Origin of the sequence: Arthrobacter sp. ov407, from assembly GCF_900102895.1 — a bacterium.
In the GTDB taxonomy this organism is placed as follows: domain Bacteria; phylum Actinomycetota; class Actinomycetes; order Actinomycetales; family Micrococcaceae; genus Arthrobacter.
The window spans coordinates 1-54,428 of the sequence record NZ_FNGD01000020.1 but is presented as its reverse complement, the minus strand read 5'-3'; the positions used below and the strand labels follow the sequence as shown (position 1 = coordinate 54,428).

General features: G+C 64.4%; 60 protein-coding genes and 2 pseudogenes (1 of these 62 running past the window's edge). 26 read left to right on the top strand and 36 right to left on the bottom strand.

All coding sequences use genetic code 11. The features are described from left to right. The 4 genes in view from BLS42_RS19335 to BLS42_RS19320 are tightly spaced (at most 8 nt apart) and all read right to left on the bottom strand, a layout consistent with a single transcriptional unit that may run on beyond the window. A protein-coding gene (locus tag BLS42_RS19335) for a sulfate/molybdate ABC transporter ATP-binding protein (RefSeq protein WP_090583969.1) crosses the window boundary here: on the bottom strand, window positions 1–1,000 show its 5' portion. Its footprint begins 50 nt before the window's first position; only the first 1,000 of its 1,050 coding nucleotides appear in the window; the start codon lies at window positions 998–1,000; the stop codon falls past the left edge of the window. After that, window positions 997–1,818, bottom strand: coding sequence for an ABC transporter permease (locus tag BLS42_RS19330; RefSeq protein WP_090583968.1), 822 nt, complete (start codon window positions 1,816–1,818; stop codon window positions 997–999). The genes BLS42_RS19335 and BLS42_RS19330 overlap by 4 nt, the downstream gene beginning before the upstream one ends. Before the next feature lie 8 nt (window positions 1,819–1,826). Further along, on the bottom strand, window positions 1,827–2,645 hold the full coding sequence (gene modA / locus BLS42_RS19325) for a molybdate ABC transporter substrate-binding protein (protein ID WP_090583967.1): 819 nt from the start codon (window positions 2,643–2,645) through the stop codon (window positions 1,827–1,829). Next, complete coding sequence (locus BLS42_RS19320; protein ID WP_090583966.1) at window positions 2,642–3,052, bottom strand: TOBE domain-containing protein; 411 nt, start codon at window positions 3,050–3,052, stop codon at window positions 2,642–2,644. The genes modA and BLS42_RS19320 overlap by 4 nt, the downstream gene beginning before the upstream one ends. A 199-nt stretch (window positions 3,053–3,251) precedes the next feature. Between BLS42_RS19320 and BLS42_RS19315 the strand changes: the two genes are divergently transcribed. The 3 genes from BLS42_RS19315 (at window position 3,252) to BLS42_RS19305 (ending at window position 5,889) form a co-directional block, all read left to right on the top strand. Further along, on the top strand, window positions 3,252–3,848 hold the full coding sequence (locus tag BLS42_RS19315; RefSeq protein ID WP_090583965.1) for a hypothetical protein: 597 nt from the start codon (window positions 3,252–3,254) through the stop codon (window positions 3,846–3,848). A gap of 203 nt (window positions 3,849–4,051) precedes the next feature. Next, on the top strand, window positions 4,052–5,347 hold the full coding sequence (locus BLS42_RS19310) for a cation:proton antiporter domain-containing protein (protein WP_090583964.1): 1,296 nt from the start codon (window positions 4,052–4,054) through the stop codon (window positions 5,345–5,347). A gap of 362 nt (window positions 5,348–5,709) precedes the next feature. Continuing rightward, window positions 5,710–5,889, top strand: a complete 180-nt coding sequence (locus tag BLS42_RS19305; RefSeq protein WP_090583963.1) for a hypothetical protein — start codon at window positions 5,710–5,712, stop codon at window positions 5,887–5,889. Between the two features lie 122 nt (window positions 5,890–6,011). On the opposite strand, the gene BLS42_RS20740 is transcribed toward BLS42_RS19305, so the two are convergent. The 3 genes from BLS42_RS20740 to BLS42_RS19290 all read right to left on the bottom strand — a co-directional run bounded on the left by BLS42_RS20740 (window position 6,012) and on the right by BLS42_RS19290 (window position 8,887). After that, window positions 6,012–6,947, bottom strand: a complete 936-nt coding sequence (locus BLS42_RS20740) for a sensor domain-containing protein (RefSeq protein WP_090583962.1) — start codon at window positions 6,945–6,947, stop codon at window positions 6,012–6,014. Continuing rightward, window positions 6,944–7,759 (bottom strand): alpha/beta fold hydrolase, encoded by an 816-nt coding sequence (locus BLS42_RS19295; protein WP_176803565.1) that lies wholly within the window; start codon window positions 7,757–7,759, stop codon window positions 6,944–6,946. Before BLS42_RS19295 ends, BLS42_RS20740 begins: the two co-directional genes overlap by 4 nt. Before the next feature lie 198 nt (window positions 7,760–7,957). Next, a complete protein-coding gene (locus tag BLS42_RS19290; RefSeq protein WP_090583960.1) occupies window positions 7,958–8,887 on the bottom strand; it encodes an N-acyl homoserine lactonase family protein in 930 nt (309 codons plus the stop codon). Between the two features lie 189 nt (window positions 8,888–9,076). Between BLS42_RS19290 and BLS42_RS19285 the strand changes: the two genes are divergently transcribed. Next, window positions 9,077–9,418, top strand: a complete 342-nt coding sequence (locus tag BLS42_RS19285) for a hypothetical protein (protein WP_090583959.1) — start codon at window positions 9,077–9,079, stop codon at window positions 9,416–9,418. A 67-nt stretch (window positions 9,419–9,485) separates the two neighbouring features. Here BLS42_RS19285 and BLS42_RS19280 read toward each other — a convergent pair whose 3' ends face one another. Together BLS42_RS19280 and BLS42_RS19275 are read right to left on the bottom strand one after the other, a co-directional pair. Further along, window positions 9,486–10,739: an RNA polymerase sigma factor gene (locus tag BLS42_RS19280; protein WP_090583958.1), complete on the bottom strand. Its 1,254-nt coding sequence runs from the start codon at window positions 10,737–10,739 to the stop codon at window positions 9,486–9,488. A 37-nt stretch (window positions 10,740–10,776) separates the two neighbouring features. Beyond that, on the bottom strand, window positions 10,777–11,196 hold the full coding sequence (locus BLS42_RS19275; protein WP_090583957.1) for a YciI family protein: 420 nt from the start codon (window positions 11,194–11,196) through the stop codon (window positions 10,777–10,779). A 201-nt stretch (window positions 11,197–11,397) separates the two neighbouring features. On the opposite strand from BLS42_RS19275, the gene BLS42_RS19270 reads away from it, so the two are divergent. The 13 genes from BLS42_RS19270 (at window position 11,398) to BLS42_RS19210 (ending at window position 21,167) form a co-directional block, all read left to right on the top strand. Next, on the top strand, window positions 11,398–12,216 hold the full coding sequence (locus BLS42_RS19270; RefSeq protein WP_090583956.1) for an arsenate reductase/protein-tyrosine-phosphatase family protein: 819 nt from the start codon (window positions 11,398–11,400) through the stop codon (window positions 12,214–12,216). Window positions 12,217–12,218: 2 nt separating this feature from the next. After that, the gene (locus BLS42_RS19265; protein WP_090583955.1) at window positions 12,219–12,611 is read left to right on the top strand and encodes a VOC family protein; all 393 of its coding nucleotides are present in this window, start codon (window positions 12,219–12,221) and stop codon (window positions 12,609–12,611) included. 117 nt (window positions 12,612–12,728) lie between these two features. Beyond that, complete coding sequence (locus tag BLS42_RS19260) at window positions 12,729–13,319, top strand: dihydrofolate reductase family protein (protein ID WP_090583954.1); 591 nt, start codon at window positions 12,729–12,731, stop codon at window positions 13,317–13,319. Window positions 13,320–13,410: 91 nt separating this feature from the next. After that, on the top strand, window positions 13,411–13,929 hold the full coding sequence (locus BLS42_RS19255) for a GNAT family N-acetyltransferase (protein ID WP_090583979.1): 519 nt from the start codon (window positions 13,411–13,413) through the stop codon (window positions 13,927–13,929). Window positions 13,930–13,992: 63 nt separating this feature from the next. Continuing rightward, complete coding sequence (locus BLS42_RS19250) at window positions 13,993–14,934, top strand: GNAT family N-acetyltransferase (RefSeq protein ID WP_090583953.1); 942 nt, start codon at window positions 13,993–13,995, stop codon at window positions 14,932–14,934. Window positions 14,935–15,044: 110 nt separating this feature from the next. Next, complete coding sequence (locus BLS42_RS19245; RefSeq protein WP_090583952.1) at window positions 15,045–15,476, top strand: LexA family protein; 432 nt, start codon at window positions 15,045–15,047, stop codon at window positions 15,474–15,476. An 8-nt stretch (window positions 15,477–15,484) separates the two neighbouring features. Further along, the gene (locus BLS42_RS19240) at window positions 15,485–16,783 is read left to right on the top strand and encodes a Y-family DNA polymerase (RefSeq protein ID WP_176803563.1); all 1,299 of its coding nucleotides are present in this window, start codon (window positions 15,485–15,487) and stop codon (window positions 16,781–16,783) included. A 44-nt stretch (window positions 16,784–16,827) separates the two neighbouring features. Then, the gene (locus BLS42_RS19235) at window positions 16,828–17,130 is read left to right on the top strand and encodes a hypothetical protein (RefSeq protein ID WP_090583951.1); all 303 of its coding nucleotides are present in this window, start codon (window positions 16,828–16,830) and stop codon (window positions 17,128–17,130) included. Window positions 17,131–17,142: 12 nt separating this feature from the next. Then, window positions 17,143–17,517 carry a hypothetical protein gene (locus tag BLS42_RS19230; protein WP_090583950.1) on the top strand — a complete coding sequence of 125 codons (375 nt, stop codon included), beginning with the start codon at window positions 17,143–17,145 and terminating at the stop codon, window positions 17,515–17,517. A 141-nt stretch (window positions 17,518–17,658) separates the two neighbouring features. Beyond that, window positions 17,659–18,810 (top strand): NAD(P)/FAD-dependent oxidoreductase, encoded by a 1,152-nt coding sequence (locus tag BLS42_RS19225; protein WP_256336586.1) that lies wholly within the window; start codon window positions 17,659–17,661, stop codon window positions 18,808–18,810. 4 nt (window positions 18,811–18,814) lie between these two features. Beyond that, the gene (locus BLS42_RS19220; RefSeq protein WP_090583948.1) at window positions 18,815–19,771 is read left to right on the top strand and encodes an RNA polymerase sigma-70 factor; all 957 of its coding nucleotides are present in this window, start codon (window positions 18,815–18,817) and stop codon (window positions 19,769–19,771) included. Next, entirely contained in the window at window positions 19,771–20,286 is a 516-nt protein-coding gene (locus tag BLS42_RS19215) for a DUF2867 domain-containing protein (RefSeq protein WP_090583947.1), read from the top strand. Before BLS42_RS19220 ends, BLS42_RS19215 begins: the two co-directional genes overlap by 1 nt. A gap of 170 nt (window positions 20,287–20,456) precedes the next feature. Next, complete coding sequence (locus tag BLS42_RS19210; RefSeq protein ID WP_090583946.1) at window positions 20,457–21,167, top strand: ASCH domain-containing protein; 711 nt, start codon at window positions 20,457–20,459, stop codon at window positions 21,165–21,167. A 99-nt stretch (window positions 21,168–21,266) separates the two neighbouring features. On the opposite strand, the gene BLS42_RS20875 is transcribed toward BLS42_RS19210, so the two are convergent. Continuing rightward, window positions 21,267–21,674: an alpha/beta fold hydrolase gene (locus BLS42_RS20875; protein WP_371129621.1), complete on the bottom strand. Its 408-nt coding sequence runs from the start codon at window positions 21,672–21,674 to the stop codon at window positions 21,267–21,269. Window positions 21,675–21,874: 200 nt separating this feature from the next. On the opposite strand from BLS42_RS20875, the gene BLS42_RS19200 reads away from it, so the two are divergent. Then, window positions 21,875–22,669: an alpha/beta fold hydrolase gene (locus tag BLS42_RS19200; protein WP_176803559.1), complete on the top strand. Its 795-nt coding sequence runs from the start codon at window positions 21,875–21,877 to the stop codon at window positions 22,667–22,669. Window positions 22,670–22,679: 10 nt separating this feature from the next. Further along, on the top strand, window positions 22,680–23,144 hold the full coding sequence (locus BLS42_RS19195) for a DUF6278 family protein (protein WP_090583944.1): 465 nt from the start codon (window positions 22,680–22,682) through the stop codon (window positions 23,142–23,144). 1,010 nt (window positions 23,145–24,154) lie between these two features. Here BLS42_RS19195 and BLS42_RS19180 read toward each other — a convergent pair. From BLS42_RS19180 to BLS42_RS20695, 13 genes are all read right to left on the bottom strand, one after another. Next, the gene (locus tag BLS42_RS19180; RefSeq protein WP_090583977.1) at window positions 24,155–24,673 is read right to left on the bottom strand and encodes a DUF1269 domain-containing protein; all 519 of its coding nucleotides are present in this window, start codon (window positions 24,671–24,673) and stop codon (window positions 24,155–24,157) included. A 276-nt stretch (window positions 24,674–24,949) separates the two neighbouring features. Next, a complete protein-coding gene (locus BLS42_RS19175; protein ID WP_090583941.1) occupies window positions 24,950–25,786 on the bottom strand; it encodes an ABC transporter permease in 837 nt (278 codons plus the stop codon). Beyond that, the gene (locus BLS42_RS19170) at window positions 25,783–26,727 is read right to left on the bottom strand and encodes an ATP-binding cassette domain-containing protein (RefSeq protein ID WP_090583940.1); all 945 of its coding nucleotides are present in this window, start codon (window positions 26,725–26,727) and stop codon (window positions 25,783–25,785) included. The genes BLS42_RS19175 and BLS42_RS19170 overlap by 4 nt, the downstream gene beginning before the upstream one ends. 31 nt (window positions 26,728–26,758) lie before the next feature. Beyond that, window positions 26,759–27,604, bottom strand: a complete 846-nt coding sequence (locus tag BLS42_RS19165; RefSeq protein ID WP_090583939.1) for a DUF4097 family beta strand repeat-containing protein — start codon at window positions 27,602–27,604, stop codon at window positions 26,759–26,761. Between the two features lie 86 nt (window positions 27,605–27,690). Continuing rightward, window positions 27,691–28,179 (bottom strand): type II toxin-antitoxin system HicB family antitoxin, encoded by a 489-nt coding sequence (locus BLS42_RS19160; RefSeq protein ID WP_090583938.1) that lies wholly within the window; start codon window positions 28,177–28,179, stop codon window positions 27,691–27,693. Between the two features lie 151 nt (window positions 28,180–28,330). Next, entirely contained in the window at window positions 28,331–28,645 is a 315-nt protein-coding gene (locus BLS42_RS19155; protein ID WP_090583937.1) for a hypothetical protein, read from the bottom strand. Window positions 28,646–28,706: 61 nt separating this feature from the next. After that, window positions 28,707–29,582, bottom strand: a complete 876-nt coding sequence (locus tag BLS42_RS19150; RefSeq protein ID WP_090583936.1) for an oxidoreductase — start codon at window positions 29,580–29,582, stop codon at window positions 28,707–28,709. A 56-nt stretch (window positions 29,583–29,638) separates the two neighbouring features. After that, on the bottom strand, window positions 29,639–29,821 hold the full coding sequence (locus tag BLS42_RS19145; protein WP_218122139.1) for a hypothetical protein: 183 nt from the start codon (window positions 29,819–29,821) through the stop codon (window positions 29,639–29,641). Window positions 29,822–30,365: 544 nt separating this feature from the next. Beyond that, window positions 30,366–31,541, bottom strand: coding sequence for a zinc-dependent alcohol dehydrogenase (locus tag BLS42_RS19140; RefSeq protein ID WP_090583934.1), 1,176 nt, complete (start codon window positions 31,539–31,541; stop codon window positions 30,366–30,368). Window positions 31,542–31,647: 106 nt separating this feature from the next. After that, on the bottom strand, window positions 31,648–32,811 hold the full coding sequence (locus tag BLS42_RS19135; RefSeq protein WP_090583933.1) for a YihY/virulence factor BrkB family protein: 1,164 nt from the start codon (window positions 32,809–32,811) through the stop codon (window positions 31,648–31,650). An 82-nt stretch (window positions 32,812–32,893) separates the two neighbouring features. Then, window positions 32,894–33,490: a DUF3618 domain-containing protein gene (locus tag BLS42_RS19130; protein ID WP_090583932.1), complete on the bottom strand. Its 597-nt coding sequence runs from the start codon at window positions 33,488–33,490 to the stop codon at window positions 32,894–32,896. A gap of 18 nt (window positions 33,491–33,508) precedes the next feature. Next, on the bottom strand, window positions 33,509–33,931 hold the full coding sequence (locus BLS42_RS19125) for a phage holin family protein (RefSeq protein WP_090583931.1): 423 nt from the start codon (window positions 33,929–33,931) through the stop codon (window positions 33,509–33,511). Next, entirely contained in the window at window positions 33,928–34,716 is a 789-nt protein-coding gene (locus BLS42_RS20695) for a hypothetical protein (protein WP_256336585.1), read from the bottom strand. Before BLS42_RS20695 ends, BLS42_RS19125 begins: the two co-directional genes overlap by 4 nt. A 259-nt stretch (window positions 34,717–34,975) precedes the next feature. Here BLS42_RS20695 and BLS42_RS19115 point away from each other — a divergent pair, with 259 nt between their 5' ends. After that, window positions 34,976–35,782, top strand: a complete 807-nt coding sequence (locus BLS42_RS19115) for a PRC and DUF2382 domain-containing protein (RefSeq protein ID WP_090583930.1) — start codon at window positions 34,976–34,978, stop codon at window positions 35,780–35,782. A gap of 93 nt (window positions 35,783–35,875) precedes the next feature. Then, window positions 35,876–36,301, top strand: coding sequence for a MarR family winged helix-turn-helix transcriptional regulator (locus BLS42_RS19110; protein ID WP_090583929.1), 426 nt, complete (start codon window positions 35,876–35,878; stop codon window positions 36,299–36,301). Window positions 36,302–36,377: 76 nt separating this feature from the next. On the opposite strand, the gene BLS42_RS19105 is transcribed toward BLS42_RS19110, so the two are convergent. Further along, window positions 36,378–36,857, bottom strand: coding sequence for a hypothetical protein (locus BLS42_RS19105; RefSeq protein WP_256336584.1), 480 nt, complete (start codon window positions 36,855–36,857; stop codon window positions 36,378–36,380). 910 nt (window positions 36,858–37,767) lie between these two features. On the opposite strand from BLS42_RS19105, the gene BLS42_RS19100 reads away from it, so the two are divergent. The 3 genes from BLS42_RS19100 (at window position 37,768) to BLS42_RS19090 (ending at window position 41,144) form a co-directional block, all read left to right on the top strand. Beyond that, window positions 37,768–39,978, top strand: coding sequence for a hypothetical protein (locus BLS42_RS19100; RefSeq protein ID WP_090583927.1), 2,211 nt, complete (start codon window positions 37,768–37,770; stop codon window positions 39,976–39,978). Between the two features lie 107 nt (window positions 39,979–40,085). Then, window positions 40,086–40,568, top strand: a complete 483-nt coding sequence (locus BLS42_RS19095) for a sensor histidine kinase (RefSeq protein WP_090583926.1) — start codon at window positions 40,086–40,088, stop codon at window positions 40,566–40,568. A gap of 195 nt (window positions 40,569–40,763) precedes the next feature. Next, the gene (locus tag BLS42_RS19090; protein ID WP_090583925.1) at window positions 40,764–41,144 is read left to right on the top strand and encodes a nuclear transport factor 2 family protein; all 381 of its coding nucleotides are present in this window, start codon (window positions 40,764–40,766) and stop codon (window positions 41,142–41,144) included. Window positions 41,145–41,192: 48 nt separating this feature from the next. Here BLS42_RS19090 and BLS42_RS19085 read toward each other — a convergent pair. From BLS42_RS19085 to BLS42_RS19055, 7 genes and pseudogenes are all read right to left on the bottom strand, one after another. Continuing rightward, a pseudogene (locus BLS42_RS19085) lies at window positions 41,193–41,486 on the bottom strand (SDR family NAD(P)-dependent oxidoreductase); the annotation flags it as partial. A 98-nt stretch (window positions 41,487–41,584) separates the two neighbouring features. Then, window positions 41,585–43,612: a hypothetical protein gene (locus BLS42_RS19080; protein ID WP_143019246.1), complete on the bottom strand. Its 2,028-nt coding sequence runs from the start codon at window positions 43,610–43,612 to the stop codon at window positions 41,585–41,587. A gap of 152 nt (window positions 43,613–43,764) precedes the next feature. Continuing rightward, window positions 43,765–44,046, bottom strand: a pseudogene (locus tag BLS42_RS20690) (ABC transporter ATP-binding protein); the annotation flags it as partial. A 107-nt stretch (window positions 44,047–44,153) separates the two neighbouring features. Beyond that, a complete protein-coding gene (locus BLS42_RS19070) occupies window positions 44,154–44,444 on the bottom strand; it encodes a Rossmann-fold NAD(P)-binding domain-containing protein (protein WP_256336583.1) in 291 nt (96 codons plus the stop codon). Between the two features lie 168 nt (window positions 44,445–44,612). Further along, window positions 44,613–45,434 (bottom strand): DeoR/GlpR family DNA-binding transcription regulator, encoded by an 822-nt coding sequence (locus BLS42_RS19065; RefSeq protein ID WP_090583976.1) that lies wholly within the window; start codon window positions 45,432–45,434, stop codon window positions 44,613–44,615. Between the two features lie 82 nt (window positions 45,435–45,516). Continuing rightward, the gene (locus BLS42_RS19060; protein WP_090583923.1) at window positions 45,517–46,494 is read right to left on the bottom strand and encodes a 3-hydroxyacyl-CoA dehydrogenase family protein; all 978 of its coding nucleotides are present in this window, start codon (window positions 46,492–46,494) and stop codon (window positions 45,517–45,519) included. A 106-nt stretch (window positions 46,495–46,600) separates the two neighbouring features. Further along, window positions 46,601–47,914 carry an MFS transporter gene (locus BLS42_RS19055; RefSeq protein WP_090583922.1) on the bottom strand — a complete coding sequence of 438 codons (1,314 nt, stop codon included), beginning with the start codon at window positions 47,912–47,914 and terminating at the stop codon, window positions 46,601–46,603. A gap of 181 nt (window positions 47,915–48,095) precedes the next feature. Here BLS42_RS19055 and otnK point away from each other — a divergent pair, with 181 nt between their 5' ends. Together otnK and BLS42_RS19045 are read left to right on the top strand one after the other, a co-directional pair. Beyond that, window positions 48,096–49,379 carry a 3-oxo-tetronate kinase gene (otnK, locus tag BLS42_RS19050; RefSeq protein ID WP_090583921.1) on the top strand — a complete coding sequence of 428 codons (1,284 nt, stop codon included), beginning with the start codon at window positions 48,096–48,098 and terminating at the stop codon, window positions 49,377–49,379. Continuing rightward, on the top strand, window positions 49,376–50,044 hold the full coding sequence (locus BLS42_RS19045; RefSeq protein WP_090583920.1) for a class II aldolase/adducin family protein: 669 nt from the start codon (window positions 49,376–49,378) through the stop codon (window positions 50,042–50,044). Before otnK ends, BLS42_RS19045 begins: the two co-directional genes overlap by 4 nt. Window positions 50,045–50,323: 279 nt before the next feature. Here the strand turns inward: BLS42_RS19045 and BLS42_RS20345 are convergent, their stop codons facing one another. The 5 genes from BLS42_RS20345 to BLS42_RS19025 all read right to left on the bottom strand — a co-directional run. Next, a complete protein-coding gene (locus BLS42_RS20345; RefSeq protein ID WP_176803557.1) occupies window positions 50,324–50,476 on the bottom strand; it encodes a hypothetical protein in 153 nt (50 codons plus the stop codon). 69 nt (window positions 50,477–50,545) lie between these two features. Continuing rightward, the gene (gene purU, locus BLS42_RS19040) at window positions 50,546–51,475 is read right to left on the bottom strand and encodes a formyltetrahydrofolate deformylase (protein WP_090583919.1); all 930 of its coding nucleotides are present in this window, start codon (window positions 51,473–51,475) and stop codon (window positions 50,546–50,548) included. After that, window positions 51,472–52,938: a D-serine/D-alanine/glycine transporter gene (cycA, locus tag BLS42_RS19035; RefSeq protein ID WP_090583918.1), complete on the bottom strand. Its 1,467-nt coding sequence runs from the start codon at window positions 52,936–52,938 to the stop codon at window positions 51,472–51,474. The genes purU and cycA overlap by 4 nt, the downstream gene beginning before the upstream one ends. After that, window positions 52,928–53,764 carry a methylenetetrahydrofolate reductase gene (locus BLS42_RS19030; RefSeq protein WP_090583917.1) on the bottom strand — a complete coding sequence of 279 codons (837 nt, stop codon included), beginning with the start codon at window positions 53,762–53,764 and terminating at the stop codon, window positions 52,928–52,930. The genes cycA and BLS42_RS19030 overlap by 11 nt, the downstream gene beginning before the upstream one ends. A 77-nt stretch (window positions 53,765–53,841) precedes the next feature. Then, window positions 53,842–54,428: lipoyl synthase (locus BLS42_RS19025; protein ID WP_143019244.1), on the bottom strand; the 587-nt coding region annotated here is incomplete at its 5' end.

The window sequence follows — 54,428 nt, the reverse complement described above, 5'->3', positions numbered from 1 at the left end:
TCATTCCGGGGGTGAGGCCGAGGTCGGCTGACGCGGCCGGGGTGATGTCGGCGGAGAGGCCGCCGGCATGGACGCGGATCTGATCGCCGTGCGGCTCGAGGTCCGTGATTTTCACCGGGAATGAGTTCCGCGGGCTGCCGTGCTCTTCGGTGAGGAAGACCGATACTGCCGACGGCGCAAAGACCGCCACGCCCTCCTGCCCGCGGCCGAGGGTGCCGTCCTGATGGCCCGCGACCACCATCCCCTGGGCGGTGGTGACTCCGGCGTCGCTGACCGTGCCGGCCACCAGGTTCAGCCCGGCGAGGCCCGCGGCGAACCGGCTGCGTGGTCTTTCGAGGACTTCGCGGGTGGGCCCCGCCTCGCTGATCCGGCCATCCTCAAGGACGATCACCCTGTCGGCCAGCATCAGGGCGTCCAGGATGTCGTGGGTGATGATGATGGCCCTGCGGCCGGCGAGGACGCGCTTGAGGAGCCGGCGGAGCAGCGGGGCCGCATGGATGTCGAGTGCGGCCATCGGTTCGTCGAGCAGCAGCAGCTCGGGGTCGGCGGCGAGGGCGCGGGCCACGGCCACGCGCTGGGCCTGGCCGCCGGAGAGCTGTCCGGGACGCCGCGAGGCGAGGTCCCCGGCGTCGACTTCGGCGAGCCAGTGCAGGGCCGTTTCCCGGGCCGCGGAGCTGGACGCGCCGGCGCTGCGGGGTCCGAACGCAACGTTGTCCAGGGCGCTCAGGTGGGGGAAAAGGAGGGCCTCCTGGGCCAGGAGTGCCGTGCCCCTGGTGTGCGGGGCACTCCAGACGTGCCTGTCGGCCGCTAGGTCGAACAGGACCCTGCCGCCGAGCACGGCCTTGCCCGCGTCGGGGCGTAGCAGCCCGGAGATGATCGAGAGAAGGGTCGATTTCCCGGCCCCGTTCGGGCCGAGGATGGCGATGGTCTCGGCCGGCCCGAGGCGGAGGGAAACCTCGAAGCCCCGTGCCGCGAGCGTCGCGTCCAGCTCAAAGGTCACCGGAATGCCCCTTCCGGTGCTACGCCGATGCGCGGGCGACGGTAGGAGAGCCCGACGACGGCCACAGCCACGGCGACCAGCAGGAGAGAGAGGGCGACGGCGGCGTCGGCGTCGGTTTCGCGTTGCAAATAGATCTCCAGGGGGAGGGTTCGGGTGACGCCCTGCAGGCTGCCGGCGAAGGTCAGGGTGGCACCGAATTCGCCCAGGCTGCGGGCGAAGGACAGGACGGCGCCGGCGGCCAGGCCGGGCAGCACGAGCGGGATGGTCACCCGCCGCAGCACAGTGCTCGGGCGTGCCCCGAGCGTGGCGGCGACCGCCTCGTATTTGTTGCCGGCGGTGCGCAGCGCGCCTTCGAGGCTGACCACCAGGAACGGCAGGGCGACGAAGGTCTGGGCGAGGACGACGGCGGTGGTGGAGAAGGCGATCTGGATGCCGGCCAGTTCGAGGCTTTTGCCCAGGAGCCCCTGGCGTCCGAAGGTGTAGAGCAGGGCGATGCCTCCCACCACGGGAGGCAGGACCAGGGGCAGCAGAACGAAGGCCCTGAGCAGCCGCTGGCCCGGGAACGGACTCCGGGCAAGCACGAGCGCCAGGGGCACACCGAGGACGATGCAGGCGGCGGTGCTCGCGGTCGACGTGCGCAGGCTCAGACCGAGGGCAGTCAGTGAGGATTCCGAGGTGATCAGCGGGATGAACTGCGGCCAGTTGACCTTGGCCACCATGGCCACCAGCGGCAGCAGGACGAAGACTGCCCCTGCCGCCGCGATGGCGTAAATCCATGGCGGGATGCCGGTGTACCCCGTGCCGCTGCGTCGGTTCATGGTGGCCTTTACGGGGTGCCGAATCCGGCGTCGCTCAGGACTTTCTTGCCCTCGCTGCCGGTGACTGTCGCGATGAAGGCAGCGGCCAGCTCCTTGTTCTGGCTCGTACCGACGGTGGCGATCGGGTAGGTGTTCACGGCCTGGTCCGACTCGGCGAAGGGGATGCCCCTGACCTTGTCGCCGGCGGTCTTGACGTCCGTGACATAGACCAGCCCGGCGTCGGCCTCACCGGAGGTGACCTTGCCCAGGACATCCGTGACGGAGGACTCCTCGCTGACCGGCGCCAGGGTGGTGCCGGTGGCTTTTTCGACGGTCTCGGTGGCGGCACCGCAGGGAACCTGGGGTGCGCAGACCACCAACTTCACACCCGGTTTGGCCAGGTCCGCAAAAGAGCCGATCGACGCCGGGTTGGACGGCGGGACCGCGATCTCCAGGACGTTTGTGGCGAAGTTGGCCGGGGCGCCGTCGATCAGTTTCGCGTCGGTCAGCTTGGTCATGTTCTTGGTGTCGGCGGACGCGAAGACGTCGGCCGGGGCGCCCTGGGTGATCTGCGTGACCAGATCCGAAGAGCCTGCAAAGTTCAGCGTGATTTTGGTGCCGGGGTTCTTCGCCTCGAAGTCGCCGGCCAGCTGGGTGAAGGTCGATTTCAGCGAGGCCGCGGCGAATACGGTGATCGCCCCGGAAAGTTTGGGGGTCCCGCTGGCACCGGCACCGGTGCTTGAGGCGGTTCCCGCTGCGCCGGGCGTGCCTGCTGCGCAGCCGGCCAGGGCCGCGGTCAGGGCGCCGGCGACCAGCAGGGCGGTGCCGAGTCTGCGGGGCATGCTCATATGACGCTCTTTCCGTGGGGCGTTTCGATGATGACCGTGGTGGCTTTGACGACGGCGGTGGCGACGGATCCGAGCTCCAGGCCCAGTTCCCGGACGGCTTCGCTGCTCATCAGGGACACGACGCGGAAGGGCCCGCACTGCAGCTCAACCTGGGCCATGACCTTGTCCGCGGTGATGCCCGTGACCAGGCCGACGAAGCGGTTGCGGGCTGAGCTGCCCACCCGGGTGGGGTCCTCGGGAAGCTGGGCCTGGTCGCGGGCGAGGTGGGCAAGTTCCAGGCCGTCGACGGCCAGGCGGCCGGAGTCATCCTTGACCGGGGTCAGGATCCCGTTCTCGGTCCAGCGCCGGACGGTGTCGTCACTGACCCCGAGAAAACGTGCTGCTTCTGATACGCGAATTTTCGGCATACCTCCATAATCTCCTATTTGCGGAAAATATGGGCATACTGATCCGCAAATCAGTAAACAAACCCTCCCTTGGGGGTCATCCGCGGTCTGGCGGGCACCGGTCGGCCCTCGCTGGACCGCTGCGCCTACGCTCCCTCGATTTCGGCGCCAACCCGGACCATAATCGGAGGTAACCAGTTTCTGCCGAGAGGAGCCGGCCGTGGCAACCACAGCCTTGCTGGCGGGGATAAAGTACGCGGCCGCCGCCCTCACGCTGGGGCTGGTTCTTCTGACCGGGACCGGATGCTCGTACGACAATCCAGCAGAGACCGCGAAGATCACACCAGCGACCAACGGGATCCACACCGTCGTCGGACCGATGGAGCTGTCGGACATGCTCATCCTCTCCCACGAAGCGGAACAGCCCGGACGAATCATGGGAACCGTGTTCAACAGGTCCTCAACGGACGCGGTGGTCACCATTTCAGTCGCTTCAGGGTCGAAGGTATCGATTCCGGTCAAGGCCAACGGCTACACCTCCCTGGCGCAGCCACCGGCCATGATGCTGGAGTCCACGGCGGGATCCCCCGGCTCCATGGTCACAGTCCGGGTAAGCGAAGACTCCACGGGCACGTCGGCCGATGTACAACTCCCGGTCCTCGACTCCACACTGCCCGAATATCAGTCCTACATGCCAGCGCCACCCGCATCCGGCACGCCATCAACCACGCAACCCGGGAGCACAGCTTCGCCGGGCACACCTGGGGCCAGCCCATCCACCAGCCCATCCTCTTCCAGCCCCAGCCCCACCCACTGATCCCGGCGTAGGAGCGGACAACAGGGCTTAATTCTCTGGCGCAGTCTCCGGCCGAGGGATTCACTGAACATATTCACTGAACTGCAGGGAACGTCTAGTGCAATATGCGGCGGAGGGAGCGTGATCCCTATGGGCGGACCGATCCGGCTGCTGGAATCGGGCAACTCTTACGCGGCGCCCACGGAAGCGAGCGCAGATCCGTCATGGAGCTGACCGTCCTCGTCCTCGTCACCGCCGTCCTGTTCGCGTGGGCGCTGGTTTCGGCGCGGCTGCAGCAGGCGGACCTGACCGCTCCTATTGTGTTCACCGCTGTCGGCGCAGCCCTTGCCTGGTCCGGGCTGGTCCATGGCCCCTCGCCCCTGAGGACTATCACCCCGCTTGTCGAAGTCACTCTGGTGTGGGTGCTCTTCTCGGACGCCGCCCGCCTGCCGCTCCAGCAGCTGCGCCGGGACGTGGGCCGCTATGTGCGGCTGCTGGGAGTCGGCCTGCCGCTGACGATTCTGTTCGGGTGGGCCCTGGCCGCCTGGTTCTTTCCCCAGTTCGGGCTGTGGCTGGCCCTCCTCGTCGGCGCTGCGCTGGCCCCCACCGACGCCGCACTCGGAATCCCCGTGGTGACGAATCCGGCGGTGCCGTCGCGCATCCGCCAGCTGATCACCGTAGAGAGCGGCCTCAACGACGGCATCGCAACCCCGGTCGTCATGTTGGCGATCGCCGGCGCGGCTGCCGCAGCAGGCCTGGAGAGCGCCCCCGGTCCCGGCAGCGCGGCCGTCGAGTTGCTCATTGGCGCCGGCGTCGGCGCAGCGGCCGGCGCCGCGGGCGGGTGGCTGCTGCAGCTGGGCCGCCGGCGCGGGACCGCAACCGAGGACTTCGCCGGCATCGGAGTGCTTGCCCTGAGCCTGCTCGCCTACACCGCCGCTCTTGCCGTGGGCGGCAACGGATTCGTCGCCGCGTTCTGCGCCGGGCTGGCGTTCGGCACCTGCGCCGGGGAACGGGCACCGGCCGAACTGGCCTTCGTCGAGCAGATGAGCGGCCTGGTGTCACTGCTCGTGTGGCTGGCCTTCGGAGCCATCACCGTGCCGATCATGCTGGCGCACGCCCTCCCCCTGACCATCGCGTATGCCGTGCTCAGCCTCACGGTGGTGCGTATGCTGCCGGTGGCGCTGGCCTTGATTGGTGCCGGCCTCGACCGGGCCACCGTGCTCTTCGTGGGGTGGTTCGGTCCACGGGGTCTGGCTTCCCTCGTGTTCGCGCTGCTGGCGCTGGAAGCCCTTGGATCAGTGTCCGATCAGGCTGTGGCCGTCATCTCGGCCACCGTACTGCTCAGCGTCCTGGCCCATGGATTCAGCGCCGCGCCGTTGGCCGCCCGCTACGGACGGGCCGCCGCGGCAGCGGGACCGGAGCCCGGCGGACCCGTGCCGGTCACTCCCGCTCCTGCCCGGGGCCTGAGCCTCAAGCACACGCTCTCTTCGCGTTTTCGGCCGAAGCGGGCCCGTCACTAGTCCGCACTGGACCGCCCGCACTAGGCCCGCGCGTCGGCGTCGGCGTCGTCGTTCGCGTCGCGCGGGTGTGATGAGTCTCACGCGCAATTTTTGCCATCTGGCTTGAGCCGCCCGCGCGGCGCTGTGCACTATGGAAAGGCAAGGCGGGCAACGCAGTTTCCCGCCGATGCAGCCCTGACATTCCCTCCGACGCTACGCGTCCGCAGTGAACGTCGGGCACCCATCCTGGTGGACGCAATGAGGCCAAACCGGTGAGCTCGCAGAGCTGCCCAAGGTCTCAGGCGTTCCTGGTTTGGCCCCACGGCGGCTCCGCATCGGTGCGGCAGCCGGACCTCCGGAATCATGAATGGAAGCACTGAACAATGACGTTTGAAACTGCCAACTCCGTAACCCACAAGCTCTGGGACCGCTCCACCATGCACCACGAGCTGGACGCCCTGATCCACGACCTCTCTGAGCGCCACAACACCGCCAAGAGCAACATCGCGGTCCACGCCAGCGGCCCGAACACCTTCACGCTGAGCCTGAACCACGGAGCCTAAAGCCCGGGTTCCAGGCAGCTAGCAATACCCAACGACGACGGCGGGAGGTGGCTCCCGCCGTCGTCGTTTGGTATGAGTCCCCGCAGGTCAACCGGCAGTCAAGGCGCCACGCATTTCGGTCTTCACCCGGTACATGTCCTGGTCGGCGGCCAAAGCAGGGCCTTGGCCAGTTCCTTGTGTTCTGCCGGATCAGCGTCGGCCCGAACTTCCGTTTCGGCCTGGCCAACGGACATGCCCAGCCGGAGCTCGCTCCCCGCGATGATGACGGCACCGGCTAAGCAGCTCCGGACACGCCCGGCTACGGCCTCAAGCTCCCCCGGATGCTCCAGCCAGGGGATCAGGACCACGAACTCGTCCCCGCTGTACCGCGTCACGGTGTCCGCGCCGCGCACGGCCCCCGAAAGCATCAGCGCCACGTGTTCCAGGACGTCGTCTCCGGCCGCGTGGCCCAGCGTGTCATTCACCTGCTTGAAGTTGTTGACGTCGCAAAAGAGCACGCCGACACGGTTCCCCTGTTCGCCGGCGCGGGCCAGGGCCGTCAGCAGGTTTTCCTCCAGGTGCCGCCGGTTCGGCAGGCCTGTCAGCGGGTCGTGGAACGCCCGATGGTGAGGTTCCTCCAAGAGCTTTGCGCGGTCCGCTTCCGCGTCCTCAAGTCGCCGGTGGGCGCTGGCCAGCTCGCGCTCATACCGGTGCCGCTCGGGGGCAGCGAAAAAGATCATCAGATCCCTCGGCTCCGTCCCGTCCACGGTCCGCGTGACCGACAGCAGGACCGGCCTCCGGTGCCCGTCCGGTCCCAAGAGTTCGATCGACAGTTCACCGAGGTGGCCGTCGCGTTCCAGCTTCGGTCCGGCATGCGTCCGGTATATCAGCCTGTCCCCGGCTGGCATGAGGTCCAGCAGCCGGGTGCCGTCGAGGCCGCCTGCAGGAACTCCAGTCCAGGCGCACATGGTGGCGTTCGCGGCCAGGATGGTGCCGTCGGTTCTGGCAACGATGTAGCCGGCAGGCGCCTGATTGAAGAGCTGCCCATAGTCGACGGCCGCGGTTACCGTCTGGGTCATGCCGGTTTCAGGTATTCGAGGATGGCGGCGGACGTTTCCGCCGGCGCGCTGCTTTGCGGGAAGTGGCCCGTGGCCGCAAGCCGGACCAGGGTGCTGTTGGCGAGCGCCCTGTGCAAGTACGTGCCGACGTGGTCCGGCGTGACGACGTCGTCGGTGCTTTGCAGGACCAGCACCGGAATGGTGACTTCGGCGAGCAGGTGCCGGACATCGGACAGGAACGCCACCCGGGCAAAGTCGCGCGCAACGCGGGGGCTGATCCGCCCGAAGCTGCCCTGGATTTCATGGTCCAGTTCGGGAGCGTGCGGTGTATTCATGTAGACCGGGGCCATCGACTCGGCCCAGACAACATAGTTGGCATCCAGGGATTCGAAGACGTCGTCAATGTCCTGCCGGGTGAACCCTCCCACGTAGCCGTCCTCGGGGTGGTCGAGGTAGCTGGGCGATGCCGTGACCAGGACCAGACGGCCCACCCTGCCCTCTTCGTCCCGGGCGGCCGCGCTGACGGCCATCATGGACCCGACGCTGTGGCCGATGAGGGTCGCATCCTGCAGGTCGAGTTCCCTGCAGAGTTCCATCAGGTCATCGACGTAGGCGTCCAAGTTTGAATAGGTGGCCGAATCGTAGGCGGACTGGTCGGAGCCGCCGGAGCCCACGTGGTCCAGCAGGACCACCCGGTAGCGGTCGGTGAACCAGGGCAGAATCTTGCCCCACATGCTCTGGTCGGTGCCGAACCCGTGCGCGAAAACAAGGACCGGGCCGTCTTCTGGCCCGTACACCTGAACGTTGTTTCGCGCTGCTGCACCAGACGCCATCCGCCAACCCACTCTTTTCAATTCCGACACACAGGACCGCCGATCGGGGCCGACGGCGGCAAATCCGAGTCTTCACCCGGGCCAATCCGTCCGGCAGTTACCGCTGGCGCCGCCCCGCGAAATGTCCCCATTACAACGATGTAATTCGAATACTTGGGTCCATCGTAGTCCCGGGGACCGCCCGGTAACTGATCGCTATCAGTGGTTCTGGTGACCAGTTCCGCGTGGACCAGATCCACCGAACGGCTGCGAGTCGTTCCTGGCTCGCAGATCAGCCCCGCCGGCGGCCGCGAGGCGATCGGCGGCACCGGGGTCGTGGGCGGGAAGAATGACCAGATCGGGATATGCGGCCCGGAGGGTGTTGATTGCCCGGGTGGTGGCCAGCAGGCCCTTCCTTTTGCCGATGCCGGGAATCCGTTCGCGGCGCAGAAGGTCTTCCGCATAGCTGACGTCCCCGACCATGAGCAGCGGCGGTTTACCCTCGCGGCGGACCAAGAGGGAGACCGATCCCGGAGTGTGACCCGGCGTCGGGACCAGAACCAGGGAGCCGTCGTCGAACAGGTCGTACGAGCTATCGAACGGCCCGATAGGCTCGCCTTGTCCCGAAGGGAATTGCAGCAGGCGCCAGGAAAGGCCTGGCAGGTCGATGTGGCGGCGCATTAAGCCCTGAAGGGCCGCGTCCGGACGGTTAAGTGATGCCCACTCGGCGGCCGAGGCGATGATCTCGGCATGCTTTAGTTCGCGCAGGCCGCCGATATGGTCTTGATGCAGGTGGGACAGGACGGCCCAGCGCACGTCGGCGATGTCGTAGCCGAGGCCTACCAGACGCTGGGTGAGCGTTTCCCGCCCGCCGATCTCGAAGCGCGCGAGCCTCCGGTAGAGGAAGCCGGGGATGCCGCCGGGGAAGTAGTTGGGGTCGGTGACGGATGCCCGGTCCTGGCCGGTGTCGAAAAGCACCAGCCCTTGCTCGTGTTCAATGACGTAGACGTTGATCGGGCGAGGACCTGACCAGTCCCGGGCGGTGAGCAGCCACCACAGCAGCGGGCTTCCGTCCGATTCAACGTGCTGTCTGCGGATTTCCACAATCCCTGTGCTCAGCAGTGATACCGCCCCGACCGGGTTTGGCATGCGACTCCCCTTCCGCAATCAGACGATGTGTCGTGTACGGACTTATCACAAAAAGCTCACATGGAGTAGAACCTGGTTGCTGTAGTCTCTTTCTTAGTAGACAGACTTGTTCGGTCTGGTGGTCCTCAGAGGCCTTATTCCGCTCAGCGACCGGGAGCATTGCTTCGAAAGTCTTGGAAGGCAGCCCCCGTGGAACCGTTCATCGAATCAATCACTCCCCCTTTGTCTATCGCCCAGGTCGATTCGACCGTATACGTAGAACCCGAGCCGGCCGCGCCCGGGTCCGAACGGGCGGCAGCTGACCTACTGGCCCTGCGCGAGTCGCTGCTGGCCGCGGTGATTACCCGTGTCGGCGAGGTCGAGGCCGCCGAATGGGCCCTTGATCAGGCCAAAGCCGCGTGCGACGTTCAGATCATTGCCGCCCTGTCGGCCGGAGTGCCGGCGGAGAAGGTCGTGGCGGCGGCAGGAGACCTGGCGTCGGCCCTGACCGGATTCGCCGAAGGCCGGGAACCGGTGCCGGCCGAAGGCTGATCCACTCCGCGTGGCCGCATCGCGCTCCGGGCGAAGCCGCGGGATAGTCATGATCTGCCCCTGTTCCCTACTGGAGGGCCAGCTCGTCGATCTTTCGTTCCAGCGCCGCTCGTTCGGCCGCATTCGTGCACAGCGCGACAGCCTGCTGCAGCGCTGACCGCGCCTCCCCGCGCCGGCCGAGCCTTCTCAGCAACTCGCCCCTGACCGCGGGCAGCAGGTGCGAGCCGTTGAGTTCGCCCCGGGCAGCGATCGCGTCGACCAGTTCCAGCCCGGCGGCCGGGCCCGACGCCATGGCCACCGCCACGGCGCGGTTCAGTTCGACCACCGACGACGGCGCCAGCCTTCCCAGGGCCTCGTACAGGATGACGATCCGCTGCCAGTCGGTTTCCGCAACGGACGGGGCCACCGCGTGGCATTCGGCGATGGAGGCCTGCAGCCCGTATGCGCCGAGCCCGCGGCCGGCAGCCACGGCCTTCGCCAGCGCGGCGCGGCCGCGCCGGATCGCCGACTGGTCCCACAACCGTCGGTCCTGATCCTCCAGAAGGACTGGCCGACCGGACGTATCGAGCCTCGCGGGGAAGCGCGCGGCAGTCAGTTCCATCAGCGCCAGCAGGCCGAACACCTCGGGTTCCGGCGCCAGCCGCGTGAGCACCCGGGCCAGGCGGCGCGCTTCGCCGGCCAGGTCCGTGCGCATCCAGGAGTCACCGCCGGACGCGAAGGAACCCTCCGTGAAGATTAGGTACACGACGTGGAGTACCGAGCCAAGCCGTTCTGGCACTTCGCGCGTTTCTGGCACAGCGAACGGCACGTGGTCCGCGGCCAGGGTCTTCTTGGCCCGGGTGATGCGTGCCTGGATGGTCGGTACCGGAACCAGGAACGCCTTCGCGATCTCGTCGGTGCCCATGCCGCCCACTACCCGCAGCGTCAGCGCGATCCGCGCTTCCTTGGACAACACCGGATGGCAGGAGATGAACATCAGCGCCAGCACGTCGTCGTCGATCGCGTCGGGGTCGAACAGGGAATCCGCGCCCGGTTCCGCCTCAGAGAGGTCGCGGGCCAGTTGGGCATACTTATCGTCCCGGGCGGCACGACGCCGGAAGGTGTCCACCGCGCGGCGTCGGCCGGTGGTCAGCAGCCAACCCACCGGCTGCGCGGGAATCCCGTTCACCGACCACGACACGAGGGCCTCGGCGAGCGCCTCCTGCGCCAGGTCTTCGGCCAACGGGAAATCACCTGTGTAGCGGGCAAGGGCGCCGACAATGCGGGCGGACTCCATGCGCCACACTGCTTCGACGGCGGCCCTTGCCTCGTTGCTGCTCACTGCCGGTTATGGGTTGACTGATTCTGGGTTGCCAGGTTCAGAGCTGGCCGGTCTGCTCACGCCACGCGCGTTCCTTCTGGATCCATTCATTATCCTGCGGGAACTCGTCGATGGCGGGCACACGGCGGATCTCGGTCTTGGTTCCCGCCGTGAGGGGAGCCCGTTTGGCCCACTCGATGGCTTCCTGCTTGGATGCGACATCGAGGATGTAGTAGCCGCCGAACAGTTCCTTGGTTTCGCCGTAGGGCCCGTCGGTGACCACCGGGGTTTCGCCGGTGAAGTCGACCACGACGCCCTCCTTCGGATCATCAAGGCCCTCGGCTGCCAGCAGGACTCCGGCGCGGATCAATTCGTCGTTGAATTTGCCCATGGTCTCGAGGATTTCGTTGAAGTCGGCTTTCTCAAGATTGGCGAACGATTCGTCGGTTCCGCGCATGATCAACATGTACTTTGCCATTTCAATCTCCTGGGTTTTGGAAGGTCGCCCTTCGACCTTCTCACCCACAGGTCGAACAGGGGGAGGGTCAATCGACACGGGCCGGGAAATTCATTTGGCGCAGCATCTGGCACCTGCCGACCGGCGACGGCGGCCGGCGGCGATCGGCAGCATTCAATCAAACCTCTTTGATCGATCTACCTAAATTGATACAATCGGGGTGTGAGCCACACCACATCTCCAGAGGCTCAGGCGGCAGCGTCGGGATTCCTCCGCCTGGCTGGACACCCCGTGCGGTGGCAGTTGCTGGGCGAGCTGGCACGCAGCGACCGGCAGGTGCGCGAGCTAACGGCACTGGTGGGTCAGAGGCAGAGCCTGACCTCCTACCATCTGGGCCAACTGCGCGCAGCCGGGCTGGTGACCATGCGGCGCAGCTCGGCCGACGGACGTGACACGTACTGCAGCCTCAACCTGGCGGCGTACCGCGAACGGCTTGCCGAATCCGGTGCGGCCCTTCACGCCGGCCTGCGGCTGGTCCCGACCGAGCTGCCACAGCTGGCCGAGGGTCTTGGCGGACCGCCGGGCCGGCCGCCCGCGCAGTCAGCCGTACGGGTGCTGTTCCTATGCACGGGCAACAGCAGCCGGTCCCAGATGGCCGAGGCAATCCTGGGGCGCCTGGGCGGCTCCCGGATCGAAGCCGCCAGCGCCGGCAGCCACCCCAAGGACCTGCACCCCAACGCCGTGCGCGTGATGCGTGAGCGTGGCATGGACATCAGCGGGGCCCGCTCCAAGCATCTGAGTGAGTTCGCCGAGCAGAGGTTCGACTACGTGATCAGCCTTTGTGACCGCGTACGGGAAGTGTGCCCGGACTTCCCGGGGGCGCCGGCGATGGTGCATTGGAGCATCCCCGATCCGGCGGCCGAAGCAGCCGGTCAGGACAGCCACCCGGCGTTTGTTCGCACGGCTGAGGAACTGAACACGCGGATCCAGTTCCTGCTTTACGCAATCGAATACTCCCAAACGAGTTCGGAAAGGAGCTAGAAATGCCCAACGACCTTACGGAGCTGGTCAGCGTCCGATACATGGTGGACGACGTCGCTGCGGCGACCGACTTCTACACAAAGCACCTCGGGTTCACCCTCCGGATGAGCGCCGCTCCGGCGTTCGCCGACGTCACCCGCGGCCGGCTGAGGCTCCTCCTGAGCGGGCCGAGCAGTTCGGCAGGCCGCCCCATGCCGGACGGCACGGTCCCCGCGCCGGGGGGATGGAACCGCATCCACCTCATCGTGAGCGATATCGCGGCCGAAGTGCACCGGCTGCGCGCCGCCGGCCTCACGTTCCGAAACGACATCGTCACCGGCCCAGGCGGACAGCAGATCCTGCTGGAAGATCCGTCCGGCAATGTGGTCGAGTTATTCCAGCCCGCCGGCCACTAGCGCGCAGTTACACACAGAGCGGCCGACGGCGATGTCCCCACCGGCGGGCGGCACGACGGCGGCAGCTACTGGACGCTCAGCCGGACCCGAACCGCCGCGTGGTGGCATGATGGGCGCATGAGCCGAGTCACGTGCGATCTGACCATCTCCCTCGACGGATTCCTCGCCGGCCCGAACCAAAGCATGGCGGACCCCCTGGGCGAGGGCGGAGAGCTCCTGCACAGGTGGCAGTTCGAAGAACCCGAGTCCAACGCAGCCGAACTCGAAGGCATCCTCGCGGCCGGCGCCTACATCATGGGACGGAACATGTTCGCAGGCCCCGGGCCGTGGGACGAGCAATGGCGGGGCTGGTGGGGTGAGGAACCGCCCTATCACGCACCCGTGTTCGTCCTCACCCATCACCCACGCGAGCCCCTGGAGATGCAGGGCGGCACCACGTTCAACTTCGTGACCGATGGGATCGAATCGGCTCTGGCGCAGGCGCGGCAGGCCGCCGGCAGCAAGGACGTGGCCATTGCCGGCGGGGCGCAGACGGCCCGCCACTACCTGTCGGCGGGGCTGATCGACGAGCTGCGGATCCACATCGCGCCCATCGTCCTGGGAGCGGGCGAGCGGCTGCTGGACGGCGTCGCGAATCTCCAGCTTGAGCCGACGGAAGTAAGCGGCACCCGCCTCGTCACCCACGTGCGCTATCGGGTAATCCGCTGAAAAGCTGACGGTCAATCGTCGTATGCAGCTCGGAACGGAACACCCGGACCGACACCACGGAAAACACGGCCCCTTCGAATACGATCTTGTGATGCCTCTCCTTATCGCTCCGGATGCCCGGTACCACTCCTCCTGGTTGGAAGGATCCGCAGAATTTGACGGCGCCCACCGGGACGGCGGGGGCGCGGAGGACTGGCCCCTGGAAGAACTCAAAGATGCCCAGTCGTTCCGCCGCTTTGTCGACGCCCTCCTCAACGATGCTTTGCCCGAGAGCCCGCGGAAGCCGGGGTACGTGCCCTGCACGTATTTGTGGATCGTGGAGGGTGACACGTTCCTTGGCTCACTTGCCATCAGGCACGAGCTGAACGATTTCCTCCTCAACGAAGGCGGGCACATCGGCTACAGCGTGAGGCCCTCCGCCAGGCGTCGCGGCCACGCAGCGAGGGCGCTGGCTGATGCGTTGCCGATTGCCCGAAAACTGGGAATCCCCCGGGTTCTTCTCACCTGCGATGAGGATAACGCCGGCTCCCGGGCGACCATCGAAAAGAACGGCGGCGTCTACGAGGACACCCGCAACGGCAAACGCCGCTACTGGGTCGACACCGTCTGACCGGCGGCGGAGCAGCTTGTGAACGAAAAGCTCCAACGGCCCGCTCGCGTAGCCTAGGGATCAATGAACCCTTTTGGACTGCCGGCCCACCAGCTCGCCGCATTCGCCCGCCCGGTACTGCAATACCTTCCTGCCGGGTACGAGGCCGACGACGCAGCGCAAGCCGAGATCGACGACGTCGGGTCCCTCGCCGCTCTTGCGTCACCGGACGTCGTGGCGGCCAGGATCGGCCGGTTGGGAGTCAGCGTCAGCGCCTGGGACATGACCGAGCGGCTACTGGAAGCTAGCGACGACCGGACGGTCGTTTCAGGCCTAAGGTACCTCAACCTCGACCCGGCCTTCCCGTTCGTGGCGGTCAAAACGACTGCCCGGGTGAACGACGCTGAGGCTGTGGATGCACTCGCCGCCCAAGTGGCGGAGGCCTACCGCGGCGTCCGAGTGCGTGGCTTCACATTCTGGGAGCAGCCTGGCCTCAAGCTCTCCTCCGCGGAAAACTGGGCAACAGTCATGGCCGGGTCCGTGGACATGGCAGCAAGGGCTGACGGGCGGGACCTGACCGGGACTCTGACGATCTCCTGGCCAGTAGCGGCGACTGACGTATTCGCCGATTACCAGCGCGAACATCAAGCGTGGCGGGCGGATGCCCCGGAGCTTAGCTCGTTTGTTTCAGAGTCCGGCCAGGAGGGACTCCAAGAAGCCGCGGACCAGGGCTTGTTGATGTCGCTGCGGGACGACCTCGGCTTTGCGGGATTGGCGGCTGCCACAATGTCACCGCTCTTTGGCCGCCGTGCCGTCTGCATGTTGGACGTGTTCCTGACGGAACGTTTGCGCGGCCGGGGCCTGGCTCCGGCGATGCAATCCGTGTTCTTGGCCGGTCAACGCTCGGGGGCGGACACCGTCTGGGGCCACATCCACGCGGAAAACCTGCCCTCGCTGCGCACGGCGCAGAAGCTGGGCCGCCGCCCGGTCCAGCAGGAGTACTTCGTCAGCCTGTCCGCATACTGAAATTTCCGCCCCGCAGGTTTGGGATAGGTGCAACTCCGCCAGGTCGGTCTTTTGTCGGCCCGTCCGGCTACACTGAATATATCGAACATATATTCGAATAAAGGTGTGTTGTGGGCGTTGTTGTCGGTCCCCGCGTGATAGATGCGGGCATGTCGTTGTTGTCGGTGCTGATCTCTCCGGTCCCTGTCGCGGCCGGGTATCCCTCGCCGGCGCAGGACTACTTTGATGGCCGGATCGACCTGAATGAGCACCTGATCAAGGACATCACCAGCACCTACGTCGTGCGCGTGTCCGGGGACTCGATGGAAGGCGCCGGCATCAGCGACGGTGATGAACTGATCGTGAACCGCGCCCTGGAACCCAAGGACGGGTCCGTGGTCATCGCGGTTCTGGACGGGGAGCTGACCATCAAGCGGCTGCGGATCACGGGAAGCGGGGTCGTGCTGCAGGCGGAGAATCCGGCGTACCCGGACATCCGGGTCCCGTCCGTCTCGGACCTGGTCATCTGGGGCGTCGCGACCCGCTGTCTGCACCATGTTTGAGGCAAGCCATGTCTAAACCCGCCACAATGCGGCAGATGCCGCAGATCGCGCACGTGGACGTGAACTGCTTCTACGCCTCGGCCGAGCGGGCCTTCGACCCGTCCCTGGAAGGCAAGCCCGTCGTTGTCCTGTCCAACAACGACGGCTGCGCAGTCACCCGGTCCCCCGAGGCCAAGGCCCTCGGCATCCCCCTGGGCGAGCCCTGGTTCAAACTCGCCCCGCGGGCCAGGGAATGGGGACTGGTGGCCCTGTCCAGCAACTACGAGCTGTACGGGGACATCAGCGCCCGGGTGATGGAGCTGCTGGGCCGGTACTCGGCCTGGCTGGAGGTCTACAGCATCGACGAGGCCTTCCTCGGCGTCAAAGGCACCCCGGAAGAACTCCTGGACCTGGGCCGGACCACCAAGGCAGCCGTGCGGCGCAACGTCGGGGTACCGGTCTGCGTCGGGATCGCCGGGACCAAGACGCTGGCGAAACTGGCCAACAAATGGGCCAAGAACAACCCGGCCTTCGACGGCGTCTGCCACTGGGACTCCGTGCCCGCCGCCGACCGGGAATCACTGATGCGCCGCCTGTCGGTGATTGAGATCTGGGGCGTCGCCAGCCGGCTGACCAAACGCCTCAACGGCCTGGGCATCCATTCCATCCTTGACTTGTCCCGGGCCGATCCGGTCATGATCCGGGACCGCTTCTCCGTGGTCATGATGCGCACCGTCCTGGAACTGCAGGGCACCCCCTGCATCCCGATGGAGGAGGAACGGATCGGCCGGGACCAGCTCATCTTCTCCCGCTCCTTCGCCACCCCCATCACCACCGCGGCAGGGATGCGGCAGGTCATGAGCGTTTACGGCCAGCAGGCCTCGGCGCGGCTGGCCAAACACGGACTGCAGGCCAAGGTGCTCACCGCGTTCGCCGGCACCTCACACTTCAACCCGAAAGACACGTCCTACCCCTCGGTCTGCGTGCCGCTGCCGATGCCCACCGCGGACCCGGTCCTGCTGACAAGGGCTGCCCACGCGTTCCTCCCCCACATCAACGAGGGCATCCGGTACGCCAGGGCCGGCATCATGGTCACCGACCTCCGGCCCACCGGCAACCAGGCACCCCTGAGCCTGTTCGAAAACCCGCACGAGGAACGCCACGTCGGCACCCTCCTGGAAGACGTGACCCGCCGCTACGGGCGCGGCTCCATCGGCCTCGGCCACGCCGGAATTCGGGGAGGACCGGACTGGACCATGAAACGGGACATGCTCTCCCCCCGCTACACCACCCACTGGGACGAACTCCCCCTCGTCAAAGCCGCCTGAACCCAACACACACCCGCGCCACCGCACCAAGAAAGAACTCCCCCATGACCCTTGCACCCGAAGCCCCCACCCACACCCGCGTCCTGCAGGTCCGGACCGATCCGGCAGGCAAACCCCTTGCCATCCGGCACGGCGGACGGATCTGGCTTGTCGATCCCGGCACGGAGTCCCAGCATTGGTTCGGAGCGGACACCCGGCGCACTGCCGTCGCGGGCAGCGGCAGCCCGGTCAGCGTCGAATACTGGCGCGTGCAGGTCCGTCTCGGCTCGACGTCGGCGCTGCGGACCTTCACGCTGCGCCGTGAACCGCTCTCCACCCAATGGCTGCTGGAAAACATCAGCGACTAGGCCGCGGCGATAATGAACCCCCAGCCGATCGGCGATCAGACATGGGAAAGGATCCGGGCAGAATTTACGCTGCCGGCCCTGGAACAGGTCCACCGCCGCCTCTCCGAGCTCATGGAGGACCCTGAACCGGTGATGCAGCAGCTCGTGCGCGTCTTCATCGACGACGGCACCTTCTGCCCGGGATTCCAGTTCCTCCCCGGCGGGCAACTCCGCCCGTCGGTAATTGAGCTCTTTCAGCGTGCACTGGAGCTGCAGATTCCGCACAACTACTTCACGGTCTGGATGGTCACCCCGTCCAGGGACCTTGCCGGGGCCCGCCCGGTCGACCGCCTGAAAGGCGAGCCCGCTCCCCTGCTGCGCGCGCTGGAATCCTACCGCTGGCGCTAGAACTGATGTCATCCAAGACAGATCCTTCAACGAACGCGACAATTGCAGCGCTCTTTCCGTGTCACAATGCGTGCTTCTGCGGTGTCCTATGTTCGAAGGTCCGATTAGCGATGGGAGTCTGCAGTGTCAGCACGTTGTCAGGTGGTTATTATCGGCGCCGGATATGCCGGCGTCATGGCCGCAAACAGGCTTGCCGGAAATCAGAGGTTGTCCGAATCCATAAGAGTTATCGTCCTCAACCCGGTTGCCGATTTTGTCGAACGAATCCGCCTTCACGAGGTCGCGGCCGGAAGCCGAGAATCCGCATCGGTGCCGATGCGGTCACTCCTGCACGAGCGTGCGGAACTGATCGAAAGCACGGCGTCGCGTATTGATACCGAACATCGCAAAGTGCACCTATCAGGCGGCCACGCCGCGCTCGACTACGATATTTTGCTGTATTCAGTAGGCAGCACCCAGGCGCCGGACAAGATTCCGGCGGGCGCTTACGCTCTGAAAGATCCCGAGGACGCAAACCGCTTACGGGCCCGGCTTTCGCAGCTGGATCCAGGCTCAACCGTCAGCATCATCGGAGCTGGCCTGACCGGTATCGAGGTTACTGCCGAAATCGCGGAAAAGTATCCCCAGCTACGGGTACATCTCATTTCCCGCGGAGCCATTGCCGACAGCCTTTCCGGCTCCGGCCGACACGCGGTAATGAAACGGCTTTCAGGGCTCGGCGTCGAAATGATAGAGAATACCGATGTGCAAAGGTGCCACGATTCCTCAGTCATAACGTCGGGTGGTGACACCTTGCGATCTGACTGCACGATCTGGACCGCAGGATTCAGCGCACCGGACCTCGCACGTGACAGCGGACTGCCAACCGATGCCCTCGGGCGGCTCATGGTCGACGAGTCACTGTCGTGCCCGCAGTTCCCCGACATCTTCGGTGCGGGCGATGCCATACAAGCCGCCCACACGGTCGCGGGTCACCTGCGCATGAGCTGCGCGACGGCCCTACCGCTTGGTGCTCACGCGGCCGACAGCATCATAGCCCGCCTCGATAAACGAGCTCCGGCCCCGCTTTCGGTGGGATACATGCTCAGGTGCATCAGCCTGGGACGTAAGTCAGGACTCGTTCAGACCGTGCATGCCGACGACCAGCCGCGCCGGTTCGTCCTTCGGGGTCGTCTCGCGGCAACGGCGAAAGCGCAGATGTGCCAAATGACGCTTTCCTGGATCAGAGGCGAGCTTCGTCGGAGCGGTTCGTACAGCTGGCCCAAGGGCCCCCGGCCGGCAGAAGCCAAGTAAGGCCGTGGGAACCGCGGGAGTTTTCGAGGAACACCGTTCCCTGCTTTTCACCATTGCCTACGAAATCACGGGAACAGTTACGGATGCCGAGGACGTCGTTCAGGAGAGCTTTCTGAGATGGTCCGGTGTTGATGCAGAAGCTGTCCAAAATCCGCGAGCCTACTTGGCTAAAACCGTGACGCGTCAAGCGTTGAACTCCCTTAGGGCAGCTCAACGCCGCCGGGAAGACTACATTGGTCCGTGGCTCCCGGAGCCTGTGGTCACGGCCCCGGATGTCGCTGAGAATGCTGTACTGAGTGAATCACTGTCTTTTGCGATGCTCGTAGTGCTCGAGACCCTGTCCCCCGATGAGCGGGCAGTTTTCGTCCTCCGCGAGGTTTTCGATTTCCCATACGCGGAGATCGCCGAAGCCACAGACAAGTCGCTTGCGGCCGTCCGTCAAATAGCAAGCCGGGCAAAGGCGCACGTGCGCGCGCGGCAACCGCGCTTTGAGGTGGATGCACGACAGCGACGAGCAGTCGCTGACCGGTTCCTGACGGCTCTACTCGGGGGCGATATGCAGTCCCTCATGGATGTCCTCGCCCCCGGAGCAGTCCTCCTCTCCGATGGAGGCGGAAAAGTTACAGCGGCCCGCAAACCCGTTATGGGCGCGGACAACATCGCGCGATTCCTCACCGGCATCGCCAAAAACCCCGTCCCTGATATGCGGGTGGAATCGTCATCTTTGAACGGGATGCCGGCCCTCATCATCTACAGCGGAGACAGGGTTGACCTCGCGGCCCTTATCGAATCAAGCAACGAACAAGTTACGGGCATCTACCTCGTACGAAATCCGGACAAACTCGGCGCGGCCACCAAGGCGCCCAGCTTCCGCACGCTCTTCACCCCCGAGCAGGGCTCGCAGAACCTTGGAGGCGCCGTCGCTGCGCCTCATCCCGCGCCTTTCATTGGCGAGGGCTAATGACGCTCGGACCCATGCATCGTGAAATTGAACGCTTCACAAAGTCAGCACACCATCTAGATGCAGTGAGCGCCTACGCATCCTTGTCGCTGCGTGAATGCATCAGCAACGCTCTCTCGTGGCAGCCCACCTGGCTGAAGCTCCTGTTCCTCGCCCGTGGAGGGCTTGCCCGCCTAATGCGCCTCGAGCACCCTTCAAGCCGGCCAAGTCGCTCCCTCCGGCCGGAGGAGATCAGCTTCCACCCTGGTGACAGACTCGCCTTCTTCACTGTTTCGGCCGGCAAGGAAGACGCATTCTTAGTGCTCACGGCCGAGGACACGCATCTGGTCGGCCATTTAATCGTCGAAGTAGACCCGACGGATACGGGAACCGAGCACAGATTTCGGATCATCACTGCCGTCCACTACCGCCGTTGGACGGGGTTGCTTTATTACAACATCATCCGACCTTTCCACCACATCGTCATGCATCGCATGATCGCCGCAGCAAGCAGACCCGTCGAACCCGTCCGGTGAGCGGCATCCGAACAAATGATTCACAAGCGACTGTTTGTGAGGCCGCTGTCGGCCCGTGAGCGTCTATGGGCACAGCCATAAGCAGAGGGCCCCACCGGCTGGTATTTGAATCAAGGTCCTCTGTACCAACAGGCGATCCACGGATTGTCCTGGTGGTGCAGGATGGGCCCATGGACTTATTCGAATCTGAACTTCGCGTCATTGAAGCGGCAGAGGAACTGGCCGCGACTCTCGGCGCTGACGACAACCACACAGTTGCGGCTGCTGCCATGGATACCAGCGGGGTCATTCACAGGGCTGTGAACGTTTACCACTTCACCGGTGGGCCGTGTGCTGAATTTGTTGTGATGGGCGTAGCTGCAACAGCTGGTGCTGGGCCGCTTGTCACCATGGCCGCTGCTGGCGATGGCGGGCGTGGACTCATCCCTCCTTGCGGAAGGTGCCGTCAGGCGATGTTAGATCTTCATCCAGACGTCATGGTCGCCGTGCCTGGCGAGTGGAAGCCTCAGCTTCGGCCTATCCGTAAGCTTCTTCCCGATACCTTCTTTCATCCGGAGGCTAACGCTCGGCGAATGTTGAGGTTCAACAAGAGCTACTACGGGGATGTGGCCAGTGGCGTCAAAACGACCACCATTCGATATGACGATCCAGTAGCTGTCGGACCCGCGTTGTTCATGTTCGAAGACGATGAGGAGCATCGCACCCTGGAAGGGGCTGTGACGGCAGTAGAACACTACCGACTTGACCAGCTAACGCCTGAGCAAGCGCGCCTTGCCCCAGAGGCTTCCCTCGCCGGGCTCCGGCAGGGGCTGCAGAGGCACTACCCTGATATGCCAGCTGAGGCCCACGTCTCGGTCGTGACATTTGTTCTGGAGTCCTAAGTAGGCACGCACTTGCCGCGCACCTCAAGACGGGGCCGCGGGGTCACAAATTGAATTCGCTCCTGGGCGGAGAATAGTCCGCTGGCTCTCTCGCTTGATCTAGATCTTCGAGATCTGTTCGGCGAGTTGTCCGGGCTGGCTGATGAACGGTGAATGACTCGACTCGAGGTTGACTGTATTGCTGCACCGACGGGCCATGCGTTCTTGGAGCTCTGGGCTGAGGGCTTTGTCCTGCTCGCATCTGAGGTAGGTACTCTCGACGCTCTGCCAGGCGACGCGGCTGGGTACCCCGCGGCCATGACCGGGCTGCTGCGGCACGAGCAACCCCGTTGCCCAGTCGCTGTCCGCTTCGGTGCAATCTGCGTACAAGACGTCTCGAGCCCGCCCCGGCTGAATGCTGGTCGTCCCGTCCTCGTTGTGCCGCGGTGCAAACGAGGCACGTGGACAGCGACCCCGTACCCGCGCAGGTCGTGCGCCAACCGGTCGAAGTGCGCTGGCTGATGCCACAACCCGTGAACGAGGACGACCTCGGTCTGCTGTCTCATCCACACAGCCTACGTTTGGCAGCTGTTTGATATGTCAACTATTTGTGGATCCGCCAGGACGGCCATTTCCGGCCCCACGAGATGGTTTGGCCGACGAGTTGTCGTGCGATGGTGTGGGCGTGGCATCTGGGTATTGGTGTGCACGTTGTGAGGATGGAGGTTATGTCTGATTGCTTTCCCATAGTGTTTGTTCATGGCCTGTTCGGTCCGTTTGCAGAACAGGAGACTTTCGCCCAGCTTGATCCGGCCCTGTGCACCGCCCCGGATCTCAACGGGTACGGTCCCGGCCCCGATCGACCAGTCACATTGGCCGGGCAGGTCGCGTCACTGCGCGCGCACGTCGAGAAAGAACACGGGGACGGACCCGTCCACCTCGTCGGGCACTCCATTGGGAGCGTGTACGCATTCATGTTGGCGAATCAATCGCCTTGGCTGGTCGCCTCCGTCACCTCCGTCGAAGGCAACTTTTCGCTCGCCGATGCGTTCTGGTCAAGGTCCATCGCTGCCATGTCCGAGGACGAAGCCCGGTTGTCGATCGAATCGCGGCTCTCTGATCCACTCGGACTCCTGACCGGTGACGATATCCCGGTCACCGATGAAAATCTGGCACGGGCCCGCGAAGCCCTTGCTTATCAGCCGTGGCGAACGGTTTGGGAATCGGCGAAGGCTATCGTCGGTGCCACTTCCGGACCGGACTATGAGGGGCTGCTCCGAAGCGTCTTTGCGTCCAGGCCGGTTCATCTGATCGCCGGACAACGGTCATCGGAATATTGGCACGTTCCCGACTGGGCCCGCGAACAAGCTGCCACGTTCACGACACTGGCTGGTGCAGGGCACTGCATGATGCTTGAGCAACCGGCACCTTTTGGCAGAGCCCTGGCAGCAGCGCTCGAAGCTGTAACCCACTGGAGTTCGGATTGCGGTCGAGCACGAAATTCGCGAATCTGGACGGCGTAGGATTACCGGAATGAGCGACCCCGAGGACTCCGCCGAACCGCTGCAAAAGCTGCCAGCCGGCATGTCAAGGAGATACGCCGAGTACAAACCAGCGCCCTCGGGTGTTGCAGCACCCCCGCCAACCAATGTGGGCGGATATGACGAACTCCTCAACTATTTCCAAGAACGAGGTCAGGCACTGCCGCGGAAGGCAGAGAGCCTTGCCGCTATTGACCGCGCCATCAACGCCGCTGGCGATGAAGGATTTCCGGCAGAGCTTGCCCGCCCTATCGGGATGTTCTACGGAGACGTCCTCACGCACACCATTCCTGGGGCCCACTGGGAGGTGGTCGAGGAGGGATATCCTCGGGTTCATATCACCAGAAGCGCCGCCGTAGACGTCGTCCGAGTCGCGCTGGGGCGCCTTGCAATCGCGGAGCCCACACTCGAGCAGAACTTTGCCCACGTCCTCGAAGTGGTCCGGCGAGAGCCGTAGAACGAAACGAGCAGTTGACTCTCTTTCTCTCTCCACAACGGCCACAGGCAGAATCCAGTCTCGGTGGACCACTGCTCACGCGGCTGGGTTTGCCGGGGTAGGCTTCGAACTACTAGCGGCGCCACGGGATGTCAGAGGAATTGATGAAGCGATCGGCTGAGCCTGTCTTCCTTCTGCTGCACACCCATGTGCATCCCGATCTGTTCGCAGGCCGGAGCACTAGCTTTATCGGAGTCTTCTGCTCCGAGGCTAAGGCCTCAAATTCATTGAGAAGCCATGCCCTGCTTGAAGGTTTCAAAGATTGTCCGGAAGGTTTCGCTATTCACCGGATCGAGCTGGACAGCCTTCTGGCCGACCCAATCGAGATGTGGGAGTAGGCGGTGACTCGAGTCTTTAGCCTATTCAGGGTCCAGCAAGACGACCAGATCGAATTAGGGAACCCCACTCGCCTCCTGGGCTTCTTTTCCACTGAGGAACTCGCGCAAAGGGCCCTCGAAGCCGTTCACCGGCAAGACCCGCAGGCTGTGGGTGAATTAGAGGTTAACCCCCACGACTTGGATTCTGAAGGATGGAATGACGGCTTCGTAACTGAGTATCCGGATTCGCACTAGATCCCCGGGGAAGATACGCAGCCATCTGAAGGCGGCCGGTCAACGTTCCCCAGCGGACGCTAAAGGTTCCGGGGCGTCTGCCTAGACTAGGCCGATCCCTGCTTCAGCGGGGCTACGAGAATGGCAGGCCGCGGACGAACTTTCACGAGGCTCGAAAATTGGAGCAGTAACGAACGTGGGGGTGGTGTTGCGACGATCGTTAGAATCCACCCCGTCACCCCGGTCCTGAATCAGGACTGCCATATTAACGCGTAGTACCCGGGTACCGGTTGTGCCGGTTCGGGAATGTACATGTAACAGGCAATCCGTAGCGTGAAGAGCAAGGCAGGGCGCACACACTGTGATAGCCCCGCACGTCCACACGGAATCGAGACCCACTCACGGCCACCGAGACTGACGTCAGGACGAAGCGGCTTCGATGATCTTCTCGTCGCCCTCGTTCACGGCCTTGACCACGGCGTCGTAGTCACCACTTTCGATGGCCTTGTTGACCTTCTTGGTGGCCTTGGCGACCGCCTTGTCGACGCGGTCGAGGTAGAGATCGTCGACGACGGCAACGATCGCCGAGGAGCCCGGCGGCAGCCACTCCTCCGCGTCGACGCCGATGGACTTCTCCTCGTGACGCTTCGCGATGGCACCAACACCCGCGCCGATCCCGGCACCGATCACGCCGGACAGCAGGAGCGGCGGAGCGAACAGTCCGACCACCAGCCCGCCGATGGCGCCGGCCTTGGTGCCGCCGGCGACCAGTCCGCCCCCGTGCTCCTTGACCTCGGTCTTGCCCGAGGCGTCACGCGACAGGACGACCGCTGCCGCCACGGCCGCGTCGTCCAGGCTCTTGATCGCCTTGAAATCCTCTGCCGCCGAGCCCGCGTCGCCGTACGACGCCACGAACAAGATGTAGTTGTGATCTGACATGGTGTAGCCTCCATCGGTTCCGGCCGGCGTAGCGGCCACTCCGCTTCTTATTCGACGCCATGGGTCCGGACGGTGCTGGACACAACCGAATCCCGACGGCGGGCGGCCTGTCCCGCCCAGACCGGGGCGGTACGCACACCGGTCGTCGCATAGGTCCAACCCTTGCCCCGACAGGTGCGCACCGGCAGGGCCTTAAGACACTGCTTCGATGCCGCGAAGGAACCGGCGGCCGCGATGAACTCGCGGCCGCCGGCAGTTATCGGGTGCGCCCCGGGCTCAACGCACCGACTTCCGCTCGTAGATCGCCGTCGACCAGGCGTACCCGGCGACCACAATCACGACGCACCATCCGACCGCGAGGACAGGGCTCCAGCCGAGCGGGGTGCCGAGCAGCAGCCCGCGGATGGCCTCGATGAACGGCGTGAACGGCTGGTACTGCGCGAACCACTGCAGCCACTCCGGCATCGACTCGGTCGGCACGAAGCCGCTGCTGAGGAAGGGCAGGAAGGTCAGGAGGAGAGGCCAATTGCTGGCTGTCTCGACCGACTTCGCCTGCATGCCCATGGCGACCCCGAGCCAGCTGATCGCGTACGCGATGAGCACGAGCAGACCGGCGGCGGCGATCCATTCGATCAACCCGGCCGTCGGGCGGAAGCCGATCAGCACACCGACGCCGAGCACCAGCGCGACGGCGATGATCGCCTGGATGGTGTTGCCCAGCACGTGCCCGGCGAGCACCGCAGCCCGCGAGATCGCCATTGTGCGGAACCGCGCCGTGATGCCCTCGGTCATGTCCATCGCGACCGTCGTAGCGGTGCCGCCGGCGCTGCCGGCGATGGTCAACAGCAGGATGCCCGGCATGATGTACGCGAGATACGCTTCCCGCCCGCCGGCCGGATCCGCACCGGGCAGGCCCGCCCCGAGTGTGCCGCCGAACACGAACACGAAGAACAGCAGGAGCACCACCGGCCCCACGATGGTGAACACCGACAGGCCCGGGTAGCGCACCATGTGCAGCAGGTTGCGGTGCAGCATCGTGATCGAGTCGGCGACGACGTGCGACCGTCGGCTGGTGCCCGGGGCCGTCTTGCGCTGGGCGGTGATGGTGGTCATGACGCGGTTCCCTTCGTGTCTGCCCGGCCGGTGAGCGCGAAGAACACGTCATCGAGGTCCGGGGTGTTGATGCTGAGGTCCTCGACCTCGACGTCGGCCGCATCGAGGCGGTCCAGCACGGTGCGCAGCACGCTGACCCCGCCGTCGCTCGGCACGGTGAGCGCAAGCCCGGCGTCGTCGCGGGCGGACTCGACGAGCAGGCCGGAGGCGGCGTCGAGCGCCGCGGCGTCCGCGAACCGGAGCCGGATGTGCCCGCCGGGCACGAGGCGCTTGAGCTCGTCCGGTGTCCCCTCGGCGACGATGCGGCCGCCGTCGAGCACTGCGATGCGGTCCGCGAGTTCGTCCGCTTCCTCGAGATGCTGGGTGGTGAGCAGGACAGTCGTGCCGTCCGCAACAAGGGTGCGCACGATGTCCCACATGGTGTGGCGGCTGCGCGGGTCCAGGCCCGTGGTGGGCTCGTCGAGGAAGATCACGCTCGGTGTCGCGACGAGGGTCATCGCCAGGTCGAGGCGGCGCTGCATCCCGCCGGAGTAGGTGGCGAGCGGCTTGCGGGCGGCGTCGACGAGATCGAACTGCTCGAGCAGCTCGGCCACCCGGGTCTTCGAGCGTTTCGCCCCGAGGTGCCGCAGCCGCGCCATCAGCAGGAGGTTCTCCTCGCCGGTGAGCAGTTTGTCCACCGCGGAGAACTGGCCGGTGAGCCCGATCGCGGCGCGGACGCCGCCGTGATCGCGCACGACGTCGCAGCCGTTGACGAACGCCGTGCCGCCGTCGGGCCGCACGAGCGTGGACAGGATGTGCACGGTGGTCGTCTTGCCGGCGCCGTTCGGGCCGAGCAACGCGGTGACTGTGCCCGCGTTGACGGTGAGGTCGACGTCGTCGAGCACCACCTTCCCGCCGTAGGACTTCCGCAGCCCGTGGACTGCAATCGCTGGCCTGTTCATGAGTGTCGTTCCCTTCTGTTGGTACCCGGGTTCACTGCGCGCGCTGGATGGTGATGTTGCCGTGCTGGGTGCGAGCACGTACTTCGACGGTCTGTTCGGAGGCGTCGGGGGCGCCGTCGCCGTCGAGCTCGTTGCGCACGTGCCCGGCCTTCGAGGACAGGTCGAGCCAGGCGGCAACGCCGGGCCGCACGCCGATGGTGACCTGGCCGAAGCCGCTTTCGACCTGGATGGAACCACTCGAGACCTCTGCCAGCTGGATGCTGCCGTAGGCGGTCTTCGCCGCAACGGAGGCGTGTGCCTTCGTGATCTCGAGGTCGCCGTAGGAGAGCTTTGCCTCGAGGTCGCCGCCGGACTCCCCGACCCGGATGGTGCCATGCGAGGCCTTCAGGATCGCGTCGCCGGTGACCGTGCCGATCCGGATCTGACCGTGGTCAGCGGTGATCTCGACGCCGCCCTCGGCGGTGCCCACGGTCGCGTTGCCGTGCGAGGCGCGCAGCCACAGGTCGCCGGTGGTGTCGACATCCACGGGGCCAAGCGAACTCTTGATGCGGGTGGCGCCGAGGCGGCCGACGGTACGCAGCCCGCCGACCGCTATCTCGGCGGCGAGCCGCGAGCCCGTCGGCAGCTCGACCTTCACATCGACCGACTCGGTTGGGCCGATCCAGCTGAGACGGGGCTTCGGGCCTGTGATCGTGAGGCGCTGGCCATCGACGTCGACCCTGGTCTCCTCCGCGCCCCGGCGGTCGACCGCCTTCTCGGGGTTGGTCGGCGACACGGTCACGACCGTGTCGGTGCGGTCGCTGGCGAAGACATCGATCGCGCCGACCTGCAGGTTGATGGCGAGGTCGATCGGGCCGGGGGTGTTGTAGATGGGCATGCTGAAGTCTCCCTATCTGTGGGTGTGTTCGTCCGACCCCGAGGGTCCGCGTGGCTGGTGATGGTGAAGGTGGGTGGCTGAGCGGGTTAGCGCGCCCAGCCGGCGAAGTTGTCGCCGGTGCGCAGCGTGCGCTGCGTGGATCGTCGTTGCTTGGGTTGGAGAGCGGCCGCGATCGCACGGACCAGCCAGGTGTTGACGGACATGCCGTCTGCCGCGGCCGCCTCATCCACCCGCGCCTTGAGGGCGTCCGGCAGGCGGAGCGTGGTGCGCGAGGTGCTCGCGTCGTCGAGGTCGACGGTTGCGGCGGGCCGCTCGTCGCTGTCAGGCTCGGTGTTCGGCTGGGTGACTACGAACTCGATCTCGCGTCCGCGCAGCCGCATGTCAACCGATCCGGGTGCGAGGTCGCGGGTGATCTCGCCGGCCGCGGCCGAGAGAACATCGAGTAGCACGAGCCGCACCGCGGCATCTAGTCCGGCGGCGAGCCGCTCGGCGACGGCGCGGGTGTCCTCCGTGCCGTTCTCCGCGGCATCCATTAACTGTCGCTGTAGGTCGCTAACGTACTGTCCAAGTTCCATGCCACCATAATGACACCACAGTGGTGTCACGTCAAGGCATGGTGGTGTCACGGGTCGGGAGGGCAGCTGTCCGCGGCAAAGTTGCATTTACTGCCGTCCGTACGGGGAACGCTGAGCGGCGGGTCATCGTCGCCGCCGGACCTGAGGATGTCTAGCTCGCCGGAGGAAAAGCACCATAGGTATTTGGCAGCGCATGGGGATTGACCGGCCGGTCCTCGTCGGATGCGGAGGGCTCCCTGGTGTCGTAGCTGCGCGCCGTTCGCAAGTTCCGCGATCGTTTGCGCAGACCCACCGCGACAAAACCGAGGCCAACCACCAGAAGGCCGAGTCCGAGGCCGAACAGCGCTACCGCACCTTGTCCTGCGATACCCGAGAACACCTCAAACAGCGGCATCGGCAGGACGAACACCGTGACCGCCAGGAATATCAAGCCCACTGCAATTTGCCATGTCCCCTCGGACTGCATGGTTCCCCCTCCATGATTTGCGTGTCAGCCTTGCGACCCAGTAAACCCGACACATGCTCTTTTAGAAAGGGCCACCAATTAGGTTCAGTGCCTGGATCGCGTCGGCTGGCAGCTCGAGCGCGGCAGCCGAAACGTTTTCCCGGAGGTGCGCGAGCGAGGACGTGCCGGGGATGAGCAGGATGTTCGGTGAGCGCTGCAACAGCCAGGCCAGGGCGACACCCATCGGGGTTGCCTGCAGGCGTTCGGCGACATCCCTGAGGGTGTCGGACTGAAGCGGCGTGAATCCGCCTAACGGGAAGTACGGCACGTAGGCGACTCCCTGCTCCGCGAGTGAGTCCACGAGCTGATCGTCCTGCCGTGTGGCGATGTTGTAGAAGTTCTGCACTGAGACGATGGGGGCGATCTGCTGTGCCTCGGCGATCTGCTCGGCGTTGACGGTGCTGAGACCGAGATGTTTGATCAGCCCTTCCTGCTGTAGTTCGGCCAGGGCGGTGAAGGGTTCGGCGAGTGAACCGGGGGTGGGGCTTTCGAACCTGCCGACTCGCAGATGCACCAAGTCGAGGACGTCGAGGCCGAGGTTCGTGAGGTTGAGGTGGACGGCTTGCTGGAGCTCGCCGCGTGAGAGAGCCTGCGGCCAGTTCCCGTCCGCATCGCGACGCGCACCGACCTTTGTCACGATATGAAGGTCCCCTGGGTAGGGGTGGAGAGCTTCCTTGATGATTTCGTTGGTGATGTGGGGCCCGTAGTAGTCCGCCGTATCAATGTGGTTGATGCCCAGACCCACGGCCTCGTTCAAGACGGCGAGGGCACCGTCGCGGTCAGCGGGCGGTCCGAACACGTGCGGGCCAGCGAGCTGCATCGCCCCGTATCCCATGCGGGTCAGCGTGAGATCCTCCGAGAGTGAGAATGTACCCCCGGGAAGCTGTCCGGCTGCCATGCAGGTCCTTTCGACGGTGTGCAGCGCGAGCTTCCCGCCAGGACTACGTCCCGGGGTCAGATGCTGGGCTCGGGTTCGACCAGCGTCAGGATCGTGTCCGGGCGTACGCCGTCGAATTTCATGGCGTCGGCCGCGGCCTCGGACTCCATCATTCGCTGGAATGTGTCCATGTCCGGGACTTCGACGATCAGGCCGACGCGGTTGGTTTTCTCCGGGTCGACAAAAGTCCGAACAGTCATGCCCATAGGTCCGAAGAGTTCCTGGCGTCGCGGCGAGCTCAGCCAGTGGTCTACGTCGTCTACCTCATGGAAAATCAATAGAGTTGCCATCGTTGCCTCTGCTTTCGAAAGCGGTATCAGGAGCCGGATTGGAAGGCAATCGCATGTAGAACTCCTAATCCAAGCAGAAATTACCACGGCAGCCTTATCTTCGATAGGGAGCCAGAAAAGGTGGCCACGATCAGGCCGATGAACAGGGAGATGTCAGCGCCACCTGCGCCGGACCCACCGGGCAGGGCCGCAGCATCATCGCGGACCCCGAGGGCGCCGTTCTGTCCGATGCCCCTTCCGTGCTGTCCACCGAGCTTGACATGGGGCGTCCGGGCAGGGTCCGATCAGGCGGCCGGACTGAACCGGATGTGGTCCCAGTTCAGGGCGGATGAACCTCCCATCGAACTCCCCATCTACGGCGGCCGGATCAATCCCGCCAACTGGACACCGGAAGCCCACATGAAGAGCCAGCCGTAGTCGGGCTTAGGAATCTCCCGGAGCGCGGGCGTCTCCGCTACGGCTTCAGGACCACCTTGATGCAGCCGTCTTCCTTTTTCTGGAAGATCTCGTAGGCGGCCGCGGCGCCGTCGAGGGCGACCTCGTGAGTTTTGAGGTCCATGACGCCGAGCGGGTCTGCGGGATCTTCCACGAGCGGGAGCAGCTCGTCCGTCCACCGGCGGACGTTGCACTGGCCCATCCGGAGTTGGATCTGTTTGTCGAACATGGTGAGCAGCGGCATGGGGCTCGCTGTGCCCCCGTACACCCCGCTTAGCGAGACGGTGCCTCCCCGGCGCACGGAGTCGATCGCTGCATGGAGAACCGTCATGCGGTCTACGCCGGCAGTCTCCATGGCCTTCTTGGCCAGGGCATCGGGCAAGAGGCCCACCGCATTCTGCGCAAAGGCGCCGACGGGCGAATTGTGCGCTTCCATGCCGACGGCGTCGACCACCGCGTCGGGGCCCCTTCCGTCGGTCATATCGCGAAGCTGGTCACCAACGTCCTTTGTGAAGTCAATCGTTTCCACTCCGTGCCGCTCGGCCATGCGGCGGCGTTCCGGAACCGGCTCGACGGCGATGACCCGCTGGCCCAGGTGACGCCCGACCCGGCTGGCGAACTGCCCCACCGGGCCGAGCCCAAAGACCGCCAGTGTTCCGCCAGGGGGGACGTCCGCGTATTTCACTCCCTGCCAGGCAGTGGGAAGAATATCGGAGAGGTAGAGGTACCGCTCATCGGGCAGGTCATGCCCGACCTTTATCGGCCCGTAGTCGGCGTGGGGGACGCGCAGGTATTCCGCCTGCCCGCCGGGGACCGACCCGTAGAGCTCGGAGAACCCGAACAGGCTCGCCCCGCTGTTGTGGGCATGAACCTGAGTGGTTTCGCACTGAGACTGCAGCCCCTGTTTGCACATCCAGCAATGACCGCAGGAAATGTTGAAGGGGATGACCACCCTGTCGCCCGGCTTGAGGTTCCTTACTTCGGAGCCCACCTCCTCAACGACACCCATGGGTTCGTGGCCCAGGATGTCGCCGGCCTTCATATAGGGGCCGAGGACCTCGTACAGGTGGAGGTCTGAGCCGCAGATCGCCGTTGAAGTGATCCTGACGATGGCGTCCGTCCCCTTCTCAATGACCGGATCCGGAACCATCTCCACGCTGACCGACCGCTTTCCCTGCCAGGTAAGTGCCCTCATTTTCGCTCCTTGAGTCGCAACCAAATTAGTAAGCCTACTGATCAACAAGATCATTCCTTGTTCGCGCCTGGATGGGAAGGAGTCCCGTCCAGGGCCCTAAGGGATATCAGGTGCGATCGATTTTGCTGGCGCCGCTCAGTGGAGTGCTCCGGTCCCGCTGTTTCAGCTGTTCCTCGTCGGCGTCGCCGTGCTGTTCCCGCAGTTCGCGCCCGCGGCGGATGTCGTCTTCTTCGCGGGCCTGGAGCTTGTCGCTCTTCTTGGTGTCCCGGGGCGGCAACTGGATGGTTTCCTCGGCCTCGATGCCGGCCTGGAGCTGGCGGCCACGTTCCATCTCGGCGTCGAACTCGGCGCCGAACAGCAGGGACATGTTCAGGAGCCAGAGCCACAGCAGCGAGATAATGACGCCGCCAATCGCACCATAGGTCTTCTCGTAACTGCTGAAGTTGGCGACGTACAACGCGAAGCCGAGCGAGGCCAGCAGAAAGACGACCAGGGCGATGAAAGACCCCAGGCTCATCCAGCGGAACTTGGGCTGTTTCACGTTCGGGGTGGCGTAGTAAAGAATGGCGATCGCCAGCACGACAAGCACCGCCATGACCGGCCACTTCAGGATGCTCCATACGGTCAGGAATGCGGCGCCCAACCCGATCGCGTTGCCGACGGCCTCGGCCACCGGCCCTGTGAGGACCAGCATGGCGGCCAGCACGACGACGATCAGCAGGTTGACGATGGTGACGCCGAGTACGGTGCCCCGGAGCTTGATGAACGGCCGGCCCTCATCGATTTCGTAGATCCGGTTCATTGCCCGGGCAAACGCACCAACATAGCCGGAGGCGGACCAGAGGGCGGTGAGGATGCCGATCACGAGGGTGAGTCCGGCAGCGGAGGAGCTGCTGAGCTGCTCGACCGGCTGGCGGATGGCGTCCACAGTTTCAGCCGGCGCGAAGCCCTGGACAATCTCCAGGAGAGCGGATGTGGTCTTCTCGGCCTGCCCGAAAATGCCCAGCAACGACACCAGGGCCAGCATCGCCGGAAAGAGGGAGAGGACCGAGTAGTAGGTCAGGGCTGCGGCGAGATCGGGACACTGGTCCTTGGTGAATTCACGCAGAGTCTTCTTCGCGATGTACTGCCACGACGGTTTAGTGACATCCGTGGGGCTGTCGGGCTTGCGGGAGTCGTCCGGGACAGGCGCCGTGCGGGCCTTGGCCGTGCTGCTTTCCTCGGTTTCCGCGCTGGTAGGTGCTAGCTCTGCGACGTCGTTCTTTGCCATGGGGGCCATCCTTTAGGGGGTCCGGTGCAGCGGCCGGCCGCCCATCGCGTCAGCGAGAGGCGGCCGGCCGGATCCTGTGTACTTAAGCCTGCTGAACGTTGTCCTTGGCGTCGGCGGTCCGATCCTTCACATCGGCCACGGCGCCCTGGCCCTCGGCCTTGACGTGATCGGTGGCTGCCGCGGCGGTGGCCTTGACGTTCTCCATGGCCTCCTGGGCGGGCTCCTTGAGCCCTTCGGCCACGTGCTTCGCGGCTTCCGTCAGTTCCGTGGTGAGCGGTTCGGCCGCGGTCTTCAGGGCATCCGCGGCTTCACGTTCTTTCTCGCTGGCCGGGATCAGGGACGAGACCAGCAGGCCTGCGCCGAAGGCGACCAGCCCGGCGGCCAGCGGGTTTCCCTGGGCTTTGGCCTTGACCTGGACCGGGGCGTCGCCAATCGCGGCGCCGGCGTCGCCAAGGTGTGCCCCGGCGCTGCCCGTCGCGGAATGCACGTTGCCCGCGGTGTGGTCGGCTGCTCCCATGACTTTCTCCTTCACTCCGAAGACTGCGTCCTTGACCTTGTCGGTTTGCCGCTGGACGATATGCGACGGCGTGACCTTGTCCGCCACCGCGTCGACGTTGGTGCCCAGGCGGGCACGGGTTGCTTCAATATCTGCTCGGATGACATCCGGGTTTTCACTCATCGTGTTTCCTCGCTGAATCTAAGAGTTGGGCTTAAGCGTGGGGGGAATTTCCTGCAGCGTCTCGGCGGTCTGGGGCAGGCCCTTGATCGCCTTGAGTTCCTTCCGGCCCCTTGAGGCAAGGACGGCCGCAACGATGCCCCACACGATGGCGACTACAACGGCGGACCAGCCGTGGCCCATCAAGTCGCCGAGCGCCCACCAGAGCGCCAGGGACAGGAAGACCAGGACGAAATGGCCCGCAACGCCGGCGCCGGCGAACATTCCGCTGCCCTTGCCCGCCCGGGTCGCGGACTGTTTCAGCTCGACCTTGGCCAGTTCGACTTCCTGGCGCATCAGGGTGGACATGTCCCGCGTCACATCGCCGAGAAGATCGCCCAGGGACGACGTTTCAGCCTTGGCGTGAGCGGCCGTGGGAGGCGCCTCCGGTATCTGGTGGCTCACAGCTGACCACCCTCTCGGCTCGGGAACGGAGCGTTGTCCCGAAGGGTCGTGTCGGCTGCAGTGCCGGACGGCAATGTTTGAGTCGAAACAGGACCCGCCGCGCCGGGCAGGACGGGCTCATCGAAGAACCGGTCCCCGGAGCCGGCAGCGATCACCGTCTCCTGGTGGGCGGGGGTCGTAGCCGGGGATGAGGTCCGAGCGGGCTTCGATGCCGTCTGCTGCGTGTCGGGAGCCCCGGCCTGCAGGCTGCGTCCCAGTCGACCGGCCAGCATTCCGGCGCCAGCTGCGGCCAGCAGGAACGTCCCCGGACGCTGACGCGCAAAGGACTTCACTTCCTCCAGCAGCGATCCCGGATCCCGATTTTCAAGCCAGGAAGCCACGGACTGGGACCGTTCCGCGGCCTGACGGACAAGGTCAGCTGCGACGCCGGGCTGGTCAGATGCGTCCGCCATCGTGTGCAGCTGCGAAGAGATGGTGCGGATCCGCTCAGCGGCCTTCTGCTGCTGGGTGCCTGCCTGATCCGTCAGGTCGGCTTTTGCCTGGTGCAGCAGGTCGCGGGCACTGGTCTTTACCTCGGAGGCGACGTTGGCGGCCTCCGCCTTGGCGGTTTCGGCGACGTTTTTGGCTTCCCCTGCGGCGTGACCTACCACTGCTGCGGCTTCGTCTTTCACAGCGTCTTTCGTGGACGGCGAGCTCTGCACACCACCGGAGCCGACTGCTCCGGTGCTCAGGTACTCGTCCGTGGACGTCGATGGAGTCGTCTGGGGCCATGGGTTTTCTGTCATCGTTGCTCTCTTTCAGGAAAGGTAGCCGGTGAATCGTGAACCAGCAGTGCCGAATGAATTAGTAAGCACGGTTACTAACCAAATACTAAGCACACTTCCTGTTTGCTTCGCAACACATCCGGCCGGCGCGACTCGCGGCGGAAGAAAAATAGTAAGTAAGCTTGCCAAGCACTTACTAAGCATGCTTATGGTGTGTCATGCAACGTTCACTGCGGAGTCGTTGCCACACCAAACCGCATCACAGATCCAAGGAGACATCATGCTCGCCAAGGAACATATCGATGACCTGCTTCAGCGCAACGGAAACGTCCTTTCCACCGATGGGGACAAGATCGGATCCATCGGCCAGGTCTACGCAGACGACAACAACGGCCAGCCCACGTGGGTAACGGCCAAGACCGGGCTGTTCGGCACCTCGGAATCCTTCGTCCCCCTGGAAGGGGCCCGCACCGAGGGGGACGACATCCTCATCCCGTACACCAAGGACCACGTCAAGGACGCTCCCCGCGTCGACGCCGACGGGCACCTCGAGCCTGCCGAGGAGGAACGTCTCTACGCCCACTACGGCCTGGGCGGCGGAAGCCAGACCTACGCCGATACGACAGGTGGCCGGGACGCGGACTACCGCGACGCAGACTATGCAGACACCGACCGCGGCACTGTAGGACGCGACACCTCCGGCCCCACCACCGATGATGCCATGACCCGCTCCGAGGAACGCCTGAACGTCGGCACCGAAAGGGAAGCCACCGGACGGGTGCGGCTGCGCAAGTACGTCACCACCGAAAACGTCACTCAGACCGTTCCGGTACAGCGCGAAGAGGTCCGACTCGAACGTGAACCCATCACCGATGCCAACCGTGGATCGGCGATGTCCGGCCCGGGCATCAGCGAGGAAGAACACGAAGTCGTCCTCCACGAGGAACGCCCCGTCGTGGAGAAGGAGACGGTCCCGGTCGAACGCGTCCGCCTCGACAAGGAAACGGTCACTGACGAAGTAACCGTCGATGAGGAAGTCCGCAAGGAACGCATCGAAACCGACGGCGACGACGGCATCCGCCGCTAGCAATCGTGGGCAGGTCAGGGGTCGCGGCTAACGCCGGCCCCTGGCCTGCCCCTTCTGTTTGTCCTTTGTTCCGCTCCAGGAAGGCCGCCAACGATGCCACCCGATCCCCAGGCCAACGTCCGGGACGGCTACCTGCTTCTCACCACAGCGGCCCGCCTGGTTCAGCGCCGGCACGACGACGCACTCGCGCCGCTGGGTCTGACGCGAGCCGCCGTCATCGCCCTTAAAGCAGTGGCGCCCCGCCCGCTAAACCAAGAACAGCTTGCCGCGAAAGTGCACGTTCAAAGCCAGACGCTAGGCCGCGTCCTGACCCGCTTGGAGGCAGGAGGCCTCGTCTCGAGGACAAGAAACCCGCAGGACCGCCGTCAGTTCCACGTTGAGATAACGGAAGCGGGGGAATCGGCCCTCGGCGCAGCCCGTGAGGCTGAAAGCGCCGCCGTTTCCTCAGACTTCGACGGATGGGAAATCCTTCGGGACCAACTCTCGCGGTTTGTGAATTCCTTCCAAAAGCCCCGATAAGCAGGGGATTCGCCCCGCAGTTGATCCGCCGGGTGGAGGCAGGGCGCAGGAGTTCCGCCTATACCGCCTGGTTGCCTCAGGTCTGGGCCTCTGTGGAGGGGGCGCGCAGGTCGGGGTCCGCGCTGGTACGCTGCGCATCCACGGACGGCACCGGCTCGTTATCCGCACGGCGGAAAGAGAGCCAGGCCGCGACTCCCGCGGTCACCGCGATGGCCGCCACTCCGGCAATCACCCAGGCCTTCCCGGACGCCGTCCGCCGCGACTTAGCCCGGGCGGGTGCCGTGACGAGTTGCGGTGCAACCCGCTTCAGGCCCTCTTGAACACGGGGAGTCAGAGTTTTCACTTCACCGGCAAGATCGTCGGCGAGCCGCCGTAGTCCGGCCTGGATCCTCGGGGATGCCGATTCAATCCCGGCATCGAGCCCGGCCACCACTCTTTTCAACGCCGCCTCGACCCCGGGAGTGGCCCACTCCCTCCCTTCGGTGAGCTGAGACATGAGATTTTCTGAGAGATGGCGGATCTGATCGGCCTGGGTCTTGGGTGTTGCCGTGCGCATGAGTGCCTCCTCGATGTGGTGGATGCCCATAGCCTACGGCGGCCGGCGCCGGAGAAACAGGCCCTTCCGGCCGCAGCCAAAACGAACGCCGGGGTGTGAACTCTGCTACGGAGCGGACGACGGCGGGACGTCCCGCCGTCGTCCGTTTGTGTTTGTGCCGTTCCCCTAGAGGGCTGGCGCCCGAGAAGTTGTGCCGACTTCGGCTTCGTCCGAGCTCACTACTATGTGAGCACCGCCGCCACCACCGCCACCGCCACCGCCGCCGCCCTCATTAGTCGGCACATCGCTAATTGCGTCCCAAGCGCGACCGGTGAGGTCCTTAGTCGCGTCCCATATACCCGAAAAACTCAACGCAACTGCGTCAGACCCAGATTCCGCTGTTCTTGAAACCACGAGATCTGGCGTCTTGCGTTCGGCTGTTAATAGTGCTGTTTGACCGTGCCCCATCGCACGAATTCGATCTCCCTGGCGGGATTCGACAGGTTCAGATGTAGAAACACCGGGCGCGTCTGCAACCGGCTTAAAAGAAATCTTAATCATTTTATCTCCGTTGATCCCCAGATTCGGAGTTGTTTAACAGATACGGAAGCATGAGCTTCGCGACCAGCGATATTCCACCGCAGCGTCAAAATTTAGCGCGGGAATAATCGGCACACATGCGAATTTTTGGCAGGTCAGTCTCTGAGTTATCCCCCCCATCATTGACTTTCACTCGTCATGGTCCTCGTAGGAGACACGAAAGTCAACGGCGACTGTTGACATGCGGTTCCGAGTCGATGTAATGAGGAAAGCAGCCAACCGGGGCTGTGAGCTACGAACCGAAACCGGACCGCCGCTCCCCCGAACACCAATCGGATATCGAACCCAGTAGCGATGTTCAAGGAAGGTTTGTGGTGGTTATGATTCGGTCATGCCGAACCCGCGATTGTCTCTCGCCCTAGAACGGATTGGCCCTGGAGACTGGGAGATATTCGAACAGTTCGCGTCGGAGTTCTTAGCTGTCGAATATCCGGCCCTGCGGACGATGGCCGCTCCGAACGGAGACAAGGGCAGAGACGCCGAAATATTCACGATTGACGGTGTGTCAAAAGTTGCATTTCAGTATTCTGTGACGGCGAGTTGGAAGACGAAAATTACCCGCACGCTGGACACCCTCAAGTGGAACTTTCCTTCCGTCAGCACCATGATCTACCTGACCAACCAGGTGATTGGTCCGGCTGCCGATGGACTCAGGGAAGAGTCCCGACGTGACCGGAATATAACCGTAGATATCCGGGACCGGTCGTGGTTTGTGGACCGTGAGCAGTCCTATCCTCAACGACGTGTGGCAAGTCAAGAGCTGGCTAAGAGATTTGTCGATCCGCTCCTGTCCAAACGCGGGGTCATCGACAGAACACCGACCTTGACAGCGGACGAGAGCAAGGTCGCGGTGCTGCACTTGGCACTCGACGGCGAAGACCAGGCAACCGATCAGAGTCTCACCAAGAGCTGCTTCGATTCGTTGGTCCTGGCGGCGCTTCACGATTCGAGCACAGACAACAGACTCAGCCTGAGCGAAATCCAAGACGGCGTCGCCCTCCGCATGCCCGTCGGGAAGCGAGGGCAGATCGATGCTCTGACCCTGAGCGCGTTGAACCGCCTGTCCCGGAAGGGGCCCGTCAAACAACACAAATCAGCGTCCGCGTCTGAGGACACTTACCATCTCAGTTTTGAGGAGGCCAAAAAGATAAATGATCAGACGGCCAAGTTCCTTCTGGACGAAGCTGCTCTAGATGCGGAGCTCGTTGTGGCGGTCCGAGCCCTCGAAGTACCGATTGAACTGGGCGAGACGCAGTTGACAGAGATTTCTCGGGAGCTCCGAACTGCCTTGGACGAAACACTCCTGGAACGCGGTGAGTCTTTTGCCGAAGCCGTGGAAACAGGAGAACCGTTCCAGCTCAGCCCTGTAGCCATAGCGGACAAAATTACAGCAGCTGGAGGCATCAGTGAGCTCAGCTCTGATGCCGCGGCCGCGGCCATCATGCATGTACTGGAGCAGCCTTCGCCCCAAACGCAGTCCCATCTCCGGCGACTAGCTGACGCATACACGCTTTTCGCGTTCCTGAAACAGACCCCGGACGTCCAGAAAGTCATGCTCAACGTCTTCAGTGAAGGCGACATATGGATGGACACCACCGCGATCCTGCCGCTTATCGGAGAGACCCTGGTAGACGATCCGGAAGAGCGCCACTTTACGATTTTGATGCGAGCAGCGGTAGACGCTGGGTTGCTTCTATTCGTAACGGAAGGAGTCGTGGAAGAGGTTGAAAGGCACCTCAACCTGGCCGTTGCTTATGGTCACAACAGAACGTCGGTCTGGACGGGAAGGGTCCCCTTCCTCTACTCGGCCTTCGTGCTCTCGGGCCGGCCAGAGACTGAATTCTTGGACTGGCAAAGGCACATCTGTGGACGCGAACAGCCGTTGCAGGACGTCAGCGACTACCTTGCCGACGAATTCTCTGTCGAGACCAAAAGTCTCCTAGAGTACTCCGATGCCGCGTCGATCGAACTTCGGGGCGCAGTTCAGGAACTATGGAATGAGACTCACGAGAGAAGGCGACAACGGGGTGACTACGGAGCCGAGCAAGGGACGCGGTCCCGCCTGGTTGCCCACGACGTTGAAAACTCAGTCGGCGTCATCGAGTACCGCCGGACGACTGGGCCATCACCCATGGGCTACCTGGCATGGTGGCTGACGTTCGATGGAACAGCAATGAAAATGAAGGACCACCTCCGGGAACGCCTTGGCCCTCATGCGCCTCCGTCGCCCGTCTTGAGCCCGGATTTCCTCACTCAATTGCTTCGCTTGGGCCCCCTTCGTACCGCCATCGAGCAGGATCTGAGAGTGCAGTTACCCCTGCTCACGGACATGAGCGTCAATCACTACGCTCCGCAGGCTCTGCTCGATTTAGCACGAGAAACCAGAGAAAAGTCGTCGAGTCAGAATGAACGCGTGGTGCGTCGTGAAGTCCGCGACGCTGTGAACCGTGCAAGACAGCAGATGGGTCCAGCGGCGGTAGGCGGCGTCCGAGCAATGGAGGATCGAATTTCAGCTTCCATCAAACGTCAGTCACCCGAATGAATCCGACCGGCGGGCACATATAACCAGCAGTTGGACGGCGGGATTTCCCGCCGTTTCCCTCGGCGCGGCACCGGAAAATGCCAACGACACAAGCGCACAGTAAGAACATGAAATCACTACTAAGCGATGAAGTCGTCGCCGTACGTGGCGTCCTCACCGATACACACCCGGTCGATTTCCATGTTCTTGGGCTCACCGGCGCAATTGACCGTCTGGCCCTTCCCCTCCGCAGACGCGGCACCGTGGTGCATCTGGAGACTCCGCGCCACCGGATGGAAGTAGACCGGCCGTCCGCAACTCTTCTGTACCGGGCGGCGCAGGAGCTCCTCAGCAATGTCTATAAATTCGCTCAGGCATCAGCTGTGACGGTCCGGCTCGGCTGCGTCACCCACGGCATGAGCCACGGCGTTCAGCTCAAAGTGATCGACGACGGCGGTGGTTTCGACGTGCCGGCAGCCATGATTGGCCGGCACACCGGCATGGGACTGCGCCTCATGCGCGTGGCCGTAGGCCTTGCAGGCGGAGAGGTCATCATCGATTCGTCCGCCGCCGCGGGAACTTGTGTGACGATAACGCTGCCTCTGGACTAGCGTCGGCTGCCTAGATTGCCTCAGGTCCGGGCCACGGCGGGGCCGGCGTCCGGGGACGGGGGACTTTGGGCACTTGCCCCCGTCGGATGCTCCCCCGACCATGAAGACGACAAGATTCATACAGGGGCCGCGTCCGCCCCTCCAGACAAGAGCCTATGCAGAAACTGATGCTCTCCCAGAAATCAGGTCAAGACGGTGGATGAAACGAATGCAAACGAGAAGGTGGTCAAGCGGCTGATCGGTTGTATCAATGACCGTCGGGTTGCGGTCATGGACGAGTTGTTTCATGACGACGCAGTCATGCACTGGCCACAATCCGGAGAACTCGTGCGCGGCGCCGAGAATCGGAGGGGAATCTACAACGCCTTCCCACAACTGCCAACCATCACCCCGCGCCGGCTGACCAGCGGCGGGGACCTGGTCGTCGCCGAGGCGTTGTTGGATTACGGCGGCCCAAAGTACGAAACGGTCTTCATCTTTGAATTTCGCGAGGGCAAGATCGCCAAGGAGACGGCCTACTGGAGCGAGGCATTCGACGCCCCACAATGGCGTGCCCAATGGGTTGAAAAAATCTGAACAGAAAATCCGTGGCCGGTGTCCAGAATCCGGCCACCACGGCCTCGGGATGCCGGCGACGTTCGCCAGGGCGTCGACCCGCCCGCCGGCGGCAGCGACGACGGCGGCAACGGTCTCTTCGGTGGAGATGTCGCCGGCCACGGGAACCAGGTCCAGCCCGGCGTTCTCGGCGACGAGGTCATGCAGGCGTTCCTTGCTGATGTCGGCGGCGATGACGCGCCCGCCTTCGCTGGCGATCCGCAGGGCGGTGGCCTGGCCGATGCCGGAGGCCGCACCGGTGACGATGACTGCCTTGCCATGGAAAGACGCGAGGGACTGGGCCCGGTAAAGTACCGGACCCAGTCCCTCGCAGTGCCTCGAAACATTGTCAGACAACGGCTCTATCTTTCGGAAAGCCGTTTATCTCGACAAAGCCTGGGGCCCTTCCTACTCATGCTTGGCTACTGCCCTGTGGTTGCCTTCACGGCCGAGTAGTTGCCGAGAACTGTCGATGTCGAGCCGACGGAGGCGCGCCACTGGTAGTGACGGCCACGGACGGTGGACGCCGAGTACGAGGCAGAACCGTACCTGTTCGTGGAGACGGTGCCCCGCGTGACCCAGCCGCGGTGCGCGACGTATTCCTGGAAGTGAACCGGAACGCCAGCGACTGCGGGGTTCAGCTTCACGTTCAGGTCACTGTGTCCGCGTGCGGAGCGAGCGGTCACATCGACCTGGAATCGGACATCGGCACGCGCCGAACCCGAGGCGATGTCGGTCGTGCCGTAGCTCCCCGAGAGGTAGGCGCGGTAGACCTGATTCGAGGACACGGACACCGGCAAGGACCAGCGACCGTACGAGTCGGCCGTGGCGGTACCGGCGACGGTATCAAACTTACCGTTCTTGGACAGACGGACTTCGATGAGGTTGCTCGGAGCCGCCGTGCCTGACAGGGTCTGGATGCCGGCACCGGTCCGGCTCACGTTGTTGGCGGTCGGCGTCCGGTAGCTGGCTTCAAAGTCCCAGGTGGTGTTTGCGGTCGCAGGCTGGTTCGCGATGGTTGCGCTGTAGCCGACGTTGACCTTGTCCACGGCGAAGATGCCGTTGCGCTGCTGATCGCCGGCCGAACCGACCACGAGCGACAGGGCACCCGTTCCGCCGAAGGACTTGGGGTTGGCTGCGAATACGGCCTGCGGGTGCCGGGCCATATAGCCGGCGAGGGTGGTGAAGCCGCCGGCGGTTTCGCCGGGCCCTTCCACGACGCGGAACTCTCCCTTGAAGGCGTCCCAGTTCTGCCAGACGTTGTCCGCGACGTTCTGCTGGTCCTGGTTGTTGGCTGGCTCGAAGTTCAGGGTTGTGTCCTTGACCGCCGTTCCGTCGGAGGCGATGGACAGGCGCAGATACGCGGGCTGCTGGACGGGCGCACCGGGCGTACCGTCAATGTGGCGGGCGTACGTGGAGTAGCTGAGCGCTCGGACCGAGTCCACGCGCTTGCCATCCAGTGCCGTGTTGCGCCAGAACTGCGTGGCGTCCGAGTTGTCCTTGACGATCATTTCCCGGCTCCCCTTACCCAGGGACGGGAGGATCGGGCCAAGGGTGAAACCCTGACGAAGGGTCAGGGCCGCGCCGGCGCCGCCATTACCGGAGTAGTTGTAAGCGGATCCGTTCCAGGTGCCCGTGGCGTCCTTGACCGTGATGGTGTTCGTCGCTGCAGGACCGCCATCGGCTTCGAAGTCCCACAGGGAGGTCTGCCCGCCGGTCGTCGCAACGACACGGTCGAACGCGAGCGTGGATTCAGTCTGCTCCTTGCCACCGCACCCGCCGAGCACGGCCAGGCCGCCACCGGTCAGGTTCCCGTTGTCGTTATTGACGACCGTCGCGTCCGGGTGCGCCGTGACGTAATCGGTGAGTGTAACTGCGCCCTCGGGGCCGCCCGTTGTCGTCCAGACACTGCTCGGCCCGGCGGTCCAGCTCTGCCACGCATTCTGCTTCACTCCGCCCTGCGTCGAGTTCAGTGCCGGTTCAAAGTAGAGGGTGGCGTCCTGTACGCCGCTGCCGGTGCTGGAGACTGTGAGTCGCAGGTACAGGGGCTGCTTCGCGGCCCCATTAGCGGCGGTGCCCTGCACCATGGTGGAGTAGTCCAAGGCGGTGAGGTTCGCCAGTTTAGTACCGTCGATGGTGGTCGTGCGGTAGAGCTCCGTTTGGTTGACGGACTTGCCCATCGTCATGAAGTGAGCACCCTGGCCAAGCGGCGCACCGTTGTATTTGCCGAAGCCCTGTTGGGGCGTCAGGGAGTTGCCCTGATCACAGTCGTAGGCCTGTGCGGTCCATTTCAATGCCTCGCGGGTGGAGGGAGAAACGACAGTCAGCTTTGTTGAATCGGGGGCCGGGGCGTCGGCATTCGCGGCGGAGGACGCGACCAAAACAAGGGGCGCACAAATCAGTGCGCCCGCTGCGGCTCCAACCGCAAGTCGTTGAGGAATTTGTTTCATTTATTCGGGCTCCTACATAAGCAGCAGAGGCCCAGCGCCCCCACAGCTAGAATGAGTATAAGCAGAAAAAACGATATTTGCCTATCGTTTGCCAATTTTGTTTTGACCTTGGCGATGCTCGGGAGTGGGTCATTGCCCTCACCCCACCCGTGAGACCTCTGCACCAGCACCTCTGTGCGGGTGTCCACCGAGCCCGTCGCCTCTTCCAGGATCAGCACCGACGGTCGGGCCAGGAACGCCCGGGCGATGGTCAGCCGCTGCTTCTCGTCCGCGGAGACGTTGGAGCCCCCCGTCCTCGAGCACGGCGTCGCAGCCCTCCGGCAGGTACCGGACAAACCGGTCCACCTAAGTCGCCCGCGCGCCCCCAGGATCTCGTCCTCCGAGGCCCCGGGCCGGTCGTAGGCGATGTTGTCCCAGATGGTCCGGCCGAACAGCCGCCAGAGCGACTCTTTGCGCGTCAACGCCGACGAGAAGTAGGTTCACAGAGCGGACGACGGCGGAACCTCCCGCCGTCGTCCGCGTGCGGTTGGTGCCGATCCCTTTAGAGTGCCGACCAGCCGCTGTCGGAGGCGAGGATGGCACCGTTGACGTTGGTGCCGTCGTCGCTGAGCAGGAAGGTGATGGAGGCGGCGAGCTGCGCCGCGGTGGCGGGGGTGGGGACGGTGGCCTGCATCAGTGGGCCGAGGCGTCCGGCCGCGAGCTGGGATCCCCAGGTGGCCACGATGTTGGTGATGGTGGGGCCGGGGGCCCCGATGTTTGTGAAGGTGATCCGGAAGACGCGGTCCCAGAGGTCGTCGTCCACATCGTGGACGACGACGAAGTTGTCCATCATGCCGGCGACGTTCGCCAGGAAGGAATTTCGGCACTTCGGGTTTGGCGGAGGCAGAACGGGTCTGCGCCTAGCCGGCGCACGCAAGTCAGGAGGACGACGGCAGGATCATCCCGCGGTCGTCCTCCTGCCTCGCCTTTACTGAACTTGGGCCGCGGCCGGGTGGCGTTTTTAGGCCCCCGCGGCGTAGCGCGTCTCCGTTTCCGGCACCGGCACCAGATCCAGGGTGAGCCCCAGATCGCGGATTCCTGCGGCGGCCGCTTCCGCCAGTCCGGAGTCTGTGACAATTCGGTCGAACCTGTTCAGCGGCGCGACGTCGTACATCCCGAAGGTGCCGAATTTGGAGCTGGACGCCAGCAGGACCGCGGTCGACGCGGCACCGATTGCGGCCAGTTTGACGTCAACCTTCATGTCGCTGGGTGTGGTCACTCCGCGCTGAAGATCCCAGGAACTGGTGCTGATGAAGGCAAGATCCATGTTCAGCTTGCGGAGTGTCTCTGCCGCCAGCCGGCCCACGCTGGATCGGTTGGAGTGGTCGAGCCGTCCGCCGACGTGGATCACTTCGATGTTGGTTGCGCCGTAGAGGTCGTCCACGATGGCGAAATCGTTGGTGATAATGCTGAGCCCGGTGAAGGCCTGCAGCTCCGCGACGAGCGAGCCCGTGGTGGTTCCGGCGTCCAGATAGACGGACATATCGTTTCGGAGCAGCGTGCGGGCGTGCGCCGCAATGGCCCGCTTTTGGGCGGTCTCCGACGTGGTCTTGTCCTGGAAGCTTGGCTCGTGTCGCAGCCCGCTGGCCAGCCGGACGCCGCCCGGCACGGAAATGGCCCTGCCCTCGCGCTCAAGCGCCGCAATATCCCGCCGCACCGTCATGTGTGAGACGGCCAGCAGGTCCGTGAGCTGCAGGACACTGAGCACCGGCTGCTGATGCAGCAGGCGCATCAAAGCCTCGCGCCGCTGGTCAGGTATGAGCGGCGCCTCCGACTCTGACATCTTCACAACTTTCTATTGGTGGAGGAGGCGGTGAAGACCGCCGCCTTCGATGCTATCGCGCACGGGCGCACCGCTCAGTGGCCTAGAGGCCGGGGGCCTGTCCCAGTTCGGCGCGCAGCTGGCTCAGGCGGCGGTAGGCCTGGTCGCGGTAGGAGAGCAGGGCCGCGGTGTGGGCCGGGTCGATATTGAGGAAGCCGGTGCCGGATTTGACGCCCAGGTTGCCCGCTTCCACACTCGCCGTGAGGGATTCCGGTGCCGTGAACCGCTCGCCATACGTTTTGGCAAGGGTGGCGTACGACGAGGCGTAGACATCGAGCCCGGCCATGTCGCCGATGGCAAAGGGACCGAAAAGTGCCAGCCGGAACCCGAACGCGTTGCTGACCACCAGGTCCACCTGCGCCGGTGTCGCGAGCCCTTCTTCAACGACCTTGACCGCTTCTTTGTACAGCGCGAACTGCAGGCGGTTGGCCACGAAGCCGGGCGTATCGGCCACCCGGGCGGGGGTCTTTCCGACCGCGGTGATGATCGCTTCGGCAAGATCAAGGACCTTGGGGTCGGTGGAGTCGCTGGCGATCAGTTCCACCCCCGGGATGAACGGAGCGGGGTTCATCCAGTGGACACCGAGAAAACGCTCCGGATGCACGACGACGGCGGCGAGTTCGGTGATGGGGATCGCCGAGGTGTTGGATCCGATGATCGCCCCGGGCTTGGCCGCCGCCGAGATCCGCGCCAGCGCGGCGAGTTTGACCTCGAGGGTCTCGAAGACGGCTTCGGTGATGTAATCCGCGTCCGCCACGGCGTCCTCGACAGAGTCGGCGGCGGTGAGGCGTGCCGCGATGAGGTCGGCCGACCCGACGTCGAAGAGGCCGTCGGCTTCAAAGGACTTGGCCTGGTTGATCAGCCGCAGCCGCGCGTTGTGTGCCGTTTCGGCGTCCACGTCACCGAGGACGACGTGCATGCCACCCAGGGCCAGCACTTGGGCGATTCCGCCGCCCATGTATCCGGAGCCGATGACCGCGGCCCTCTTGATGTTCGGGGCGTTGTTCGAGTCGGTGTGCATTACGTGTCCTTAAGTCGTGGTGCCGTGCGGCCACCGTAGTTGAGCGGCGGCTTGGGAAGGAAATGCTCCGGGGCCCGCGACGGTTAACGGGCTCCCGGAGGTGGATCTAGAGCGCGTTGTCGCTTCGGTTCGGCATGAAACGCAGCGCGATTGCCGCCACGATGCCGCCCAGCACGAGGTAGGCCGCAACCGCGTAGCCGGTTCCGAAGCTGGCCAGCAGCAGGGCCGCCAGGAGCGGGGCGGGGCCGCCTGCCACCAGCGATGCGAGCTGGTAGCCGATACCCGCACCGGCATACCGGATGTTGACCGGGAACTGCTCCGAGATCAGCGAGGCCTGGGCGCCGTATTGCAGCGCGTGCGGCAGCAGGGACAGCGAGATGGCGATGAAGGCAATCACCGGCGACCCGGAATCGAGCATCCAGAAGTACGGGAAAGCCATCAGGATGAGCACGGCGCAGCCGATGTAGTAGATCTTCCTGCGGCCGATGCGGTCACCGAGGCGGGCGAAGTAGGGCAGCAGGGCAAGGTCGACGCAGGCTGCGACGAGGGTTCCCATCAGGACGAACGTGCGGTCGTATCCAGCGTGCTTTGTGGCGTAGTCCAGGATGAACGCCGTGAAAATGTAGAACGGCATCTGCTCTGAGAGCCGGATCAAGGCAGAGAGCATAAGTTCTTTCGGGAAGCGTCGCAGGACGCGTCCCACCGGGTTCGGTTCAATTTCCCCGGCCGCCTTCGTGGCAGCGAACGACGGAGTTTCCTCCAGGGAGAGCCGGACCAGCAGTCCGACGATCACGAGCAGGCCCGCGAAAATGAACGGAATGCGCCATCCCCAGACCAGGAACTGATCTCCCGTAAGGGCGGTGGCCAGAAGCACGGCGGACGTCGACAGGATCAGGCCAATCGATGTCCCCATCTGCGGCCAAGAGCCCGAGGCCCCGCGCTTCTTCTGATCGCCCCATTCGAGCGATACAAGCACGGCACCGCCCCATTCCCCGCCGACACCAAAGCCCTGGACGAGGCGAAGGAACAGTAGCAGCAGCGGAGCGGCCATCCCGATCTGCTGGTACGTGGGAAGGAAGCCCATGGCAAAGGTCGCCAGGCCGGTCATGATCAGGCTGACGATCAGGGTGGTCTTGCGGCCGATGCGGTCGCCGTAGTGGCCGAAGACGGCCGCACCCACGGGACGGATCACGAAGGCCAGGCCGAACGAGGCAAACGACGAAATTACGGACACCAGCTGGTTATCCGAAGGAAAAAATAGGGCCGGGAAGACGAGGGCGGCAGTGGCCCCGTAGATGTAGTACTCGTACCACTCGATGGTGGTGCCGATCAGCGAGCCGAATTGGGCCCGGCGTCGTTGTCTTAAGACATGCGCGGTTGGGGCCGGAAGCGGCCGCAGTTCTTCAGTGGTGTTCGACATATCGTCACCGCTCCTTTGGGGTGTGCATGGGACTCGGGGTTAATGCGGGAGCGGGCGAACAACTGACGATGTGCCCCGCCTCACATAAGCTATACTCGATTCACACTTGAGTCAACCAACAGAACAATTATTCACAACAGTCGGAGTGGGACGTAGATGTTCCACGCAGGACGGAGAAAAAATGCCTCTTCTAGGGTGCATCGCCGATGATTTCACCGGGGCCACTGACCTCGCCACCAACCTCGTTTCCCGCGGGCTGCGGACCATGGTCGTTTTCGGCCACCAGGCCGCTACCGAGGAGATGCGCGACGCCGACGCGGTGGTGGTGGCGCTGAAGACGCGAACGGCTCCGGTCGAGGCCGCCACGAGCAGCAGCCTGAAGGCGTTGGACTTCCTCGAGGAGCTCGGCGCCGAGAAGATCTATGTGAAATATTGTTCGACCTTTGATTCCACGGCCGAAGGCAACATCGGCCCCGTCATCGATGCCGTTCTTGCGCAGCTCGAAGAAGACACCACGGTCGTCGTTCCGTCATTTCCTGCCGGGGGCCGGACCGTGCGCGACGGGAAGCTCTACGTCGACGGCCAGCTGCTGCACGAAAGCTCCATGCGGCATCATCCGCTCACGCCGATGCTCGATTCCAGCGTCGAACGGCTGCTGCGGCCGCAAAGCTCAAATACGGTGGCGCACGTGCCCCTGGACCAGGTGCGCCGAGGAGCGGACGATCTCGCCCGCACGATCAAGGCAACACGGATGAAGGAAACAGACAAGGCCGCCACGCTCGTGGTGATCGACGCAGTGGACGAATCCGATCTGCAGATCATCGCTGCCGCCACGGCCGGCCTTAAGGTCATCACCGGCGGCTCGGGTCTTGCCTTGGGTCTGTCTAACGGCGAGGACACCCCGGCCTCCGCGGAGGTTCGGGCACTCCCGTCGGCCGACGGGTTCCGCGCCGTTCTCAGCGGGAGCGCCTCGGCAACAACACGGGCTCAAGTAGCCCACGGGCGGGCGAAGCTTCCGTCCCTCAAGCTCGATCTGTCGGAGCTCCGGGAAAGGTTTGAGGAAACTACCAGTCAGATCGCGGCGTGGGCGAGCGGCAAGTGGGCTGAGGATCCGATTCGTCCGATCCTCATCTACTCGGTGGATTCTCTGGAAGACATCCACTCCTCTGACACCAGCCCGGACGAACAGCCGGCCAGCGAAGTCGTCGAAGGCGCGTTGGCGGAAATAGCCCGAAAACTGGTCCAGCTGGGCGCCAGGCAGCTGATCATCGCCGGCGGGGAGACGTCGGGACAGGTTGTCACGACCCTTCAGATTCCCAGCCTTACGATCGGCCCGGCAATCGCGGCCGGTGTGGCTTGGGGCGCTGGCGCCACCGCCGACGAAACCGGGCTTCTGCTCGCACTGAAATCCGGAAACTTCGCGGAAGAAGACATGTTTACAGCCGCCTGGGAGAAACTCGTATGAGCACCACGGAGATTGACCTCGTTCACCCGCTCTGCACTGAGCTCGTGCAGGCCGGGGCGCATCTGGCCGCGCTGGGATTGAGCCCGGGTTCCAGCGGCAACCTTAGTGTGCGCATTGGGGACACCATCATTATGTCGCCCACGGGAGCGGACTTGGCGTCGCTTGAGGCCGACAAGCTCTCCCGGCTCACCCTGGCCGGGGATTTCCTGGATGGGCCCAAGGCTTCCAAGGAATTCCCGCTCCATCAGGCCATGTACGCTCGGGATCCCTCCGTTGTTTCCGTGGTGCATCTGCATTCGCCCCACGCCGCCGCCCTCTCCTGCACGGAACCGTGGGCGGCGCACAGCGCACTGCCGCCGATCACCCCGTATCTGGTCATGCGCGTCGGACAGGTCCCGCTCATTCCCTACGCTGCACCGGGCAACGTCTCCCAAAGCGAGCATATCGATGGGCTCGACTTCGACTTCAGGGCGATCCTGCTTCAAAACCACGGCCCGCTCACTGCGGGAACGTCGGTTAAGCAGGCCGTGGACGCGATTATCGAAATTGAGGAGGCCGCCAAGCTCGTCCTCCTGCTGCAGGATCGACCCACCCGTTTGCTGACCGACCCGGAGATCCTCGAACTGACGCGAACGTATGGCACGTCATGGGCCACGGCAGGCTGACTGCGCGGCATTCCGGGAGTTAGATCCAGCGCGGTCGAGCGTTGGCGCACGGCTGAAGGGCATACCGGAAATACCCTGAGCCGCCAGCCCGGAACGCGGACGACGGCGGGGTTGCCCGCCGCCGTCGTCTGCTGGCGTTGTCAGTTTCCATAGGACAGTGCCTGCCACAGGATCACTGCCAACAGGGCACCGGCCGCGAGAATGACAGCCCAGGTTTCCCTGCGCAACCGCCGATCAGCGCGCCTCCGGTCCGATGACTCGCGCGCTGGCCTGGGCCGGCTACGCGTTGATTTCGACGCGAACATAATCCTCCCGGTGGAACATTCGCCGTTCGGGGCAGCCGTCAAGGACAACCCAGATGATGGATCCGTCGGGCGTGGTTCCGTCCACGGTGCCGAAGCCGATAGGGTGGCCGTCCTGCGAGAGCCTCACTGGCTGTCCGACGGGCAAGGCGTTCCAAGACACGCGGCGCCAGCGTGGCACACTTGTCGGTTTCATGGCCTACCGCAAAATGACTGTGCGGTTGCCGAGCAGCAGGATCCTGCCTTCACAATGCCAGCGGACGGCGTTGCGGAGGGCCGCGCATTCGGCATCCCGGCCCACCGCCACCAGGTCATCAGCGGTGTACGTGTGGTCCACCTCGATGACCTGCTGGGAAATGATCGGGCCCTCGTCGAGTTCGGCGTTGACGTAGTGAGCCGTGGCGCCCACGGTCTTGACGCCGCGGTCGTAGGCCTGGTGGTACGGCTTCGCGCCTTTGAAGCTGGGCAGGAACGAGTGGTGGATGTTGATGGTCCGTCCTGCCAGCTGGGCCGAGAGCTCATCGCTCAGGACCTGCATGTAACGGGCCAGGACCACGAGTTCCACGTCGAAGGCGTCCACCAGCTCCATTAGCCGGGCCTCCGCCTCGGGCTTGGTGTCCTTGGTGACTGGCAGGTGGAAGAACGGGATGCCGTGCCACTGGACCAGGCCCTCCTGGTCGCGGTGGTTGGACACCACCGCCACGATTTCCACCGGGATGTCGCCGGTGCGTGCCCGGAAGAGTAGATCGTTGAGGCAGTGGCCCATTTTGGACACCATCACCAGGACACGGCGTTTGCGGCCGTGCGGTTCCAGCTGCCAATTCATCTCCCACCTTTCGGCCACAGGCGTGAAGTCGCGGCGCAGGTCCTCGGTGCTGAAGGAATCCTGCCCTGAGGAGGAGTCGGAGGAGGAACCCGAGGAAAAGTGGACGCGCATAAAGAAGTGCCGTTGCCCCTTGTCCCCGTACTGCTTGATGTCCAGGATGTCGCAGCCGTGATTGAGCAGGAATCCCGAGACCGAATGGACGATGCCCGGCGACTCCACACAGTCGACGGTCAGGATGTGCTCTGCCGTGGCACCGGATTCCACAGCTGCAGGCTCGGGGCTGTTTGGATTCTGCGCGGTCATTTCTGCACCTTTTCAAACTTTCGGGCAACAGCTGATTCCTCTTCCTGCGCGAGTTCAGCTTGGAAGCTTGAATAGCGGGCCAGGTGGGCGGGGCGCCGGCGCAGCACGAACCACGCGGCGCCGAGCAGAATGAACCAGACCGGCGTGACCAGGAGTGCCAGAAGTGTGTCCGGCTGCGTGGTCAACGCCCAGAGGACGAAGGCGAAGAACGCGAAGACCACGCAGACCATGGGGATTCCGCCGGGCATCTGGAACTTGGACGCGTCATGCAGGTGCGGGCGGCGACGGCGGAAGGCCAGGTAACTGGCCAGGATGATGGACCATACGAACACGAAGCAGACGGCCGACACGGTGGTCACCATGTCGAAGGCCTTGCCGATGTCCTGTCCGGCGTACATCAGCACCACGCCGGAGAGCAGGAGGACGCAGGACAGGAACAGGGCGTTCTGCGGGACCTTACGCCGGGACAGGCTGCTGAAGACTGACGGCGCGTCGCCCTCCTGGGCCAGCCCGTAGACCATGCGCGACGTGGAGTAAATGCCGGAGTTGGCCGAGGACATGGCCGAGCTGAGCACCACCAGGTTCACGATCGTTGCCGCGGCTCCGAGCCCTGCCAGGGAGAACATGGCGATGAACGGGCTGTGGCCAGCCTGGAACTGGGTCCAGGGAGTGACAGACATCAGGATGATCAGGGCGCCCACGTAGAAGAGCAGCACTCGGATCGGGATGGAGTTGATGGCCTTCGGCAGGCTCTTCTCCGGGTCTTTGGCCTCCGCGGCGGTGGTGCCCACCAGCTCAATGCCCACAAAAGCGAACACGGCGATCTGGAAGCCGGCCACAAAACCCATGAACTCGTTCGGGAAGAATCCGCCGTGGCTCCACAGATTCGTGAAGCTGGCAGGGCCGGCATCGGACTGGAACCCGCTGAAGATCATAAACAGGCCCACCACGATCAGCGCCACGATAGCGACGATCTTGATCAGCGCGAACCAGAACTCCGTCTCGCCGAACGCCTTCACCGTGGTGAGGTTCAGGAGCAGGAGGATGGCCACGGTGGCCAGGCCCGGGATCCACAGCGGCAGCCCCGGCCAGAGTTCCTTGGAGTAGCCAGCGATGGCGATGACGTCCGCGATTCCCGTGATCACCCAGCAGAACCAGTACGTCCAGCCGGTGAAGAAGCCGGCCCAGGGCCCGAGGAGGTCCGCTGCGAAGTCGCTGAAGGATTTGTAGTTCAGGTTGCTGAGCAGGAGCTCGCCCATGGCCCGCATCACGAAGAACAGCATGAAGCCGATGATCATGTAGACGAAGATGACGGACGGCCCGGCCGCGGAGATGGTTTTGCCCGAGCCCATGAACAGGCCGGTGCCGATGGCGCCGCCAATGGCGATCAGCTGGATGTGCCGGTTGCTGAGCTGCCGCTCAAGATGCGGTTCCTGGTGGGAAGTTACGGTTTCAGTTGTCACGTGCTGCTCCTCGAATCAATGCTGTCTGGAGTGCTGCTGAGATGGGCGCCTGACCCGGTCCGCCGGGAACCGAGTCAAGGCTGTTGAAGCTGTAGAGATGGATGCCCGCGAGGTTGCCCGGCTGGTTTTCCAGCCCGGACACCAGGCTTTGCGGCGAGTAGTGGTCGCCGCTCAGAAGTTTGCGGGCCAGCGGGCCCTTCCGGCTCAGGAACTTCAGGGAACTTCCGACGCCGATCTGCGTCGCCAGAGAGACCAGTTTGGCCCGGGGCACGGACCCCGCCACCCCTGCCCAGATGGGCAGCTCAACGCCTTCGCGGCGCAGGAGCGCCGCGTAATCAAGGATTTTCTCCGGGGCGAAGCACATCTGGGTCACAACGTGCGAGGCCAGGTGCTGTTTTGCCAGGAGGGCGTCCAGCACCTCCACGGGGCCGGCGGAGGGGTGGCCCTCCGGGTAGCCCGCAATGCCTGCCCGCATCAACCCGCCTGTGTACTGCGCGATGTCCTCCAGCAGAGGAAGGGCGGACTCATACGGGCCGGCCGGCTGCTTCCGGTCCCCGCCGATGACAAACACCTCGCGGATGCCGGCGGCATCGCAGTCGCGGAGGATTCCGGTCAGCTCGGCCCGGTCATGCAGGGTCCGCGCGGCGAGATGCGGGATGACGGTGTAGCCCAGCACACCAAGCTGCACGGCAGTGCGCATGGTCCGCTCGATGCCGTGATGGGGCAGGCACGTCACCGTGAGCGTCGTGGTCAACGGCACCAGGTCCGTGACGCGCTCAACGATCCCCACGGAAGGGATGATTTCTATTCTGATGGGGAACATCATTGGTCCTCTCTGAACATCAGATTTTTTGGGCATCAGGTTTTTCGGGTATCAGGTTTTGGGCATCAGGGTTGGGTTGTTCAGGCCGTAGCCGCCAGCAGCGAGCTGGCTTCCTGGCGGGTGCTGCCCGAGCTTTCGATGTGTGCGAGCTCGGCCGGGATTTCCCAGCCCTTCTTGCGCATCGCGGTGGCCCAGAGCCGGCCGGCGCGGTAGGAGGAACGCACCAGCGGCCCGGTCATGACGCCGAGGAAGCCGATCTCGTCCGCCTCGTTCTGCAGGTCCACGAATTCCTGCGGCTTGACCCAGCGGTCCACCGGCAGGTGGCGCTCGGACGGGCGCAGGTACTGGGTGATGGTGATCAGGTCGCAGCCGGCCTCGTGCAGGTCCCGCAGCGCCTCGGAGATTTCCTCGCGGGTCTCGCCCATGCCGAGGATCAGGTTGGACTTGGTCACCATGCCGAGCTTGCGGCCCTGGGTGATGACGTCCAGGGAGCGCTCGTAGCGGAACGCCGGGCGGATCCGCTTGAAGATCCGGGGCACGGTTTCGACGTTGTGGGCGAAGACCTCGGGCTTGGAGTCGCAGATCGCCTCGATGTGCTCGGGCTTGCCGGAGAAATCCGGGATCAGCAGTTCGACGCCGGTGCCCGGGTTCAGTTCGTGGATCTTGC

What these genes read in the sequence shown, in the direction of transcription:
- BLS42_RS19175 (WP_090583941.1), bottom strand. Translation starts at nt 25,786, where the DNA reads ATGACCACCATCACCGCCCAGCGCAAGACGGCCCCGGGCACCAGCCGA.
- purU (WP_090583919.1), bottom strand. Translation starts at nt 51,475, where the DNA reads ATGACCGCGCAGAATCCAAACAGCCCCGAGCCTGCAGCTGTGGAATCC.
- BLS42_RS19045 (WP_090583920.1), top strand. Translation starts at nt 49,376, where the DNA reads ATGAGCACCACGGAGATTGACCTCGTTCACCCGCTCTGCACTGAGCTC.
- BLS42_RS19130 (WP_090583932.1), bottom strand. Translation starts at nt 33,490, where the DNA reads ATGAGTGAAAACCCGGATGTCATCCGAGCAGATATTGAAGCAACCCGT.
- BLS42_RS19065 (WP_090583976.1), bottom strand. Translation starts at nt 45,434, where the DNA reads ATGTCAGAGTCGGAGGCGCCGCTCATACCTGACCAGCGGCGCGAGGCT.
- BLS42_RS19115 (WP_090583930.1), top strand. Translation starts at nt 34,976, where the DNA reads ATGCTCGCCAAGGAACATATCGATGACCTGCTTCAGCGCAACGGAAAC.
- BLS42_RS19330 (WP_090583968.1), bottom strand. Translation starts at nt 1,818, where the DNA reads ATGAACCGACGCAGCGGCACGGGGTACACCGGCATCCCGCCATGGATT.
- BLS42_RS19055 (WP_090583922.1), bottom strand. Translation starts at nt 47,914, where the DNA reads ATGTCGAACACCACTGAAGAACTGCGGCCGCTTCCGGCCCCAACCGCG.
- BLS42_RS19195 (WP_090583944.1), top strand. Translation starts at nt 22,680, where the DNA reads ATGAGCGACCCCGAGGACTCCGCCGAACCGCTGCAAAAGCTGCCAGCC.
- BLS42_RS19210 (WP_090583946.1), top strand. Translation starts at nt 20,457, where the DNA reads ATGGACTTATTCGAATCTGAACTTCGCGTCATTGAAGCGGCAGAGGAA.
- BLS42_RS19310 (WP_090583964.1), top strand. Translation starts at nt 4,052, where the DNA reads ATGGAGCTGACCGTCCTCGTCCTCGTCACCGCCGTCCTGTTCGCGTGG.
- BLS42_RS19170 (WP_090583940.1), bottom strand. Translation starts at nt 26,727, where the DNA reads ATGAACAGGCCAGCGATTGCAGTCCACGGGCTGCGGAAGTCCTACGGC.
- BLS42_RS19260 (WP_090583954.1), top strand. Translation starts at nt 12,729, where the DNA reads ATGAGCCGAGTCACGTGCGATCTGACCATCTCCCTCGACGGATTCCTC.
- BLS42_RS20740 (WP_090583962.1), bottom strand. Translation starts at nt 6,947, where the DNA reads ATGACCCAGACGGTAACCGCGGCCGTCGACTATGGGCAGCTCTTCAAT.
- BLS42_RS19240 (WP_176803563.1), top strand. Translation starts at nt 15,485, where the DNA reads ATGTCTAAACCCGCCACAATGCGGCAGATGCCGCAGATCGCGCACGTG.
- BLS42_RS19160 (WP_090583938.1), bottom strand. Translation starts at nt 28,179, where the DNA reads ATGGAACTTGGACAGTACGTTAGCGACCTACAGCGACAGTTAATGGAT.
- otnK (WP_090583921.1), top strand. Translation starts at nt 48,096, where the DNA reads ATGCCTCTTCTAGGGTGCATCGCCGATGATTTCACCGGGGCCACTGAC.
- BLS42_RS19060 (WP_090583923.1), bottom strand. Translation starts at nt 46,494, where the DNA reads ATGCACACCGACTCGAACAACGCCCCGAACATCAAGAGGGCCGCGGTC.
- BLS42_RS19080 (WP_143019246.1), bottom strand. Translation starts at nt 43,612, where the DNA reads ATGAAACAAATTCCTCAACGACTTGCGGTTGGAGCCGCAGCGGGCGCA.
- BLS42_RS19140 (WP_090583934.1), bottom strand. Translation starts at nt 31,541, where the DNA reads ATGAGGGCACTTACCTGGCAGGGAAAGCGGTCGGTCAGCGTGGAGATG.
- BLS42_RS19110 (WP_090583929.1), top strand. Translation starts at nt 35,876, where the DNA reads ATGCCACCCGATCCCCAGGCCAACGTCCGGGACGGCTACCTGCTTCTC.
- BLS42_RS19070 (WP_256336583.1), bottom strand. Translation starts at nt 44,444, where the DNA reads ATGATGGACAACTTCGTCGTCGTCCACGATGTGGACGACGACCTCTGG.
- BLS42_RS19295 (WP_176803565.1), bottom strand. Translation starts at nt 7,759, where the DNA reads ATGGCGTCTGGTGCAGCAGCGCGAAACAACGTTCAGGTGTACGGGCCA.
- BLS42_RS19305 (WP_090583963.1), top strand. Translation starts at nt 5,710, where the DNA reads ATGACGTTTGAAACTGCCAACTCCGTAACCCACAAGCTCTGGGACCGC.
- BLS42_RS19165 (WP_090583939.1), bottom strand. Translation starts at nt 27,604, where the DNA reads ATGCCCATCTACAACACCCCCGGCCCGATCGACCTCGCCATCAACCTG.
- BLS42_RS19030 (WP_090583917.1), bottom strand. Translation starts at nt 53,764, where the DNA reads ATGATGTTCCCCATCAGAATAGAAATCATCCCTTCCGTGGGGATCGTT.
- BLS42_RS19265 (WP_090583955.1), top strand. Translation starts at nt 12,219, where the DNA reads ATGCCCAACGACCTTACGGAGCTGGTCAGCGTCCGATACATGGTGGAC.
- BLS42_RS19135 (WP_090583933.1), bottom strand. Translation starts at nt 32,811, where the DNA reads ATGGCAAAGAACGACGTCGCAGAGCTAGCACCTACCAGCGCGGAAACC.
- BLS42_RS19145 (WP_218122139.1), bottom strand. Translation starts at nt 29,821, where the DNA reads ATGACTGTTCGGACTTTTGTCGACCCGGAGAAAACCAACCGCGTCGGC.
- BLS42_RS19100 (WP_090583927.1), top strand. Translation starts at nt 37,768, where the DNA reads ATGCCGAACCCGCGATTGTCTCTCGCCCTAGAACGGATTGGCCCTGGA.
- BLS42_RS19200 (WP_176803559.1), top strand. Translation starts at nt 21,875, where the DNA reads ATGTCTGATTGCTTTCCCATAGTGTTTGTTCATGGCCTGTTCGGTCCG.
- BLS42_RS19150 (WP_090583936.1), bottom strand. Translation starts at nt 29,582, where the DNA reads ATGGCAGCCGGACAGCTTCCCGGGGGTACATTCTCACTCTCGGAGGAT.
- BLS42_RS19275 (WP_090583957.1), bottom strand. Translation starts at nt 11,196, where the DNA reads ATGGCAAAGTACATGTTGATCATGCGCGGAACCGACGAATCGTTCGCC.
- BLS42_RS19155 (WP_090583937.1), bottom strand. Translation starts at nt 28,645, where the DNA reads ATGCAGTCCGAGGGGACATGGCAAATTGCAGTGGGCTTGATATTCCTG.
- modA (WP_090583967.1), bottom strand. Translation starts at nt 2,645, where the DNA reads ATGAGCATGCCCCGCAGACTCGGCACCGCCCTGCTGGTCGCCGGCGCC.
- BLS42_RS19180 (WP_090583977.1), bottom strand. Translation starts at nt 24,673, where the DNA reads ATGTCAGATCACAACTACATCTTGTTCGTGGCGTCGTACGGCGACGCG.
- BLS42_RS19290 (WP_090583960.1), bottom strand. Translation starts at nt 8,887, where the DNA reads ATGCCAAACCCGGTCGGGGCGGTATCACTGCTGAGCACAGGGATTGTG.
- BLS42_RS19105 (WP_256336584.1), bottom strand. Translation starts at nt 36,857, where the DNA reads ATGCGCACGGCAACACCCAAGACCCAGGCCGATCAGATCCGCCATCTC.
- BLS42_RS19095 (WP_090583926.1), top strand. Translation starts at nt 40,086, where the DNA reads ATGAAATCACTACTAAGCGATGAAGTCGTCGCCGTACGTGGCGTCCTC.
- BLS42_RS19215 (WP_090583947.1), top strand. Translation starts at nt 19,771, where the DNA reads ATGACGCTCGGACCCATGCATCGTGAAATTGAACGCTTCACAAAGTCA.
- BLS42_RS19230 (WP_090583950.1), top strand. Translation starts at nt 17,143, where the DNA reads ATGAACCCCCAGCCGATCGGCGATCAGACATGGGAAAGGATCCGGGCA.
- BLS42_RS19255 (WP_090583979.1), top strand. Translation starts at nt 13,411, where the DNA reads ATGCCTCTCCTTATCGCTCCGGATGCCCGGTACCACTCCTCCTGGTTG.
- BLS42_RS19250 (WP_090583953.1), top strand. Translation starts at nt 13,993, where the DNA reads ATGAACCCTTTTGGACTGCCGGCCCACCAGCTCGCCGCATTCGCCCGC.
- BLS42_RS19320 (WP_090583966.1), bottom strand. Translation starts at nt 3,052, where the DNA reads ATGCCGAAAATTCGCGTATCAGAAGCAGCACGTTTTCTCGGGGTCAGT.
- BLS42_RS20695 (WP_256336585.1), bottom strand. Translation starts at nt 34,716, where the DNA reads ATGACAGAAAACCCATGGCCCCAGACGACTCCATCGACGTCCACGGAC.
- BLS42_RS19235 (WP_090583951.1), top strand. Translation starts at nt 16,828, where the DNA reads ATGACCCTTGCACCCGAAGCCCCCACCCACACCCGCGTCCTGCAGGTC.